The sequence below is a fragment of the Leptospira chreensis genome (genome assembly GCF_016919165.1).
Taxonomy (GTDB): Bacteria; Spirochaetota; Leptospiria; order Leptospirales; family Leptospiraceae; genus Leptospira_A; species Leptospira_A chreensis.
Map to the genome: position 1 here is coordinate 1 of NZ_JAFFPS010000055.1, position 57671 is coordinate 57671.

Consider the following 57671-nt stretch of genomic DNA (forward strand, 5'->3'; position numbering starts at 1 on the left):
TGGGAACACCACAGCATTTCCAATTGGTTTTACAAAATCCCGAGAAGTATGTTTTTAAAACTGTGTCTCGAACCGATGAAGAAAAACCCGTTACCTTTATTGAACTCAGTGGAGACAGAAAGGATTCGTTTTTAAATAAACTTCGAATGTCACCGAATCGTTTCATTGCACAGGAAATGATTGCTTCTGCCACAGTTCCAGTGTTAGGTGAATATGGATTTCGTCCCGGCCGTGCCATTATGAGAACCTTTGTTTCTTCTTCTGGATCCGGTTATCAAACCATGGCTGGTGGATTGGTGCGAGTATCGCCTTCCTTAGATGACTTTTTTATCACTAGTCAAAGAGGTGCTTGGAGTAAGGACTTGTGGGTTCTCGCAACAGAAACACAAAAAGAAGAATCCTTACTGGTTCCAAAATCAGACCAAATTTTGATTTCAAGGAAAAGTTCAGGAGTTCCGAGTCGGGTAGCAGACAATCTATTTTGGTTGGCTCGGTATTTGGAACGATCAGAAAATCAAACAAGAGTTATACGAGAAGCAACATACAAAGTTTTACAAGTGGAAGATGGTTATGAAAGGGAGTCATTGGAGAATGCACTAAAACTCGTAACTCATGTAACCAATAGTTATCCTGGATTTCTTGGGGATGATGCGAGTGAGTTGTTTTTAAATCCGTTTTCTGAATTACAACGATTAACAGCGAATCGTCAAGTGGTTGGTAGTTTGGCATTCCATCTAAGAAGTTTGGTAACCGCTTCTAAATCGGTTCGAGACAGGCTTTCTGATGATATGAAAAAAATCCTCTTACAGTTGGAAGATCAATCCAATCATCAAATTGAATCTTATGATCAAATTATAGACTTTTTGCAGAAGATTGTTGTGAACCTTTCTTCGCTTACAGGTTTGTCTTTTGAAAATATGAGTCGGGAAGCCGGTTGGTATTTCCTTAACTTGGGTCGACGAATTGAAAGATCGATCAATATGATTTTGATGTTACAAGGAATGATTCGTTGGGATAGTTTCAGAGATAAAGCTTCTTTTGAAACTTTTTTACGAATTAATGATATTCGCTTAACATACAATCGTCGCTATAGTGGAAAAATTGATCAGGAATCTGTATTGGATATTTTGTTATTTGATACAACCAATCCAAGATCATTTGCTTACCAGTTAGAACAAATCAATTCTGATATAAAATTTTTGCCAGGAAAAGATGATAAGGTTGTTTATTCGGAGGATCGAGCTGCCTTACAATTGTATACACATTTTAAATTGAAAGACATTTCGATTTTCTTTGAGTCAGAGAATCCTTTGGAGTCCGTTTCTATTTGGTTAGAAGAATTACATAATTATTTGAAACAATTATCTGAATCATTGTCATCTCGATACTTCAACTATACGGAAGAACAAACAAGGATCGGTGATGGAAATGGCTGATTTTAGAGTGATTCATAAAACTAAATATAGTTATGATGATACAGTCGCCTATTGCCATAATATGGCGCATATGTATCCGTTGACATCCCCGCATCAGGATTGTTTTCGAACACATGTGACGGTGAATCCAAAGCCAGTGGTATCGTCCTTTCGACGTGATTACTTCGGAAATCAAGTATTTCTATTCTCTGTGGAAGATCCTCATCGTTTTTTAGAAGTCGTTGTCGAATCAACGGTTCGAACACACCAAGCTTTGGGTTTGGACTTATATAAATCGACACCTTGGGAAAATATATATTCTCTCATTCATGAATCCACATTAGATGCTGATTTATTATCAATTGAGTACATCCAACCGTCTTCCTTCATTGCAGCAAAAGAAAGTTATTTAGAATTTGCACGTATGTTTTTTACAAACGGCAAACCGGTTTATGCAGCCGCTTTGGAGATGACCACATATATATATCAAACATTTCAATATGATCCAAAGGCTACGAGTATCAATACTCCCATTGATCAAGTTCTTCATGAAAGAAAAGGGGTCTGTCAGGATTTTTCCCATTTAATGATAGCTGCATTACGTTCCTTAAAGATTCCAACTCGTTATGTGAGTGGTTATTTAGAAACATTACCTCCACCAGGGACTCAGAAATTACAAGGAAGTGATGCAACACATGCATGGGTTTCTGTTTATTGTCCTACTTTTGGTTGGTTGGACTTTGATCCAACAAATGGAAAGATCATTACAGAAGAATATATTATCACAGCTGTTGGACGTGATTATGCAGATGTCTCTCCTTTAAAAGGAATTCTTTTTGGTGGCGGAAAACATAAACTCAAAGTAGAAGTGGATGTAATTCGCGAACAAATATAATACATTTATTATTTTTTTATGATAACTATTGATAGATAAATTTGTCGATGGTTCTGTCTTTAACTAGACAAAATGATCTGAGTTCATTTGATAAATAGTTAGATATGATAGAATCCATAGTTGCTTTTTCAATTCAAAACAAATTCAAGGTAATGATCGTTGCATTGGTTTTTTGTTTGATTGGTATAGTAAATGCATTTCAATTACCCATCGATGCTGTTCCTGATGTTACAAATGTGCAAGTGACTGCAGTAACATCTTCCCCTGCACTCACTCCTTTTGAAGTAGAACAATTCATTACTTATCCCATCGAATTAGAGTTAAATGGTATTCCTGGTGCTACTGAAATTCGTTCTATTTCTAGAGCTGGAGTGAGTTCCGTTTCCGTAATATTTGAAGATGGAACGGATATTTGGTTTGCGAGACAGATTGTAAATGAACGTCTCAAATTAGTTGATGCCGAAATTCCACCTGAATATGGAAAACCAGAATTGGCGCCGGTCGCTACTGCGTTAGGTGATATTTATGAATTTATATTGACATCTGATAATCATAATGAAACTGAACTACGAAGTTTCGTTGACTGGGATCTTTCAAAAAAAATTAAAAGTGTTCCGGGAGTGATTGAGGTAAATACTCTTGGTGGTTCCCTAAAACAATATCAAATATTAATCGATCCGAAGCGGTTACAGGTTCATAATCTCACCATTTCCGAAATATTAGAAAATCTTAAGACAGCAAATTTTAATACAGGAGGGGGTTACGTTCAAAAAGGATATGAACAACTCGTGATTCGAGGTGAAGGACAATTTGAAGGAATTGATGAGATTAAAAGGGTAGCTGTAAGAACTGCTCATGATGGGATTCCTTTACTTTTAGGACAGATTGCCACAGTTCAAGAAGGTCCAGCATTAAGATTTGGTATCGCTACAAAAGACGGCAAAGAAGTCGTTGCAGCAACAGTAATCATGTTATTAGGACAGAACTCTCGAGAAGTTGTCGCGAATGTAAAACAAAGAATTGATGAGATCCGGTCAACCTTGCCCAAAGGAATGAGAATCGAACCTTTCTATGATCGATCGGAGTTTATCAATCGAGCTTTAAAAACAGTATTTATTAATCTTTCCGAAGGGGCCGTATTAGTTTTTTTGGCATTGATATTCACTTTGGGTACTGCCAAAGGAGGAATGCTTGTTGCGTTAGCAATTCCTGTTTCCATGTTAATCGCAGTTATATTCATGAAATACCTGGGTGTTGTCGGAAACTTGATGTCGTTAGGTGCCTTGGATTTTGGATTGTTGGTTGATGGGTCTATTGTTATGTTAGAATCCGTTTTAGCAGGATTTTACATTGGTAGAAAAAAATTCAGCAAACCAATGAATGAAGAGGAAATTAAAAACATCACTGAAGGTATTATTTTAGAACGATGTCAAAAAGTGGGAAAGGCTGCTGCATTTTCTGTTGCTATCATCATGTTGGTTTATTTGCCTTTGATGGTTTTGGAAGGGGTGGAAGGTCGTATGTTTCGCCCCATGGCAATTACTGTGGCCTTAGCTCTTGCCAGTGCACTTGTTTTTTCCATTACTGTATTTCCAGCAAGTCTCGCCATATTCTATAAAAAACCTTTTATACATAAAGCACATGCATGGGAGAAAATCGAAGAATACTATGTTTCTCTTTTAAATTGGGGAATGGAAAGGAAAAAGAAGATATTAATATTTTCGTTTCTTCTTGTTTTGGTTTCATTTTCTCTTGGTTCTTATTTGGGTTCGGAATTTTTACCGAGAATTGATGAAGGAGAAATTGAAATTGATGCGAAACGATTACCTTCTACTGCGATTGATTATTCGAAAGATTTAAACAAAGACATTGAAAGAGTATTAAAACCATTTCCTGAAATTGCCAGTGTTGTATCTCGTGTCGGTCGTGGTGAATCTGCAGCAGAGCCTTTAGGCACTGAAGAAACATCTGTGATGGTAAAATTATCACCAAAAAAGAATTGGGTGAATGCAAATTCAAGAGAAGAATTAATGAATGTTTTGAAAGTTACATTAAATTCTTCTATCCCATCTACATACTTTAGTATGTCTCAACCGATTGAAAATAGGGTGAATGCACTCTTGACTGGTTCCAAAGCGGATGTCGTAGTAAAAATATATGGTGATGATTTACAAACGCTGAAGTCACAAGCGGATAAATTAGCAAACGTTCTATCTAAAATTGAAGGAACAGGAGATTTAAGAGTCCAACGACTATTGGGTCTTCCTATGTTACAAATCAATACAAACTACGATCATATGGCTCGTTACGGAGTCACAGCATCAGAAATTTTACGCACTGTAGAAATGATGAGAGTTGGTTCCACGGCTGGCAAAATATTCGAAGGTGCAAAAAGATATGATTTAGTTTTGCGATTGGATTTACAGGCCAAGGATGTTGATTCCGTTCGAAACATTCCCATCATGACTTCCCGAGGTTCAACGGTTCCGTTAGCACAAGTTGCGGATATTGAAATTCTTGATTCTGCTTCAGCAATTTATCGGGAAGGACTGAAACGAAGAATATTCGTTGAAGTGAATATTCGAGGAAGGGATTTGGTTGGTTATATCAATGAGGCAAAAACCAAAACGGAATCGATTCAAAACTCCTTACCTGCTGGATATGAAATTGAATGGGGAGGGCAGTTTGATAATTTTGTGCGAGCAAGAGATAGATTACTTCTCGTAGTTCCCGTAGCTCTTGCGATTATATTTTTTATGCTGATTGCCGCCTTTGAAAGTGTATACTATGCAGTTGGTGTTTTTTCTGTAGTTCCTTTAGCTGCTGCTGGAGGTATACTCGGTTTATTAATTCGCGGCCTCCCATTTAGTATTCCTGCAGCTGTTGGTTTTATCGCTGTTAGTGGGATCGCAGTTTTAAATGGAGTTGTTTATGCATCTACTTTAAAAGATGAAATTAAGTCAGGAGTAGATATTGATAAAGCTGTAGTCTCTGCTGGTATTTTGTCCTTACGTCCTGTTCTTACAACTGAATTTATCGCAGCGATTGGTTTTTTACCGATGGCCTTGTCAACGATGGCGGGAGCTGAAGTGCAACGACCACTGGCAACAGTAGTCATCTTTGGTGTGTTAGTTGCAACAGCGCTTTCGCGATTGGTGTTACCATTTGTTATGGAGTTTCTTTTGAAATTAGATGAAAAAAGAAAACTGGTGAAAGAACAAAACCGCCTTCATCGAATGGCAAAATTAATTCAGATTGATATTGGTGATTACGAGGAAGAACCAGAACCAACACCTCCTTCGAAGGAGAACAAAAAGCGAAGATCTCTTTGATTCATTTTATCCAGATATTCGAAAGATGAACTTTCTCGGAAAAAAATGAACCCTTGCAATTGGTTGGTTGATTTTTAGATTTTTTTATGGTAAGAGGAAACCATTGGGTGGCGGGTCTAGTTCCCCACCCTCAAATCGGGCGGGGATACTCATATTCGCACTTCTACACAAATCCACGCACTACCCCAATTTCCCCTTCCACTCTTCTTCCTTAAACCCTACCAAAAACCAACCCTCTCCTACAACAAAAGGCCGTTTGACCAAATTTCCGTTGGCAGAAAGTTCTTTATAAATTTGTTCTTCCGTGAGAGTTCCTAATTTTTCCTTCCAATTTCCCTCTCGGTAATCCTTCCCAGAGGTATTAAAAAGTCTTTTGATGTCACCTAAGTATTGTTTTGCTTTTTTCAGCTCAGTGACAGTGGGTGGAGTTTCGCGGATGGGAATTGGTTGGAAATCTACTTTTTTAGATTTCAAATATTTGAGGGCATTGCGGCAGGTACTACATCCAGAATATTCGTAAACTTTGGGATTGGAACGACTCATAAGACTGATTTTCTTACTTACGATTTTTGCGGAAACTTTTTATTGGAACTATGCTTGTCCAAAACAGTATTCCCTTGGCTCCACTCACGACATTCCGTTTGGGTGGTGAAGCAAAATTTTTCATCTCTATCAAGACAACGGAAGATTTGTCCAAGGCACTTACTTTTTGTAAAACTGAAAACATATCTTTTGTTATTTTGGGTGGCGGGTCTAACACCATATTCAGAGATTCTGGATTTCCCGGTGCGGTCCTTCAAATGCAAATCCCCGGCATTCGTTGTTTGGATTCCAATGACAATCATACCATTTTTCAAGTAGGTGCTGGTGTTCCTTGGGATCATTTTGTAGAATATGCAGTAAAACAAGGATTAGCTGGTATTGAATGTCTTTCTGGAATTCCAGGTTCTGTAGGTGCATCACCCATTCAAAACATTGGTGCTTATGGCCAAGAAGTTAAAGATTCCATTTTAAAAGTGGAATGTATGAATCCATCTGGTGAAATCATAACCATTTCGAATGAAGATTGTAAGTTTCGTTATCGAAACAGCGAATTTAAATCGGGAATTTATCAAGATTGGATTGTCGTCTCTGTAACATTTCAATTATCAAAAATAGCTTCTCCCTGTTTGCGTTACCCAGAAGTACAAAAAGCATGGGAAAAATATCATTCCGAAAATCTCTCTGCAGAGATTTCTGATTCGGAACTTCGTAGTTTTCAAATGGAAGCCATCAGAAATTTGGTGATCCAACTACGAAAGAAAAAATCTATGGTATTGGATGAAAATGATCCAAACACTCGTTCTGCGGGATCTTTTTTTACCAACCCCATTCTATCTGATGGGGAAACCGAACAATTTTTGGTAACCGCAAAAAATCTCGGATTTGAAAACCCACCCGTATATCCAGAATCACCGGGATTTAAAAAACTCTCTGCGGCCTGGCTGATTGAAAACTCTGGAATTCAAAAAGGGACGAAATATCCGGGGGGAGTGGGTATCTCAGAGAACCATTGTTTGGGTCTAATCAATATAGCGGGAACAACATCTGCACTTTTGGAAATGGCAGAATTGGTCAGAAAGAGTGTATTTGAAAAATTTTCCGTTCAATTAGAAATGGAACCGGTCGTAAGACCCTAAAAAAGATTTGGTAATTGTCGATATAACAAGAGAATGGGGATGGAATGAACTCGAAACTTAAAAAATACCTGATTCTATCGGGACTTGGTGTTTCCTTACTGCTGGTTTTGGCCTTAATTGGATTTTTCGTTGTCGACGAAATCAAAGGTGGGGCTGTAGGCGATGGTCAAAACAAATACGAACTCATCATTGATTCAGGGGAACCATCATCGAGTGTGGTACGCGAGTTAGCTGCTGCCGGAATGATTAAATCTTCCGTATACTTCAATTACCTGATGAAGTTCACAAGAGCCGGAAACAAAATCAAACAAGGTGTTTATGACATCAATGATGGTATGAGCTCTCGTAAAATTCTAGATGTCATTATTTCTGGAAAAGTAAAACTCGTAAACTTCACTGTCCCAGAGGGATATAACAATCGTCAGATTGGCGACTTGTTGGTTTCAAAAAAACTCGCCATCTCAAGAGAAGAATTTTTAAAAGTGGCTCAAAGCCCGGCGTTACTGACAAAGTACAATATCCCGGCAAAAACATTAGAAGGTTATTTATTTCCAGAAACGTATTCGGTTCCTTTGAATTATCCATTGGAAAGAATCACCGAGATGATGATCAAACGATTCTATAAAAAACTAGAATCCATTCCAGAAGCAAAGGACATCAAACCAGCCGACCTTCATTTTCGTGTCGTTCTTGGATCCATTGTCGAGAGAGAAGCTGTTAGAAAAGAAGAAAGGCCAATGATGGCAGGAGTGTTCCTCACTCGCATTGAAAAAAATATCAATTTGGAATCATGTGCCACCATCCAATACTTATTTGATAAACCCAAAAAAAGACTTTTTGAATCGGATCTAAAGATTGTATCTCCCTACAATACATACATCAATGGAGGATGGCCTCCGGGCCCTATTTCCAATCCCGGTTTACCAGCGTTAGAAGCTTCATTCAAACCAATGAAGTCCGATAAATTATTTTTTCTATTAAAACCAGATGGTTCTCATTATTTTTCTGCCACATTCAAAGAACATTTGGATGCAAAAAAGAAATTCATTGATGTCCTCTACCAATAAAAATGGAGAAACTAAAGATAGATAATTTAGAATCTCTTACATCAATCTACCATGGATGAAAATATTGTTGAATTAAACATTGCGATCGGTGGGATTTCTAAGGAACTTTTGGATGTTCAAAAAGCCTTAGATGCCTACCGAGAAAAACAAAAACGAAAGGAAGCTGTCGATGAAGAAGCAATGACCTTTGTTACCAAAGCAGAACTTGTCATTCAAAAAGCAGAAAACGGGGATCTCCAACTGACTACCGACCAAATCCGGCGAATCAAAAGTAACCTCGTAAAGATCCTACAGCGATTACAAAAATAACTCTTTCCCCAATCCTTCATAAAACCTTCACCAGCTTGTCATTCCCTTGTAACAAATAAAGAACATAGTTTCCTCTAGTTAGAGGGAAATTTTTTACAAATCCCTTCCGGGAAGACCCGCTAACCAAACAAATTCGATTCAATCGAAAGAGGATTTAAAATGAAAAAATTTATCAATAAAAGCCTGGTGGTTTTATCCATCGCGCTAATGGGATTCACAACAGTGAATTGTCCAGGGAAGAAAACTGATAATACAGCTCTCTTGTTGGCCGGTTTATTTTTACTGAACCAACCTGAATACACTGTAATATTGACTGGAACGTTACGAGGGGCCGATACCTTGCCAATGAAGGATGGAAAGGTTTCCGTTGCTGATGTTTCTGGTGGAAGTTTTTTAACAAGTGGACAAGGAACAATATCCGACTTCACCACTTGTGTGACAGCCGGCGCTCCACCTGCAAATGGAACTTCAGACGGGGAATTTACAATTCTAATGAAAACTCCGTCACTCAGTGGAAATTTGACATTTACGCCAAATGACGCCGCTTCTGCAACTAATGCCACTGCTTGCTCAGGCGTTGCACCAGCGACAACATATATCCTCAATCTTCCTGCCAGCGACTTTACAAACGTCACTGGACCAACAGGAACCTTGTCAATAAATATCAATTTAGAAGACAGAAATAACACAAATCAAATATCATTAAGCGGAAACACTGGTTATTCGATCACTGTTAAATCAGTTAGTGTATTTGTGAAAGGAGAATACTCACTCCAAAGTCCGACTGTCGGTGAAAACGTTTGTGATGGAAGACGAGTGTCTAGTGGTCCTGTCATTAAATCTGGTTCCATCAATGGATCAGAAACATGGTCAGGTGGAATTTTATTGCAAGGGACTGTATTTGTTGAGTCCGGAACAACCATCACTGTGGCTCCCGGTACGGCTGTTTTTGGCCAAAGAGGATCTTCTATATTCTTCAAACCAGGTTCAAAACTTGTATCAAATGGAACGGCAGCAGATCCGATCTGTTGGTCTTCAGCAAGTGCATTGGGATCTCGTTTTCCTGGAGATTGGGGTGGAATTGTCACCATTGGTAATAGCGGTGCTACTAGAACTTCCAACACAGAAGGAACCTCACCACAATCATATGGGACAGGTACTCTACCAGGGACAAGCAATTTAGAAATGTCATATTCCATCGTAGAATTTGGTGGAAACGAGGTAGCTCCTGGGGACGAATTGAACAACCTAAGTTTGTATTCTTCCAACACAACTCTCAACCATGTGCAAGCGCACAGAGGTTTGGATGACCAGTTTGAAGCATGGGGTGGAACGGGAAGCTGGACCAATATTCTTGCTACTGGTGGACTCGATGACGACCTAGACTTGGATGAAGGATTTGGTGGAGCTGCAACTGGCGACCCTGCAGTGATCACAAACTTTATTTCTCATAAATATGTAGCAGCTTGTGGTGGATCTGCATCCACTGATCCGCATGCCATAGAATGGGATGGGATTGACAATGATGGTGGAAGGACTTGTGCAACAACAAACCTCATCGGAAGATGTACAACCGCTACTTTGAATAAGTTTACGCTTATCGGGGCTGATATTGCTGGCGGACGTTCTGGAAGGCTTAGAGAAGGTGTTCAAGCGATCCTTTCAAACGGTATTGCTTATGGCCACATTTTAGGATTCCAAATTAATACGGGCACTGCAGTTACTAACGCTACGGCAACAAGTGTTCGTGGAAGGACAGGTCACTCGGCAAGTGGTGCGTTTAATACTGGAGCTGTCACTTACGATGTTACTTCTCTCCCAATTGTTTCCGATGGAGGGATTAACTCAGAGTCCAATTGTGGGTTTGCAGCCACTAAACCAGATTATACATTGAACGCGACTTATGCGGCAGCTGGACAAGGTGGAGCGGTCGATGGAAAATGGTGGGATGGTTGGGCAGTATTTAGAGCTCGATAATCTTTACTAAAATAAAAACGAAAATAAACCCTGGCAGAAATGCTGGGGTTTATTATTTTATGAATATGAAATCAAAAATTTTATTATACGTAATTCTTTATTCCATCCTCAATCATAGTGCATGCAAAGAGAAAGATTGGCGAGAAGATCCCAAATTTCAGAACCAAGAACTTGAAGCGAAATTATTAGAATCTCAAAAACTAATTGTTTTGAATAAAAAAGAAAAATATATTTTGGAACGAGGATTTAAATCTAAAAACGAAGCAATCGAATCCTTTCTGTCTGAAATCAAAAATTACAAATCCCCCAAGAATGCTTATATCCGATGGGAAGAACAAATAGAGATTATTTTCCCCAATACGTTTGGATTAGGAACATCGTTGGATCATACTCCTCTTGAAGAGTATAAAAAAGTTTTATCAGAAAGAGAATCTGTGGCTATCGAATCAATTAACCAATTGATATCAGAAGGTTACAAAATCGATAAAATCAATTGGGAATTACCAAGAAGGCTCAACCAAATATTAGGCCATAAACCAAAAATCATGATTACGACTGCGAAAGGAAAATTTGAAATAACCCAAATTAAGATGGTTTATGACATTGATGGAAAATTCATTGTTGGAGTTCTTGGTCCTTAATATTTTGTAACATGATTGTAACAAAGGATTCATGGTATCGTAACGTAACTCAAACTCCTTTTCATTTACCATTCGGGTTTCATCGAAAAACTTGCCGGTAACAGGCAAGTCATGAAACTTTCAAAGAAAATATTACTTTGTATTATCACATTTATATTATCGATACCAACATTAACCTATGCACAATCTTTAGGTTCCATTAGAGGAACTGTTATCGATTCAGAAAATGGTGAGGCAGTATTTGGAGCCACCATCGTTGTTAGATCAGAGAAAAAATTTGCAAAAACTGATTTTGACGGAAAATACAATTTAGAGCTTCCTCCTGGAACTTACCAAGTGGAATACCAAATGTATGGATATGGTCCCCAAAATCGAACCATCGTTGTTTCATCGGGTAAACCATCGCAAATGAACGTTACATTTGGTGCTCAAGTTTTACAAACAGTTGAAGTAAAAGATCGAGCAATCAATGAGTCAGATGCTGCTTTATTGCAACTCCAAAAAAAATCAGCAACCGTTTCAGATTCTATTGGAGCAGAATCGATCAAAAAATCACCCGATTCTTCAGCGAACGAAGTTGTAAAAAGAGTAACTGGTATTACTATCATTGGAGGAAAGTATGTTTTTGTTCGAGGTCTTGGGGAACGTTACTCATCGACATATCTAAACGACTCATACATTCCTTCAACAGAACCAGACAAAAGAGTGGTTCCGTTAGATTTATTTCCCGCTTCATTAATTAAAAACATCCGTATCATAAAAACATTTGTTCCTGAAGAATCAGCAGAATTTTCGGGTGGTCTCGTAAAAATTGAAACCAAAGATTATCCAGATGATTTTATCATGACTGCGGGTTTAGGCATGGGTTATAATTCAAATACAACGCGTAATAAATGGTTAACCTTTAAAGGTGGTGACTTTATAGGACGACCAACCGCTGATCAAGCAATGCCTGATGTTGTGAAAAATTTGCCAAATTTTCTTCCATTTGAACCAGGAAGTCGCTTCGGAGGGATCAATCCAAATTTGATTAACCTTGGTGCCATTACATTTCCATCGCAGTGGACACCTGACCAAACTAAAGCACCATACGATAAAAATTTTAATTTTACAATCGGTAAAACATTTAAGGCATCTGAAACTGGGGAACGTTTTGGAGTTATTTTTGGAACGACACATTCCGTTGATTACCGATTCAGAAGACAAAAAGATGCACGGTATGTCCCGGTTAATTTCCTAGCTCCTACTGTAAATGAAGCTACTACTTTAAACGCCATCCAGACTCAAGATGCAGATATATATGTAGAAGAAAGATTATTTGGAAACAATTTAAATTTTGCATTTGAACCGAAAGCTGGGCAACAATTCTTTTTAAAGAATTTTTACTCTATATCTTCTGAAAAATCAGTCCGGGATGCAAGTGGAACAAACAATCGTGACAGCTTTGACTTCTTTAGTATTACTAATGATTATATTAGCCGCACATTGTTTAACTCGAGTCTGGGTGGTAAACACGCAATCAACTTAGGCAGTTTGAGTAGACCACATACCTTTGACTGGCAATTCAATTATGCGGAAGCAAAAAGAGATGAACCGAATTTAACACAACAAGTTTGGAGAAGAACTCAAGGTGCTTCGATTAACACTCTTCCAACAAGACTCGGAAATAACCCTGACGGATCGAGGTTTTATTCAACTTCTGGTGATACTGTAAGAAGTTTTAGCGTTGCATATGAAATTCCTTTTGATCAGTGGAATGGATTAAAATCAAGTGTGAAATTTGGAGCAAGTGCAATTGACCGTTTTAAAAGTTTTACCTTTAGAGAATTTGGATCAAAAACAAACGTAGGAGGAACTGCTGCTGACTTATATTTAGTGCCAGGAGAAATTGTCTTTAATCCTCTAGAATATGTTAGAACTAATTCCTCAGGTACTGCTAATAAAACTTTTTCAGAGCGTCAAGTGGAACCAAACGCATATGATGCTTATCAAAAACTACATTCATATTTCGGGCAAGTAGACATTCCGCTTTTTCCTAAGGTTCGATTTATTGGTGGAGCACGTTATGAAGACTCATTTCAAAAAGTAAAAACATTCGTTCTAAAAGAACAATTTGATGTGAGAAAACCAGGGTATGGTTGTGATTTCGACAGTGAGTATGAAAGAATCGCATTGATCAATAGTAAAGTATGTCCTGCAGACAATAATGGCGTTGGAGTCATCAAAACACGGGATGTGCTGCCAAGTGTGAATTTTGTATACGAGTTCTTAAAAGATCAAAATTTACGTTTTGGTTACACTCAAACGCTCACAAGACCAGATTTTAGAGAAATGTCTCCATTTGCATTTACGCCATACTTTGGAGGAGACCGTGTTCGAGGAAATCCAAACTTACAAAGGACATATATTCATAACTTTGATTTCCGTTATGAATATTTTATGGGTGGAGCAAATTACATTGGAGCTGGTCTCTTTCATAAAGATTTATCCAATCCGATTGAGTTAATCGGACAACCTGTTGCAGGTCAAATCTCTCCTTTTTTCACTTATGCTAATGCAAGCAGAGCAACAATTCGTGGTATTGAGTTAGATTTTAGAAGAGAATTTTTTGATAGATTCCGATTTGAAACGAATGTGTTTTTTATAAAATCTTTAGTGAATGTGATTTCATGGGAACAATTCACTGTAGGTAAAGCCGGGTTATTGGATCAGAATGATCGAGGATTTTCATATGATCCTACAAACATTCGCCGTCCTCTACAAGGCCAATCAGACTTTGTTGCGAATTTGAAATTTGATGTTTATCTAAACAAATTAAAAACAACAACAATTGGTTTGTATTACAATTACTTTGGCGATAGGATCTTTATTGTAGGTGCTAACGGTACCCCTGATGCTTATGAAAGAGGTGTTGGATTAACGGACATTGTGTTCGCACATAAATTGGATGAAAGACTAGATTTTAAATTTGCGGCAAAAAACGTTACCGATCAAAGATTTAGAATTTATGTAAAAGATGAATTGTTGAATGAAGAGAAACTATTCCGTTCCTATCGAGAGGGAGTTTCCTTTTCGATGTCTATGTCGTATAAATTCTAGTAAAAATTTGGCCCCGCGCCTCTGCGGGGGTCTTTTAATTCTCGATTCGACTTCTTCTATTGAAGGATAAGTTCAAAAGGATGCTCATCGATTCTTTATAGTCTTTGCTGATTCGTAAGAAGCTTGGTTCTTGCACTGTCCCCTTTAACTCCTCTTAATCATTCACTATGAGAATTTAAGTTTAAATGTTGGGCTAAGCAAACTGTGATCTTACATGTTTTACAGGTATTGCTCAATTCATTTGTTAAATCTAACAAATTCAGTTTTCTTCTCGGAGCTTTAGTGCGTACGTTGGTATTGAAGGTGGCCATGCATTTTCCCTCATAGAAAATGAGTGACCACCCCTTATTTATGAAACTGTAAATTGTATGTATTGATAATAACCAAAGGCGAGAAAACGAAAAGCTAGGTTTTTATAATAGCCTTCCATTTTAATTTTCCTAAAGGTTGTATCTGTTTTCCTCGATACAAAAATAAACGATTTTTAAACTACTTAACCTTATTCGTATTTTCGTATCCAACTTCTTTGACCATTAGTTTCGATAATATAGGGAGTAGCTCCAATAAATGAGAAATCGTGTATCCCTGCGCTAATTTGGTTATTTGAATAATCAAATTTCAATGTAGATCCAACGAAATGGCTAAGATATGTAATCCCAGTTGATTCCCTCCAGCCAAGATAAATAGTACTTTTTGAATTAATTTCAAGATTGGAACTATATACCATACTGCTCGAATTAAAATTAAGATTTGTACTTCCTACGGATATCCAATTTGTTCCATCAAAAGTTTTTACATTTAACTTACCTTCGGAGTCAAATGACAAGTATGGCTTTCCGCCAAATATCTTAAAATCATGTAATGAAGCATTTAATGTCGGAGCCAAGTTTAACTCCCCTCCTACTGCATTCCAAGAAACTCCATTCCATTTTTTAACATAAAGTTTAGTTTTACCTGAGGAATCAGCCTCACTGAAAGCAACATAAGGTACTAAATTATCGAATTGAATTTTTATATTCTGTAATGGGTTATTTGTTAAACTTGAACCTACTTGAACCCAATTTGTCCCATCAAATCTTTTGACTATTATTGAGAAATTTGAGCTAGGTAATTCAGTTCCATTTGTTCGATAAGCAGAATATGCGACCCAAGGATCGGTTCCATTAGTTGCAATGGAATAGCTAAAATTTAACCCATTCAATTCGGAATTGATTAGCGAACCGACAGACAACCATGTATTGGAACTCGAATCATATTTTCTGACATAGAGTTTAATGTCTCCATTGCTAAATTCGCCATCTCCATTCAAAACTGGAGCAGAACTATGTAATACATAAGGAACATCACCTGCCATAGCCATAGAAAAATTTGGCACAGCATTATTTCCAAGTGTACCATATGTGAAGACAGGTGGTAATGAAGTAACACCAGATGATTTAGTGATTTGATAAGCACTTAATCGCTCAGTACTTGAATAAAATGCACTTGTACCTTGTGAATGCTGAAATACTGCAAATGCAGAATTTCCATCTGCAATTATACTTCCTGAGTAGGAACCAAAATGAATTGCTCCTGAGTAATTTGCATCATTGAAATTAGACCTTACATCAATTAACTGTCTGGCAATGATTTGAATGGTCTGCGTTAATTGGATGGCTCCTTCCGCAATACTCGCTACAAGATTCGAAAAGCCAACCTTCGCATCGAGCGAATAAAGATTTACGACAAGACTTGTTGGTGTATCTCGATCTAAGGTTCCAAGATCTCCATTGGTGGGAACATTCCAATCTGCATTCAACCAAGGAAAATAGGTTACTATATTTCCATAACCATCTTGTCCTTCTAGAGCGAAGTATTTTACATTTCCTTCTTTCATGGAAATGGTTTGAGGTTCATTCGTTTTAGAAAGGGATGCGATTTTATTTCCAAAAGAATCAGTTTCATAAAGAGATAGGGTCTTTACATTTCCTGGTAGAATTGTAAAGTCTTGGGTGACCGAATTTGAAATTGAAGATAACAGCTTTAATTCTACTTTTCCTGAACTAACATAGTCACTTTTAATAGCAGTAAAGATAGTTCCTGTACTACCCGGTTTATCCAGCTTCCCTACACTATTAATCGCATTAACCACTTCTGGAACAATATACTGTCCTGTAAGATAGGAATTGGTATCTTCATTTCTGCAGGAAAGAACCATATTTCTCTGAAAACCGACATTGATATTCTGTATTCCAGTTAAATTGGTTCGCAATGTGTTCGGTAAACAATTACGATTCACAGTGTAGCTAGTAATTATCGGCGAGCTTGATTTTAGTGACTTATTGTCCCAAGCCTCGATCTTAATATCAAGAGTAGTGCCAGCAAGTTTGTCCGCATTTGTATAAAATGTGGAAGGGATCAAATAGACATACCTACTCGTAGGTGATATCGAAATATTGTTTTCTGGTTGCATTGCTACCTCATTCGTATAGGTCGCAGAAGTTGATTTTTTATAAGACAGTTTGACCGCAATAATCGATCCATCTAAATCAATGTCTCTAACATCGGCTCGAATATAAATCGGTGCATCTGCGTGTATCTGAGTTGGAACCGGACTTTGCAGAGAAATAAGGGGAGAATTATTTCCAGCCGCAGAGGGAACTGCAAATAGCGCATAACTCGTAAAGTGTTCCACTTGTGCAACAAGTCTACCATTTGCAAAATCAACAGAAGTTGAAACTGCAACATAAGACTTACTTATCTCATCGTAGTAGAACATTTGTTGTGATCTTAGATTTAGATTTTGCTCTGAAATCTTAGATGAGTCATAGGTTACGACTAAAGAAGCTGGTTTATCCATAGCAAACTGAGTTCCGGGTGGAGAAAACTTATATCCTTGCCCAAAGAATTTAAATTGGCTATTTGAATCAGCTTTTCCAGTTTTTTCGATCGTAATTTCCGTATCCTTACCTAAAGAATTTGGTGGAATTACAAAGCTAAGTTCTTTTCCAAGTTGGATAGTTCCGCCGTCAATGGATTTAATCATCGAGGTAACTGTGGTTCCATCAGTTACTATCAATGAAGAATTTTGATCCTTATTGCCACTTAAAAGTCCTAAGATCGATAGGCTTTCGTTCTTGTCGGCCTGTGAGTTTTTAGTTCCTATGCAAAATTGTAGGAAGGTCATGATTAATAGTAGCATTGCGATAGCAAATCTACTGCGGATTTTATTTTCGACTGACTTAATTGTCATAAGTTTCACCTCTTAATTGGAATCTAAAAATACATAAATAATGAATTACTAATTTACTATTTAGTAATAAATGATCTATGATTCTTATCATGCGAACGGTTGTTATGCATATATTATTTACACAACGCCCACATTTGTATGCTAGGCGGTACATTTGCGATTAAATTTTTAAGAAAAAAATTGATAAACGAAATGGAATTGTAACTAAGTTATAATCTGTATGTAATGATGAGACTTGGATTCTCTTAATAGTAATAGTTATTAACCAAAGAGAATTATTACAAAATGAACGGACGAAATGATCCTTCGCAACATAAGAAGATTTAAAGATTTCAGTTTAAGAGATATTGTAATCCTAGAATGCTAAATTCTAATCTATCCTAGTTAGATCCGTAGACTTAGGTATTTCTTTTAGTAAACAATATGTTTATGGAAGATGGTTAGAAGCCGTAGATTAATTTTATAGTAGCAGCATTCACAATATTTTTAAAAATCACCCCTCAAAGGCCCCGTAAAAAAGGAGTCTTTTACTTTGAACAAGATTCACTGGACAAAACCAAACCGAACTTTCTAGAAATTTCTTCCTTGTTTTTCCAGAATCCATCATACAAGATTCTGAAATGAAAAAAAGAATGAACGTGAGTTGTAATTTTGGAAAAACTAATATTCTAAGAAATTTTTTATTTGTCTCTGTTTGTGTTCTATTCCCTTTTTCCTCCTTCCTTTCGGCAGAGTCAGATCTCATTTTAAATATCAATCAAATTGTCGAGAAAACAGAACGTATTTCTTTAAAAATACCTTCCGGCCATTCGTTATTATCAAGTAAATCCATTTCCTATACGAATGCTATGTCTGACGGCGCACCCGCACCAAAGCTGGTGTATGTCGAATCGGGAGAATATTTCCTCGCATACAATGATGGTGATTCAAACGGTAGAATTATCAGTTTAGATTCAAATTTCAAAATGATCAAAGAAATTGTGAGCCTTAAAAGTTATCGTATTGAAGACATACTTGCAGATTCCAAAGGGCTAACCGTTTTAATATCAGCATTTGATATTGAAAAAAAAGGAAACTATGAATCTAAAAATTTTCACACTGCATATATCAACCAATACTCCACTTCTGGTAAATTAAACTTCAGTACTAAAATCGTTGGAACAAAGGAATACAAAAAAGTTGGTGACCAAGGTATCGATACAACTTTTGGAACCTTAACTTTAGAAAAAACAGCTGACAATAATTATGCGACTTATTTCTCAACTTACCGGAAATGGGATGATGGAGTGACTCACCAAAGTGAATATCTAGCTTTTTTTGATCATACCGGCAAACGATTGATGAGACCTGACGGTAAATCACAAGAAGGTTTTACTTGGAATGTAAGTCATAGTTTTCGACCAAGATTCGTTAACGATGGAAAACAATTGGTAACGGTAACCGTAGGAGATGCTTACCCAAGAGGTTTGGTTGTTGATAGTTTCCCCTCTAAAAAACGGGAGTTGCCAATCATTGTTCCTAAAGCAGGGCCGAACGAAACTTACCAATATGTTCCAATATCGACTGGCGATTTATATGCAAAGGATGGTACAACCTGGATTACCTTTGATTCCAATTTAGATCGTTCCTCTTATGATATTGGTTTATTGATTAAAACTAATGATGTTCTTTCTAAACCTATTTATCTAACGAACACAACGAAACAAAGAGAAAGGATTCCAAGAATTGTTCCCTATGGAAAGGATCATTTGTTCCTTATGTGGATGGCCGAGGATGGTAGTGAAAAAGATAAGTGGTTTCCTAAAATAACAAAGATGAGTTTGGAAGCTTGTTTGATTAAAAAAGATGGAACCATCGTTTCGAAACCACAAAACTTTGCTTCTAACAATGATTTGAGTTTCCGAGCGGCCGCGCGGTTTTTTCAGTTACCCGACGGTCGCATTGGTTGGGTCAACGATTTAACAGGTTTTGCAGACCAATTGGAAATTGTTTTGGTTCCCACATCTAAGTTGGAAATCAATATTGTTTCACCTAACGTTGATAGTGAATCACCGCCACAGAAAGTAAAAATTGATCCTAAACTCAATCAACCGATGATTGCTGCCATTTATGAAGGGAATGAAAAGGAAGCAATATCTCTTTTGAATCAAGGCGCCGATCCAAATGCATTGTACGAAGGTTGGTCCGCATTGTTATATGCTGCCTATTTTGGACGAACCGATTCTGTCAAAGCACTCATTTCTTACCAATCAGATACCAATTTTTCTGTCGATGGATGGAATGCACTTCGATTATCGGAAGTTAGGGGGCATAGTCAAATCACTACCTTATTACAGCCTTTGACCAAAACATTATCCCGATCCCTAACAAAATCCCCTAACCCAAAAAACCCTTTAAAAACCAGTTTCACTAATAGAAATCTTCGCTCTGAAATTGAACCTATCGATTCAAATCAAAATTTAAAGGGCTTAGGAATACCGATAAATTAATTTTTTGATCTTCTAGAAAGTACAGATTGTCCAAAAATATTAAAAAAATAGGTTCAGAAAAATTACATCTGTTTGCCGACTAATGTTGGCTAATAGATGCTTTGATTCTCTACGACTCTAAATTTCCCTTTAAAAACTGTTATATTTAACGATTTAAAACTTTGGTATATACCAAAATAAGATAATCTATCAAAATTAAAGTCAAAACTTTGTTAATTTAAAGTATATATTTCATCGTTATAATTTTGGAATAGATGCGATAGGAGGTAATTATATAAAAATTATTGACAAATTAAGTCATTAAAAATCTAGTATCAAGAATCATTGATAAGCTAACAGATAATTATTGTTAGTTATTGATTTGGATGAAAAATTATATGCTAAATTTAAAAAACACATTTATCTCTCTTGCTAGTCTAACTGGAGTTTTACTGCTCTTGTTTCTTTATTTTTTGTTATACACAAAATCATTTTTAAATCTAAATTAAAGAATTTAGATTTAAATCATGTTAGACATACTAGGTATAGGCTTCGGCCCATCTAATTTAGCTTTGGCTATTCAAATGCATGAATTAAATGTATTTGAAAACAAAAAAGTAAAATTTATTGAAAAAAAGAATTCTTTTGTTTGGCAGCCAGGACTGTTGCTTCCAAATACAAATTTACAAATACATTTTCTCAAAGATTTAGTAACACTTATTAATCCATGTAGTAAATTTACTTTTATAAATTATTTGAATGAAAATGGAAGACTACTAGACTTTATTAACCTTAATATTAGTTGTCCATCTAGGTTTGAATTTAATGACTATTTGACTTGGGCTGCCAGTCAATTTTCCGAATTCGTAATTTATAATTCCTATATTAAAAATATTATCCCTGTGGTTCTATCTGGCGAAATTCAATATTTTAATGTTAGTTATATAATAGATAATGAAGAATTTAACCTAGATGCAAAAAATATAATTCTCGCATCTGGTCGAAGCCCCAAAAAACCAGATATCTTTTCTCATGAATATGATGGTATATCAATCATACATTCAGATAAATTTACTTCTACCGATTTATTCGAAAAAACAAAACAAGAAAAAGATGGATTTAGCAAAGTTGCAATCGTGGGTGCTGGTCAAAGCGCGGCCGAAATATTTAACCATCTCATTGAGAACATGGGTTCAAATGTAAAATTGTACAATTTTATTAGAGGTTACGGTTATAATCCATCTGATTCTTCACCTTTTCGAAACCAAGTATTTAACCCTGAATTTGTTGATGTATTCTTTCAGTTAGAAAAAAACTATCAAAAAGAAATTCTAAATAAACTTTCCAATACGAATTATTCTGTCGTTGATTCTGATTTGATAGAAGAAATTTATACAAAATTATATCATATGCGTCATATCGAAAAGAGTGATAAAGCAACGATTCTTTCAATGACTGAAATTGAAAAAGTAGAAAGAACCTTCGATAATAAAATCAATCTTACATATAAAGACAAATTAACAGGAATTAGCAACATAGAAACTCTAGATTATATAATCTTAGCGACTGGGTATGACCAGGTTTTTATAAAAAATAAATATTTCATTGAGTTTAATGAGTTATTAGATCAAAAAAATAATGGCGAAATTCAATTAAATCGCGACTATTCCGTAAAATTCAAAGTTCCATCAACTTCAAAAATATTCTTACAAGGATATTCTGAAAGTACTCATGGACTATCAGATTCACTTATTAGCGTAATTGCTAACAGAGCCAATATCATTGCGAAAAGTTTAATGTTAAAAGAAGTAATTAATAAATGAAATTAAAATCAAAAGAATATCTTTTCGAAAAAGATTACGGTGTTTGGGCAACAAGAATTAATAACCTTTTTTCAGAGTTAAATCAGGCACCATTTGAAATGGCAATTACTAAAATATCTTATGGTGAAACTATAAAAAAACATAACCACGATGAATCAGAAATATTCATACTATTTCAAGGTTCATGTTTGCATGCATCTATCAACGATCAGACATTGGTGATGAATAATGGAGATATGATATATACAGATCCTCACGAGTTCCATGAATTTACAAACAACGAAAAAGAAGAATGTATTCTCTTTTCAGTATGGTGGAAAAAAACATAGGATGGATTTTGATTTAATCATAATAGGTGATGGATTATTTGGAAAGTTACTAGCATACTTTGCTACCAAAAACAATACTAAAGTTTGTTTAATCGGAAAACGAAATCTTAAAGTTTTTTCTTCAAGTTATAAATCCGAAGCATTTCTACAATTTTTAGGTAGTGTGAATCCAAACTATATTCATGAATCCATAAAATTCTATCAAAACCTACTACAAAGTAAATTAGAAGGGTTTTCCGTATATACCTATACAAATGGAAAAAAAGAAGCAGAAACTTCAAAAAATGTTTCATTATTTAATGACCCTTTGCTTTCAAAAATAAAATTCGGCGAAGGATATAAACTAAACTCTCATGAGGTTCTACAAATACTAAACCATGAATTAGTTAAACAAAAAATTGTTTATATCAAAGAATTTGAAAATTTAAACGTTACGAAATCAAAAAATAGAAAAAACGTAACCGTTTCTCTATCCAATAAACTTAAGTTTCAAACTAAAAAAATAATATTTGCACTGGGCCCATGGGTTAGTTCTTTATTTACAATTTTTTTAACAAAAAAAATTACAATCTTCGAGTTAAATTCGAAGGAACTGAATAGCGAACCAGGATTACATGTTTGTCCTGAATTAGACAGTTTTATATATATTAATCAATTAGAACCTCCTTTATTGTGTGTTGATATCAAATCTTATATCGAAGCTAACAAAATTCATTTAGACTGCACTGAGCTTAGCATCCAAGAAAATACCTTAGCACTCCAATTAATAAATAAAAATTTTAACTTTTCGAATGATGTATTTAAAAGTATAAAACTTAAATCTATAGGATTCGACTGTTATAACCCTCACTACCAAAACTATCCAATCGATCAGTTAATTTCCATTAACAATAGCACATGCATTTTTTCGGTTCCGCCTATGAACGGAAGTGGCTTTAAATATGCTCCTGCATTATCAAAAAACTTTATTTCAAATATTTTTGAAAATGAAAGTTGGAATGAAACAGAAAAAAATATTGAAGAAGATATAACAATAAACATATGAATATTAAATCCGAAGAAAACTTTAAATTTAATTTAAGACCTATATCAAAATCAGAAATAGCAAAAAAAACCGCCTTATTCGATTTAGAATTAATCAGTAAAGTGAGCGAGGATGTAATATTTTCATTTATACATGATTTTACTAACGCTTTGAAAGAAGAACAAACTTATAAAGTGGTTATCATATCTTGTTATGATCATGATTTTGAACTTATTAATTTTTTTAAAAAAATGAATCTAAATAAAATTTTTGAAATCGACTCCTGGCCAATCGATAAATCTAAGTTTTCGAAGAAAAGTTTCTACTATCTACACTTAGAGGATTATAATTAATATGAAAGATATTGAAATAAGATTCGGCAATCATTCAGACCTAAATGAAATAATAGAAATTTATAACGAATGCATCGATGATGAAAATCCTTCCGTTGCTTATGAAAGTAAATTAGATTCTAATCATCCGCCAGATTGGTTGATAGAAAAAGTAAACAATCAGTCGTTAATTATCGAAAAGTCCAATAATGAAATTAGAGGATTTGCTCATATTGGTGAATTTATATTAGCTCCGGAAATCAGTGAGTTTTGTCAGCTCGGAGTTTATGTGAAGCGTATCCATAGAAAGAGTTTAATTGGAGCTCGATTATTACTTGGGGTTATAAAAGTTGCTTCTTCTTCAGGAAAGGATAAAATATTTTCTTTTGTTTTAGAATCTAACACAGCAAGCCTAAGGGCTACAAAACGTGTTTTGAATTTTCTTGGTGTATTGCCAGCAGTAGCTTTTATTCGTAATGCGCATTGCGGAATTCACATTTTTGAACGAAATCTGAAACAAGGCTTTAATCAGGAAGAAGTTCATTTTTTTGAAAAACATATTAATACATATTTTCATACAGGAGTTTTATAAGTGAAAAAATATATTTGGGCGTCTCTATTCTTTTTTTCGGTATTAGGTCATATTCTATTAGATGGAATTCTGACTGATAGATCAAATTTAATTCCTACAAAAATTATACCTACATTAATCTTAATTGGTTATCTAATTAAAAATAGAATGGATTTGTTATTTGATAATAAATTTCTCTTTTTTTTGGTAACATTGATATTAATTTTGTTTGGTGACATTTGTTTGTTGTTCCCAAAGCTTTTTTCCTTGGGACTAATCTTGTATATTGTCGCACAAGGAATCTATACTTATATATTCCTGAATAGAAATTCCATTTCGATATCTAGTCTCATTGGATTTTTTATTTATGGGATTTTTGCAATTACCTTATTTGTAACTAAAGTAGATAAAGGTTTAGTAATTCCAGTTATTATATATATCTTTGGATTGATGTCTATGGGATACGCGGTCTTTTCAAATAGAGATAAAAAATATTATCTACTGTATATCGGTGCCTTGTTATTTATTTTTTCAGATACCTTGCTTGCTTATATCCGATTAAATCATATCATATCCGCTTTTTGGAATGCAACGATTCTACTTACTTATTTTTCAGCTCAGTTTTGTTTAGTATTCGGATCTTTAAAAAATGAAAATGAATAGTTCGATAAAGGTGGTTTATCTTCCACCACCTTGCGCCAATGGCGACTTACATTTTGGTCATATTGCCGGAGTCTATTTACCAGCAGATATATTCAGTAGAGTGATTGAAAGATTATACCCAAATGCTCGTGTAATTTCAATTGCAGGTTCTGATGAGAATAATACATATGCTTTAAAAAAATCGTTTTTAAATAATCTTTCTTTAACTGATTCTATAGATTTTTATACTAACCGCATTCATAAAAGCCTTGGTTTTCTTAATATTAGAATTGACCAGTTCATTAGGACATCTTCTGAAATCCATTCAAATATTAGTAATGCAATTTTAGAAAAAATAAAAGAGTCGAACAAGGTAACTTTGAATAACAGTTATCAATTGTATTCAGAAAAGGAAAACTCCTATGTATCTGATTCTTTAGCTATTGGAGAATGTTACAAATGTGGAAAACAAACAGATGCTGGTACTTGTGAGAATTGTGGAGAACTGATCCAACATCCTAAATTAATCAATCCGAAGCACTATAAGTTGGAAGAGAAATTAATTTTAAAACCATCGCAATCTTATTCTATAAATTTTAAAAATCAGAGCAATAAACTAGAAAAGATAATTAATAAACAAAATTGGTCTAAAAGAATTAAATCTTTATCAATCCAATGGCTTCGATCTAATCAAATTTCTAATCTAGAAATTACAAAAATATTCAAATTTGGATTAAAAATCAAAAACACATCGGTAAGTGATTTAAGTATTCCTTTGTGGTTCGAAGCTGTGTGGGCATACTATACAGGAATATTTGTATCTTTACGTTTAAACTCTATTGATTTATTTTTCCATACTATTCGTAAGGCTAAGATTGATTTGTATTTTTTTATGGGCCAAGATAACCGATTTCATTTTACAATATCTGATATCTTGGTTAGAAACTTGTTACGATTAAAAAAAGTTCGTTCTACTGTGAATATCCAACCATTCTTTACGATTGGTAAAGAAAAGTTTTCGACGAGCAGAGATAGAGCGATTTTTATAGGAGAAGTCGAATCCTATTTAGATCCCAGTTTTCTTCGATTTTGTTTGTATCACTTCTATTGCTCTAAAAAAACAGATTTCAATTTGAACGTTTATTTTGAAGCGATTAAAGCTTTAAAGAATATAGATGATTTTATTACTAATTTTAAAGTGATAGAGAATTCCCAAAAATTTAATTCAGAAAATTTTAGCAAACTAAGATATATAAAAATATTAAGAGAAGATATTAAATTAAATAATAATAAGACTTTAATTAAAATTTTAAATAAAATTCAAAAACGATTTCTGGATTCAAAAGTAGACTTAGAAAAAATAAATCTCAGTTTTCAGTTCATTTATATTTTGCAATTTGTGATACCGGACAGTAATCAAATTTTAAATTTAAAAAACCTTTTACCCTCCTTGAGGGATTCAGTCAATTTCGTTAAATTATTTAATCGCAAAATATACAAATGAATAAAAACAACTACTTATATTTACTTTCAACAATCTTCGGTTATACAGCCATAGTGATGTTTAATTATTTTGTTATCATTTATTCACATGACCTAACTAAAGCGGATTCGTTAGGTGCATCGTTGTTTCTATTGATACACATCCCGTTTGTTTTGCTTGGTTTGATTACTGGCATCATCATTGATTTTAATTCAAAACGAAAAATATTAATCATAAGTCAGGCTACATATATAATCGGAAATTTGTTTTTTGCTTTTTTGATTTATACAACTGATAACAAGGTTTATATTTCGAATTATTTGTTTTTGTTGTCGATTATTCTTGGCTTCTCCTTTTCATTTTTGCCTGCAACTAGGTTGGCAATTATCGGACAGTTAACAAAGAATGAGTTAAAGGGAAAGATGACGGTTTTTGTGAATTTAAGTTATATTTTTGCATTCGGCTTTGGTCCGCTTTTTGTGGGTTTTATTAAAGAATATTACTTTGATTTTTTGATTCCATTGTTAATTGCATTTTTGTTTCTCATCAGCAATTTTATATTATTTTTTGTGAAATTAATACCTCTTGAAATCAAACAATTTGTTTCAATCAGGAGAGGTATTAATGATTTAATTCAGTATTTGAATCAGAATCGTGAAATCGTATATTTATTAATGTTAGTGCCATTAACAACTTTTCTTTTAGGTCCTTTTCAGATTTTAATTCCTACTTATGGTGAAACTATTTTTAAGTTAGGAGATTCTGTTAAACCAATTTACTTTTTGATTTTGGCAGTTGGTTTAGGATTTGGTGGGTTCTTGCAGTTGGTATTAAAAGATATAAAATTGGTTTATATCATATTCGGCGCATCGATGATTTCTGCTGTTGCAATATTTGTTTTTATGCCAATAGAGGTTTTAACTCTTAATATTTTAATTATTTTTATTTCTTCGGTTTGTTGTAGTGTATCAACAAATTATCTAGTTTCGATGATACAAATGCGAATCAATGAAGAATATCGATCCAGAATTTTGAGTTTGTATTCTATACTTCAACTGGGAGTTTCTGCATTCCTTGGATTAATTGCCGCAAAAGTTTCTGATAAATTTGGGCCTGTGGTAGCATTTCAAAATTTTGGTTTTTTATTGTTTGTGTTTAGTTTATTTATTATTTTGGTATTTAGAATTAGAAACTTCAATCTAGACCTTCGGCTTAAAAAACAAACGCTTTAATTATAAATTTATACAATTAAAGCGTATACGTTTCAGAAAATTAGGAGGGTTTTACTTCCCATCCGTATTCACAATGATCGGCAATCCATCTTTTCCGTTGGGAACAAAGATCAATTTGTTATTAGGATTCTCCATTGCCTTCAATTGAATGTATCTTGGTGTTAAAGATTCAGAAATCATTCTCTGAGCTTTCGCTTGTGCTTCGGCTTCAATCAGAACCGCTTTTGACTTCCCGTCTGCAGTGATCTGTTGGATTTCTGCATCGCGTTTGGCGATATTGATTTCGAACTTCATTTGTTCTTGTTCTTGTTGTTTGGTCAGTTTGCTTTCGATGGCTTTCAAAATCGAAGGACTGTATTCCACATCATCAATGATCACATCATCTATTTCGACATGTTTGTCTTTTAACTTTTCTGCAAGAGACTTTTTGATTTGTGCAGAAACATTCGGTGTCTCTTTAGAGATGGAAACCATGTTATAAGCCGAAAGGATATTTCGGATGGCTGTGCGAAATTGTGGTTTAACTACCTTTTCATAATAGTCCCGACCAATTTCCATTTCCAATTCATAAATTTCGTTTTGAACGGGTCGAATGATGATGGCCGCACTGACCGTAATTGTTAAATCATCTCTTGTCAAAACCTCCACTTTCTCTTGGTGGCTCATCCACTGGACCGAGTAGACATAAACACTATTCCATGGCATGTAAGTTTGGACTCGGGACTCTAAGGGTTTTTGGCTGAGGCCCGAACTATAAGGCCGCCACATAAGCCCCACCTCTCCTGGACTAATGATGGAGATACAAGATGTAAAGAAAAGGCTCACACCCAAAAGGGAAAGGAACTGGAAACTGTTTGGAAAAATGGATCGACGTTTCATAGTTAAACCATTAGACTAAAACCGATGTTACAATTTCTATCCAGTCGATTTTTAATCCAAATTCCTTCCTTTGTCATTTTTTTGCTACTGGTTGGATTCAGTTTTTCCTGTGTGGAAGATGAAACGGTTGTGAAAACTCCTATGAGCCGGGAACTCCGGCTTTTCCAGGCGGTGGAAAAGGGAAACTTAGAATTAGTAAAAGAACTTCTCGCGGAGGGAGTTTCCATCAATGCCAAGGACTCTTTAGGCAATTCCTCCCTAATCAAAGCAGCGGATGAAGAAGAATTGGAGATGGCAAAGTTTCTCATCCAAAAAGGTGCCAATGTCAACCTCCGCAACACCACAGGAGAAACAGCCCTCTACCGCGCGGTGTACCGTGGAAATTTGGATTTGGTTAAAATTCTAGTGGCAGCTGGGGCAGAGACCAAAGTGAAAACAGTGGGTGGGATCAGTGTAGCAGAACTTGCGGAAGAAAGAGGAGAAGAGGGGATTCTAAAGTATCTAGCATCACTTAAATAAGCTGTCCTGAATTATATAATATATGACAATCGAAATACAGGAAAGTCTAAAAGATCAAATCAAACAGAGATTATTTGATCCGCTTATTGGTATAATAATCCTATCAACGATAACTTATAACTGGAAGATAATTGTAATTCTAATAATTGATTCAAGACCAATTATTGATAGAATTAGTTACATAGAGAATTTCTATTTTTCAAATAATACAGCATATTTTTATCATTTTGGGCTTCCCCTTATATTTTCAATAATTTGGTTCCTAATCTATCCATATATAAGACATCTTACATCAATTTACTATACCTGGAACATTCTAAGAACAGAAAAAACGAAGAAGGATATAAACAATAAATTACAATCGATAGAACAACCGTTAATCAGATTTTATCAGCAAATAAAAAATTTAAATTCATCATATATAACAACGAAATGTGAGAGTGCCTAAATTGGAGATTGGATAAATAATGGTGATAAAATAGGAAAACTTGCATATCAAAATTATGAAAAGTCAATTTGGGCTGACGGCATCGTTGTTGAAAAATTTCTTAATGGATACGTATTAGTACAAATATCCGGTGACCTTGCCTGGGAAATAGCGGGAATTACTCTTGGAAAAACACATAGCGGAACACAAGAATATTTCTTAGGGTCAAAACCTGGCAAAATGACTCTAGACAAACTAAATTCAAAAAATGAATCTCAAATAGTTGGAAATTCATATTTGGAATCAGGCAGACAATTATTTAAAATAAATTTACAGGTAATAAGAAATTCCAAAAAGTAGTGTAATTCGTATAGCAACAGTTATGCGTAATGCAAAACCGAAATATTTAAAAATGACAAACAATTTAACAAAAAAATCGCAAACAATAATCGAAAATAAAAATTTCTTATTACTTATATTAAGAAAAATTTCTCATTTTTATGCTTTGGCTACACTACTCTCTTTTATTTTTTATACTATCTTCAAAATATACGATATAACACCGTCAATTTTCTTTATATGTGGGATGATAATTTCAATTACTATTTTAGAATTTGGATATTACATAATGATAATTACAGCAACTAAAACTACTGCAATTTTATTATTTTATTCAAGATCATTAACAATTGGTTTTGTAGCTTCAATTTTATCAAAATCACATAATGATCCTTGCTTCATATTTATTCAGCTTTCTTACGTTTTTATGTTTGTCACATTATATTTCATTTTTAAACTATTAGAAATAAACTTACAAAAACTCTCTATTGTAAAAATAATCATTCCTTATATCTTACTATCATCAATAATTATTCCAATAGCCATAAATCAGTATTTCGTTTTACATTGGGTGATAGTATTTGTTTACTCATTCCCTTATTTAATTATTTTTAGCTTTTATTACAAAGCATCATTAAAATTCAATAGAATTGGAAACGAAAATACACCTGAAGACAAAATGGAAATTTTATTAGCTACTTTATTTATAATCGATTCTATCTCATTTTTCAGAAAAACATTTCTCGGAAAAAATTCAGAAGCAACTAGAAATCCGTATTATATAAATTGAAATATAAGTGAATTACCGGTATTTGCACTACGCTTAACAGCGGCTTACTGCTTCGCTTCGGGACGAGCCCTCGCTTGGGCTGCGCCAAATTGTCCTCCTGTCACTCGTTTGCATCAGCAAACTACGTGCCAGTCCCTAACGTCCCGTTGGGACTCAGGGTCGGACAACTTCGGTAAGTCTAGTTCGTTATACGGTATAGCTGAATACTTTTAACAAAATAAGGGATTTGACAAAATATACCATATTTGATATATTTATACCGTGACCTATAAGATTCAGCTTTTAGAACCTGCTGAGCAATTTCTTGTCAGTTTGGAAAATAAGTTAAAGGCCAAAACTTTCAGAACAATTGAATTATTGAGAGATTTCGGGCCTGAATTAAGAGAACCGTTTTCAAAAAAAATTACAGGTATTAATGGTCTATTCGAATTAAGGGTTAAACAAGGATCTAACATATGTAGATTCTTTTATTTTTTTGAAAAAGAAAAAATTGTGATCATTACTTCAGGCTTCATCAAAAAAGATCAAAAGACTGATAAAGATCAGTTAGATAAAGCGAAAAAATTAATGTATTCTTATAAGGGTGAAAAGCTATGAAAATAAAAACTAAAGATTTTGATTCTCTTTTAAAAAATCAACTTAAAGACAAAAAGTTTAAATCAGAATATGACTCATTATCAAATGAATTTACCCTTGCAAAAGAGATTATTAAATTAAGGAAAAAAAGACATTTAACTCAAAAAGATTTAGCTGAAAAAATCGGAACTTCGCAACCCGCAATTGCTAGAATCGAATCTGGTAATTATAAAAATCTTTCCTTATCTTTCATTAATAGGTTAGCAAAAGCATTAGATGCTGAACCGGTTATACATTTAAAAAGCAAAAGTGCTTAAAATAATCAGGTTGCAGCTAATTTTTACTACAAAGGTACCAAATGAAATTTCCCATTTTTTTAACTCTATGCATTTTAACTGCATGTAGTTCTCTAACAATTATTTCTCCAGGTATTAACTCAAACGATAGATTAAATAAACTTACTAATGTAAAATTCGAGGAAGCTTCTTTTTACGGTTCTAGTTTTTATCAGGCAAATGCATTCTTTATCAATTATCAAAATCTTGAAGATATCCTTAATGATCCAAACAATATTGTAGATAATCTGATTAAAGAAAATTTCGAACTGAATATAAAGGAAAATGATGTTATACTTCTTGCGGAATTCTGTTTTGATAAGGATAAATTTAAATCCAATAGATTCGATTTCGACCAATATAATTTTAAACTAAATAACACAACATTCTCAACAAAGTTAGAAGTCTTTTATCTTTACTCTGCTAAGAAAAAAGGTACTTTGTATGCGATTGAACAACCCTTACTTATATATGATAAACCTCCTAATCAGAAAAATATCATCAAAACTAGTGTAGAGTTTATATCATGCTCTAGGTCGGTTTTAAATTTCAAAAATTTTAAATTATCCGAAGGATCTAACAAATTTGAAATCATTACGCCGAGAAATTCTCAGATCTTTTTCGATTTCCAGATTAAAAATGGGACTTTCCAGATTTTTCAAAACGAAGGTGCCGATTTCAAAATCGAAATAAAACCATACCCTCGCAAATGAAAAACTTCGCATAACAGCGGCAAAAGTTCTATATTCGCTTCATACTACGAATGAATATAGAACTAAAAACCTCTACCTGTTATTGATTCATTTCCACTAAGGTTTCAAAGAGAATCTTTGTTCCCAGTTCCAAATTATCAATCGTCATATTTTCGTTTTTTCCGTGCATACTGTCGACATCTTCGGATTTGAGAACAGCAGGGATGAGTCCGTAAGACTTAATTCCCATTCGTCTCAAATAGGCATTGTCTGTCTTTCCAGGAGATAGGAAAGGAGTCACAGTACTATTGGGAAATTTGTTTATCGATACGGCAGCCAAAGTGCTAAAGAGACGAGTATTGATCGGAGACAGGTTGGTCGATTTGATATCTGTAAATGTCACTTCCGCCTGATATTTTTCAGCAATGGTTTTAATTTTTTTTACAAACTCTTCAATGTCCACTCCAGGCAGAACTCGGATGTCGAGCCTTCCCGAAGCTTCGCCAGCGATCACATTCTCTCCACCTTCACCCTCTGTAGTGCGAAATCCAGTAATGGATTTAGTATTGGTTGTCATTGCCGTTAGATGGCGATTTCCTCGAATCGTTCCATGGAGAAGAGGTTTGATCAAAGGATTTCTTGCATTTTTCAAAAAAAATGATTTAGGAAAGGAACTGATGGTTCCTAACTGATAGAAGAAGGCATCGGTTTCTTCTGTTATGCGAATATCGGATTCCAATTCCCGAACTTCATTGAAGAATTGGATTAAGGATAGGGCCGGATACTGGTTGGGAGGAGTGGATCCATGCCCACTAGTTCCTGTGATTTTTGCCCGTAACCAAATGTTTCCTTTTTCTGCATATTGGATATTGAAGATTGTGGAACCTGGAATTGCAATGTCTCTTGTTGCCACTCCTCCTTCATTGAGAGCATATTCATAACCTTCGAATAAATGTTTATGGTTGGTTGATATATACCTACCACCTAACGCAGAACCGGATTCTTCATCCGCAAGTCCCAGATACATGATTTTTCTCGTTCTTGGAATTCCGGAACGTTTGATTTCCAGAAAGGCAAGTAATTCCATTACGGCCATTCCTTTCATGTCAATCGCACCTCGTCCCCAAACGCGACCCTCACTCACGGATCCAGATAGTGGGTTTATTTTCCATTCTTTCGGATCGAATTCGACTGTATCTAAATGGTTAGCAAGGATGATCCCTGGTTCTGGATTGGGAACTGTTGGTTGTAACTCTGCTATTAAGTTGGGTCTTGTGGGATATTTGGGATCAAAGACAAGTCTTGAAGGAATTCCTTCTTTTGTGAGAACGGCTTGGATGTATTTGGCAACTTGGATTTCGTTACTACGAACGGAAGGGATTTTTAAAAGGTCAGATAGAAGTTTGACTGATTCGGTTCTGCGAGCTTCCCAATTCACTTTGGGATAGGATTGTTTTAGCTCTGCATACTTTACTTTTTGACCAAAGGAACATTGTAAGTTGAATATCGTAATGATAAAAATCCAAATGAAAAACTTCATAAAAATGAATCTCCCTCTTCTTCCGAAGAAAGAGAATCATGGATTTCAAAACTTGAAAGAAAAATCTATGTTAGTTTTTTGAATTAATAGAAACGAAGTAAATCTTCTGACGATTCTCTAGGAGTGTGGTAACGATTCAGTTCCGAATCCGGTTTTGGATATCCAATACTCAACCCTAAAATCACTTTATCTTCTTCTGGCAACCCGAGAGATTTTCGTACCACATCAGGAAAAGAACCAAGAGCAGCCTGAGCACAAGTTCCTAAACCTTCTTCCCTTGCCAGTAATAGAACTGATTGGAGAAAACAACCCATGTCTATTCCTACATAATAGTTCAGTTCAAACTTGGTTGTTATGAAAATTGCTGTAGGGGCTCCAAAGAAAGCAAAGTTACGTAACATAAACTCGTTTCTCGCATCTTTATCCTTTCTTTCAATTCCTGCCGCTTCATAGATTTTCATTCCCAAATCAAACATTCTTCTTTTGGCATCGCTTGGATACGATTCTGGCCAACTGGTTTCTGGCCTTGGGGGAGACTGGCGTGCAGCTTCGATTAGTTCTTTAGACAATTCCTCTCGTTTGTTTCCATTCACAATATGCACTTTCCAAGGTTGGGAATTTTTCCAACTAGGGGTGCGTAATGCTTTGCTAAATATCCTTTGTAAAATTTCATCTGGGATGGGTTTGGAAAGGTATTCTCGGATACTATGTCTAGTTTCCAAGGCTTCCGAAACAGAGGCCGCGGTGGTATGGAACGAAATCAATTCAGTATTCATTTGGATCTCCCTATGTCTAAACATACATACCAGTCGGTATGTTTTTGCAAGAACAATTCATACATACCGGTTGGTATATTGTTTGATTTGTTTCAGTTTCTGTGAATTTTGGGGAGAATATGAAAAAAGAACCCACTCGCGTACGCCTCTTACAAGTCAGTCGCCAGCTCTTTTTGAAACAAGGGTATTCGGGGACGGGACTGAATCAAATTGTAGAGGAAGCAAAAACAGTCAAAGCAAGCCTCTATCAACATTTTGCTTCTAAGGAAATGTTGGGAAAAGAAGTGATTCGAATGTATTCGGATGAAAATTTAACACTTCTTAAATCCTTAATGAAACGAAATCCAAAGCCTTTGGAATTTGTTAAGGCTTGGGTTCGGATCCTTTCCCGGGAGGCTAGGTTATCCCAACTTTTCGGATGCGGAATGGCAAACTTTCGAGCACAAATTGCACCGGATGAATTGGAAATCCAGAAAGAAATTGAGGAAATTGCCAATCGGACCATCGATTTGTTGGCAGAGTATCTAGAAGGAACCAAAGAAAATGGTTACTTAAATTCTAAAGGGGATTGTCGTTTACTCGCCAAACATTTATTTTTTGTCTATGAAGGGGTTTTGCAAGGATATCGTCTGCTTGATGACAAAAAGTCATTGGACGAATTATATCGAATTGCAGAAAGTTTGATCCCCGCCCCTAAATGAAATACACCCAATCCCTTTTACTGATTTTATGTTTTCTCTGGTTCAGGCCTACCTTCGCGGATGGAAACATAGAAGTTGTTTTTCAAATTGTAAAATCTAATTCCGGAAAACCAGTAACCAATGCCGTAGTCATATCTAAAAAGGGAAAAACGAGTGCAATCTCCAATGAAGAGGGGATCGCCAAACTTCGATTTCCCGAACCTGGATACTATGAAATCAAAGTATCCACCGCCGATAGAACCGAATCTGTTTTTCGAGAGGTTCGTTTCAAAGGGCAAGTGATTTTGGTTACGATTTCGGAAGCCAACCTTTCGGGAATTTTAGTAAGCGGGGAAAGAGATAAAACTCCACTTTCACGGTACGGACTTGTCCAAGATGAAATCAAACGCCTCCCCGGCGTGTCTGGTGATTCCCTGAAAGCTTTGCAAACCATTCCCGGTGTGGTGATCGGTGCGCCTGTGGGAATTTTGCCGTCGGTATTTACAAACATTGGAACGAATTTACTCACAGGAAATCCATATTCCAATAGTGAAAGGGGTGACCTATCACTGCGTGGTGGTGGAACAAGGCAAAACCAATACTACTTTGATGGATTCCCCCTTCCTTATCCCTTCCATTTGGGAAACCAGTCTTCTGTATTAAATAATAATTTAATCAAATCCTTTGATGTATTTACGGGAGCATTTCCAGCTAAATATGGTTATGCGACTGGAGGAATCATCGCCATTGAAGGAACAGATCGAGTGGATGAAAACAAAACAATCATCAATACGAATTTGTTTTTATCCGATATTTATAACCAAAGTAAAATTCTTCCAGGGCTTGCCATGATCAGTTCTGGAAGAAAAAACTATCCCAACTTAGTTCTATTACAAGCCTATCCGCAAGGAATTCCAGAAGACGCCAAGTACGCAGAATACCATGACTACCAATGGAAACTGATTTGGGATATCAATTCGGAACATAGGCTTTCCATCCAAACCTTTGGAACCAGAGACAGGCAAGCCTATACCAAAGCCCAAGCCGATTTGGAAAGGGGAGGGGAAGACCCGCGTCCTCCCACGGGCCTCGATCGTATGTTTCGCACCGATGCCATTCGTTATATTTGGAAGGGAAAAACATTTCGAAACACTATATCTTATTCTCGCACATCGTTTAATGAATTCTTTGAACTCAGGTTTACCAATCCACTCACTGCCGAAAATATTTTTGGATTACAGAACCGAACTGCTGATTCCATTACTTATGTTCACAATGCTTTTGAATGGGAACTTTGGGAGGAACATCTCAAACTAGAAGCTGGGGTACAAGGCCGGTTTCGAGAGACCACACTAAAGGGCGAAAATATTTCTTCTTACAACCGGTTGTTTTACAATGTATTCAACGATCTTTTGAATTCCAATGCGGCCTTCCGATCTGTGATTGATGGGGACCGCATTCGATACCGAGAAAAATCAGCCTACGCAGAACTCCCGTTTAAATATTCTGGCTTTCGCCTAACACCGGGTGCACGGGTTGATAATTATTCTGGTAGTAATGAAACCAATTTGGCTCCCCGGATCACTGGCGGTTATCTTTTTGAATCCACAAAAACAGGAATTATGGCAGGGCATGGAATCCATTACAATGCTCCTGTTTCCGTGGAAGCCCTCTCTGCCAAATCAGGAAATCCCAATCTTTTTATGGAAAGGTCCGAACACAATTCCATTGGAATCAGTCAGGAGTTTGCCAACTTTTGGCAGATTAAAATCGAAGGCTTTCGTAATATCTTTCAAAACATTATTGTTCCCGATACGTATATTGTAGATCCTTATGCTTTGAATAATGACACTCGGATTTTTGTGAATGAAACGGCCAAGGTCCTTGCCAATCCTGTCACACCGAAAAATTTAAATTATTCCAACGCAGGGTATGGTCATTCGGAAGGGATAGAAATCTTTATTAAAAAAACAAAAGATCCTAGAGAACAATCCGGGTTATTTGGTTGGATCTCTTATACCAATTCCATCACCAAACGAATCAATAACCAATCTCGGTTGAACAGTGATGAAACGAGAAACAGAACCTTACTTAATAATTCTAGAACCCTCCTGGCGCAAGCAAAGATGGGAACAAACTATATCAATTATTATGATGATAACAACTTGGAAGTGATCTACAATAATGATAAAGAACAATTATATGATTTAGATAGAACTCATATTCTCAATATTGTATTTGGTTATAAATTCAATCAGGAATGGATGGTGGGGGGAAGGTTTCGATATTTTTCAGGAACTCCTTACACTCCCATTACAAGCGCTACACGAGCAAACCAAGCAGCCACTTTTGGACTCAACTTATACTTTCCGAACTATTCTGGAAATTATAATAGTGATCGGTTTTTACCCTTTCATCAATTTGATTTGCGTATTGATCGAATCGAAAATTATTCTTGGGGTTATATCAATACGTACATTGAATTTGTGAATTTTTATGGCCGTCGCAACCAAGCAGGATTTGAATTTGATAACACAAAAAATTATCAGAGAAACCAAAATCCAGCACCGACGTATGACACGGTCAATTCACCCTTCATCATTTCGCAAACACCGAATGGAAAAATGGCAATCATTCCTCTTATCAATATTGGTATGGAGGTGCGGTTTTGAAAAAGCTTCTTCTATATTTGTTTTGTTTTAGTATGGTTCTTTTTTTTACTTCCTGTTTTGAAAGTGGGGAGGATGTGAAAAAGGAAGAAGATAACAAACAAACTTTGTACCTAAGCACTTTGTATTGGGTTCGCCAATCTGGCAATTGTATCAAAACCAATACTTCCTTATCCGCAAACAATCAATTCTGTAGCAGAAGGCCTTTGGGAATTTGTACTGTGAACCAACTCATCCTCACCCAACAAGAATTGAATGTCCAATTGAATGAAATGAGAACCATCCAATCAAGAACAGCCGATTGCCAAGATTCCATCCTTCAATCAGGAATTTTGATTTTGAAAGCAACGACCACAACCGAAACAGATACACTAAAATCGAAATTTACATTTCGAGTAGCCGAATCTTGTGAATTAGAAGGATTCCAAGTTGCAAGTGGAGCACGGTTTGCGGATTTTTCAGAGATCCAATGGTTAGAATCGGTTCGTGGAAAAATTGCCAAAGCTGCAAAATCTATTGCTGCGAATACTTTTTTACCACTAGCCAATCGTGATCGAGCTAACAGCTGTTTGAACTTGGAATTTAAAGATTGGGAAAAGGATTTAGCCCAAGGAAATAATGAAAATAAAATCCTGGTCGAAATCGTTCATCCTTAAACTCAAAATCCGCTTTCCTTAACCTCGGCATCTTACATTTTGTCTTTAATCCAAAGGAAATTCAATTATTATGACTTTGAATCGATACAGCCGCACTCTTACCCAAGACGAATCCCTTCCCGCTTCCCAAGCCATGATCATTGGTTCTGGAGTTCCGTATGAAGATTTAAATAAACCTTTCATCGGAATTGGAAGTACAGGATTCGATGGAAATCCTTGTAACATGCACCTAACCACTCTTTCTGCTCTGCAAAAGAAAAGTGTTTTAGATACAAAGGAAATGGTTGGTTTACTCTTTAATACGATTGGTGTGAGTGATGGGATCACTAACGGAAACGATGGGATGCGTTATTCCTTACCTTCCCGCGAAATCATTGCCGATTCCATTGAAACGATTGCCGGTGCTCATTATTACGACGGACTTCTTTTTACTGCTGGTTGTGATAAAAATATGCCAGGGGCCATCATGGCAATGGCAAGACTCAATCGGCCTTCTATCATGGTCTATGGCGGAACCATCAATGGTGGAAACTACAAAGGCGAAAAACTAAATATTGTTTCTGCCTTTGAAGCGTACGGAAAAAAAATTAACGGTAAAATCACCGAAGATGATTTTAAAGAAGTGATAAAAAATTCCTGCCCTGGCCCTGGAGCCTGTGGGGGAATGTATACCGCAAACACAATGGCAACAGCCATCGAAGTGATGGGGATGAGTTTGCCTTATAGTTCTTCTTCTCCTGCCCGCAGTGAAGAAAAAAAGAAAGAATGTATGAATATTGGAAAGTATATGTACAATCTTTTAGAAAAGGACATCAAACCTTCTGACATCATCACTCCCACATCCATTCTGAATGCCCTTCGTGTGGTGACGATTCTTGGTGGTTCTACAAATGCAGCTCTCCATATGATTGCCATTGCAAGAACTATGGGAATCCCACTCGACTTAGAACAAATTCAAAAAGTAACCGATACAACGCCGCTTCTTGCAGATATGAAACCAAGTGGAAAGTATCTGATGGAAGACCTATTTGCCATCGGCGGAACACCTGCAATCATGAAATTCATGTTACGCGAAGGTTTGATTGACGGATCTTGTTTGACAGTCACTGGAAAAACCATTGCAGAAAACCTGGAAGGTCTTCCCGACCTTCCGAAAGACCAAGACCTACTTCGCCCTGTCAGTAACCCGATTAAAAAAGAAGGTCATATCCAAGTTCTCTACGGCAATATCGCCAAAAAAGGGGCAGTGGCAAAAATCACAGGCCACGAAGGTGAAATGTTTGAAGGAAAGGCCATCTGTTTTGATTCCGAAGTGGAAGCTAACACTGGCATTCGCGATGGGAAAGTCAAACCAGGCCATGTGGTGGTAATTCGTTATGTAGGTCCAAAGGGTGGACCGGGAATGCCGGAGATGTTAAAACCCACTTCTGCTATCATTGGAGCAGGGCTTGGGGACAATGTAGCTCTCATTACCGATGGTCGGTTTTCTGGGGGAAGTCACGGTTTTGTTGTGGGTCATATCACACCGGAAGCGATGGAAGGGGGGGAGTTGGCCTTTGTGAAAGATGGAGATGTGATTCTCATTGATTCCCGTACAAACCAACTGGAACTCAAAATCTCCGCAGAAGAATTGGAAAAACGTAGAGCGGCTTGGGTGAAACCACCTTACCGCATTACCTCTGGATATCTTTGGAAGTACATCCAGATGGTGAAAGATGCAAGTACTGGTTGCCTAACAGACCGTTAGGCGTTCCAAGGAAATTCCTACTTGTTTAAGTAGGAATTTCTTCTTTGCCGTCCGCATGTCTGGCAAACCTTCCTTTGCCAACATGAACCGGATCATAAGAATCCCAAGGCCAACCACCGAACTGCGTTTTTCGATAGTCATCAAACGCTTGTTGGATCTCTTCTTGTTTGTTCATCACAAAGGGCCCATACTGCACCACAGGTTCTGCAATGGGTTTTCCTTCTAAAATCAAGATTCGACCCGGCTCCGTTCCATTTTTCAATGTCACTTCGACTTCGGATTCGAGATTGTACATATGTTTGCCAGGAACAACGACATCATCCAAAACAAGCCCTTCGCCTCGGAAGTAATAAAGGTTTCTGTTATTTCCTTTGGCACTTCCTGGAATCACAAAACTGACTTCAGGATCTAAATCTAAAATATAAATTCCCACATCGTTTTTAGGATCACCTGCCCAGGAATCTGGTGGAGGGTCCAATGGTTTTTCGCCAAACAAAGATCCTGCGACCGTTTTGATTTTTACTTTTTTACCATTGGAATCGCTTAGGAGTTTTACAGGAATGTCTTCGTTCCAAAACATTTTGAAATGTGGATCGACAAATTTATTTTTTGCCGGTAGGTTCAACCAAATTTGAAAGAGCTCTAAAGTATTATCTTCTGATTCATTCACCAAAGGAAACATTTCGGAATGTTGGATTCCCGCACCAGCTGTCATCCACTGCACATCACCATCTCCATACCTTCCCGCAGCACCTTGGGAATCGGCATGATCAATGAGTCCTCTTTGGACGACAGTAACGGTTTCAAATCCGCGGTGGGGGTGGCCAGGAAAGCCGGGAATGGTTTCGCCGTGGTACATCCGCCATCCATCTTTGCCCGCAAAGTCTTGGCCAATTTGCCTTCCTTGGAGTGAGGAAGATTCCGGGCCAAAATTTCCATTTCCCTTGGGATAAAAATCTTCATGGTGGACACAAAACAAAAACGGGTCCGATGTAGGCCATTGGAAGTCGAGTTTTTGGGCGTATAGAATTGATTTGTGTTTCATGTAAAAATCCTGTCTTTGCGATACCTGTCGCTACTTATAAGACAGTGGATTGGAATCAAAAGTTTTTTACAATAGAAACATTCATCCCGAAAGAGCCGAATTGTTTAGAACTTTGGGAGGGATTGAGGATTTGCGCAGAACTCAGATCCACTGGTGTTTTATCTGATCCTACATTGAATCCACTCACACCAGATACACTGAAGGAAGAAATTTGATAGAGCCCTCCGTACTTCAAACCTAAGGATTCAAAAATTTTCCAAACAAAACCCATCTCCAATACGAATGTGGCTCCACCAAGTCCCCTTGACAGACCTTCTTTCGATTGGATAAAAGTGAAATCTGTTTTAGAAACGGGTGTACTAAAAACCAGTTGTTGGTTCGAATCCAAGGAACCAATCGATGAAGTTTCTAATCCATAGGAGGAAAGTTTCAAACGACCGGCAAAGACGGTGACGTCAGCCATCATATATAAGTTCAGCCAATCTAACAGAGAAAAAACAAACCCATAATTCATTCCATAGTTTTTTGTTCTGAACTCTACAGTGCCGGTGTAGAGCCCGTATCCTTCTGTTAGGGTTTGATCCCCCGTTCTTAAAAAAGGAAATTTTAATTGGAGGGATTGGAATGGACCTTTGGAAGATAACTCTGAATAGTTGAAACTGAGTTCATAAGAATCAGTATTGGTTAAATAGTTTAAGGGACCGACACCAATTTTGAATCCCACTTCATTGATTCCCGAATGGATACGGTCATTTACATAAAGTCCGTTCGTACTAAAGCTGGTTCGAGTATCGTAGTATTGCTCTCCCTTTGCATAAACAAATCCTATAAAAAAAACATCTGAAAACTGGTGAGAGTATTTGATACGAGGTGAAATTGTAGATTTTGGCCTTGATTCTGAATTTTCGGTAATGATACCCGGTGGGTTTAGGTTATTGGCAGAGTTACTATTAACAAAACTAGATGAGAGCCGGGCTGAATTTAAGAGATTAGAAATAGACTGAGGCCCACCTTCCGATGGAGTTTGTGCCAACTCACCAGCAAACTCCAAAACTTTTAATCCAGATCCAAAGATAGAAGAGGACTTAGATTGTTTCTCGTTTTTGGGTGTAGAAGGTTCGGTTTCATTTTCTGCAAACACTGGCAAAACGAGTAGTGTAAAAACTAGAAAAAAATTTCTGCAGAATGTTTTCATGATAGGGAGCATTATCTTTTTCTAGAATGAATATGGTTTTAAAGATTTTTCGTGTTTTGTGCTAGTTGAAAGAAAAATGTGGAACCAAAACCAGATTTACTTTCTACCCAAATGGTTCCATGATGTTGTTCCAAAAATTCCTTACAAAGAATGAGACCAAGACCAGTGCCTGATTCTCGTCCGGTGCCGAGAGTTGAGGTTTTTTGATCCAATCGAAATAGATTTTCTATCTGTTCTTTTTGCATTCCCACTCCTTCATCTTTCACAAAGAAGGTAGTTTCGTTTCGTATCGTTTTTTGTTCCGATGGTAAAACCCCAATCGTAATTACTTTTTGCGCATTGCTGAATTTGATAGCATTGGAAATTAAATTGCGGATAACCGTTTCAATCATAAATGAATCCGCAACAATTTCTAATGGTTTGGGAATTTGATTGGAGATGGTCAGATTTTTTTTGTTAGCAGAAAGAGTCAAAAGTCCAATCACTCGTTGTGTTAATTCATAAAAATCAATAGGGACCGGATGGAATTGAATCGCCCCTGTTTGGGAGCGAGACCAGTCCAACAGGTTTTCTAACAAAGAAAAAACCAAGTCAGAGGACTCTTCCAACATCTTTAAATAAGTGGATCTTTCTGCATCAGTGAAAGAAGAATCTTTTTCATTGAGGATCTTTGTAAACTCTCGTTGGGTTCCTAATGGGCCACGTAAGTCATGGGCAATGATAGAAAAAAATTTATCTTTGGTGCTGTTCATTTCCGCTAAACGAATCGCAGATTTTTTCAATTTGTCTTCTGAAAGTTTTCGTTCTGTGATGTTATGAACAATGGCACAATTGTATTGTTTGCCGTTGTACTCCACCAAATTGACAGTGACTTCGATGGGGAAAGAGGTTCCGTCCTTTCGTTTATTAACTGTTTCAATAGAGAAGGACTTACGATCTAAAATTTCTTGCCAATGGGCATTCCAACGTTCGACAGTGAACAAAGGGTCTACTTCAAACATTTTCATCGAAAGCAATTCTTCTTTTGTATAACCATAGTTTTTGCAAGCGGCATCATTTACAAAAACATAATTCCCATATTCATCTGTCCAAAAAATCGCATCTGAGATGGTATCAATTGAATACTTCGTAAATTGTAATTCATGAATAAGGTGTGAATGGTGTATCACCTTATCTTCCAATGTTTGCCGTAACAATTGGTTTTCATTTTCTAAACGTTTTAGATCTGCCAAAAGGGCTTCATATGTCTTAGGTAGTAGAGACATGGATTATTGGTAGAATACAAATTTTGAAATAAATTGCCAAGAACTAAGTGAGCGCATTTCTTTATTTACTTTCGCCGGAATCGGACTTGACTGCGAGTCCATTCTTAGATAGACCTAGACTCCCTGAAACGATATGTCTTGCCTATTTTGCCAGAAAGGATCTTTGCAGTTTTCCAGATCAGTACCTGTCCGGGATGAACGAGAAACTCATTCTTTCCCTACGGATGACATTGTAGGAAATTCCCTCAGTCGGTTCCATGAAATTTATGAATGCCAGGACTGTCATAGCCTTTGGTGGATCAAAACGCGAGGTACGGGAGATCCTAGGTCCACCTATCCAGAGTTTTACGAACAAACAGCCGAACGATTCGATGATCAGCGTTCAGAATTGATCCGGAACCCCAGCGTTGCGGGAATCATTCTCCATAAAGATTCTGCCTTTCCTTATTCTTTTTTTGAAGAGATTTTGGAGATCGTTGTTTTGTCAGAGAAGGAGAGATTAAAAGAACTCTATCTAAGTAGAGAACAAAATGTCCACACTTCCGTAAAACTTTGGTTAAGGCGCTGGTTTCTGAAAGAATATCCGCAGGAGTCTGAAGAGATTCAAAAAAAAGGATTTCCTTCTTTTTCGAATCAACTTTTGAGTTTGGATGCGGAAGAGTCCGTTCTTGTATCTGAATTTATCGCAAGAGACCAGTTTGCTTTTATCACTTCTTGTGAAGACAAATGGCAGCTACAAACCTATGATCTAAATATAAAACAAATCCTTTGGACAAAACAGATCCAAAGACCTTTTTTGGAAGGTTTACAAATTCCGATTCTTTTTTACCAATCAGGTTACCTCTGTTCCTACCAAGGTTTCCAAAATGGATCCGAGTATTATTCCAAACTCCACAGGCCAGAAACTCTATGTATTTATACCTTAGAGGGAAAAGAAATTCTATCCATCTCATTAAAATTTCGATGTTACGAAATCCTTTCTACGGAAGAAAGAGATATCTCCGAAAGTCGAATTTCGCATAACTTTAATTTTACGATTCTATCGGACAAACTTTATCTGCCCCACCAGTCCCAAATCCATGTTTATGATTTAAAAACGGGCAAACAATTACGAACCATCTCCCTTCCGAAATCAGAGGTTTTTTCAGGCAAAGCCTTTGAAACCGAATCTGGTCAATTGTTGTTCCATACATTGAAGGGGCTTGTTGGGATGAATGCAGAAGATCAAGTGATCTTTCATTATTCCTCTCCTTATCATCCTGTGTTTATAGATTCGGCACTTCGTTTGTACTATTATTATTCCATTGTAGAATCAGCTGACTCTGGAAAAAAAATAGAATTCAAACAGACACATGCTTCTGGAATTAGTTTGATTCGCGCGTTGGCATCAAAGCCAGTGGAATTTCCTGGCGGCATCTATTTACCTTTCTCCATGGATGGATCTTATCTTTTAGATTCCCAATTGAAAATCATCAAAGAACTCCCTTTTAGTTCGACAGACACAATCGGCCCTCATGCTTTTGGAATCGAAAAAACTCCCGTCCTTGTTACCGACGACCGCATTACTATCACCGATGATTACTCGGGGATTTATATGATTGATTTTTCAGGAAATCTGATCTTTGAAAAAGAAATTCAATCGGAAGTATTATCTCTCTTCACGTTTGATGGAAAACACATTGTGGTCGTTCTGACAAAACAGGATGACTATAGTGATGGAGAGCAGATCGAACTCATTTTACTTTCTCCCGATGGAAATATCATTAAAGAAAAAATCCTACCAAGTTTGCCGGGTCTGTCTGTGAGTTTTGATGGTATCTCTGTGTTTGCCAAAGGAAATCAAATTTATTCGATCGATTTGTTTGCTACGGGAAAGGTGTAATGAAAGCGTTTTGCCGTCGTTCCTTCCTCCTTGTAACATTTTTGTTTTTCGGAAATATCTCAATTTTTTCGGAAGTTCCAAGAATCGATATCAATGAGATCGGATCTTTACCTTTGTATCTCGCCGATTCGATGTTAGTTTTGGAAGATCCAACCAATGATTTGAACTTTGAAACCATTCAGTCCCCGAATTACGAATCCAAGTTTATCAAAGTCCCATCCTCCAAAGAAGCCTTTAACTTTTCCTATTCCAAATCTACTTATTGGCTTAGGGTTCACTTGCAAAATCAAAGTCCCAGTGCGAGAGAGATTGCGATTGTAGTTGCCTATCCTCGTTTGCAAACCTTGGATTTGTACTTTCAAAATCCGAGAGGTGCTAGAGAAATCCAATCGGGATATTCGATTCCCATGTCGAAACGACACTACCGCAGTCGTTTTTTTGTATTTCCGCTGACATTTCCAGAAAATTCAAATGCGATACTCTACTTAAAAGTCAGTTCTCCCAACGCGATCAACCTTCCCATCCAATTGTGGAACAAAGCCGCCTACGATCGCCATGAGATTGATGACCATGTCATCCAAGCCATTTACTTTGGGATTGCCCTTGCCATGGTGGTATTCAATTTGTTTGTATTTTTTATACTCAAAGATTCTAACTATTTGTTGTATGTTCTTCTCGTTTTTTCCACGGCCTTTACGATTGCTTCGCATAACGGGATTGCATCGGAATACTTATGGCAAAATTCCCCATGGATGGATCAGTATTCTATAAATATTTTTATCTCTGTTGTTTTGATTCTATTTCTCGCATTTATGCGGAAATTATTAAACACGGAGAAGTTAGTTCCAAAATTAGATTTTTGCAGTAAAATACTAATTTTAATACAAATCGTCTTACCCGTTTTGTACATTTTTTCCTTTGATTCGTTTATCAAAATCATGGTGGTGAGCCATTCCTTCACAGCCTTTTGGATTTTGTTCACGGCGACTCTCTGTTCCTTCCAAAAAGAAAGGATCGCCTATTTTTTCCTATTGGCATTTGCATTTTTATTTTTAGCTTTGATAGTTTCGACACTGCGGGCCCTCGGGTTCATTCCTACCAATTCATTTACAATTGATGGGCCACAGTTTGGATCGGCCGCCGAAATGTTGTTACTTGCCTTTGCCCTTGCCGATCGTTACAATACCATCATCAAAGAAAAGGAAACAGCAGAGGCACTTGTAAAATTCAATTTGGAAAAATCCAATTTTGATTTAGAAGAAAAAGTCAAGGAACGCACGCAAACTTTGAATCGTACACTCAGTGCTATGAGAAGGGATCTTTTTGTGGCAAAAAAAATTCAAGAGAATTCTCTCATCACCGACCCGAATCTCATCAAACAATTAAATCTTGTGTATCGATACCTTCCTGTCTCAGAAGTGGGTGGAGACTTTTTTGATATTTGCCAATTGAATGAATCCAAATATAGAATTCTCATCGCAGATGCTACGGGCCACGGAGTCCACGCAGCTATGATCACAATGGCCATCAAGGGTTTGTATGATAATATCAAAACCTTTGAACTCAGTCCTTCCAAAGTAATGGAAATTTTTAACGAAGAGTTTATGGATAACTTTGTTTCACTCAATAGCCTTTTGACGGCTTTGATTTTGGATATTGATATCGCTACCAAAACCATCCAATTTGCTTCTGCAGGCCATCCGCCTGCTGTACTTTTGCGAAAGAACCAAATCCAACTCTTAGAAAAAACCGGCCGGATGATGGGTTTGAAAAAACAAATCCACTATGGGCAATCGGAGCTGACCTGGGATGCGGGAGATCGGCTTTTTGTATTTACCGACGGGGTTTTTGAAGCTTTCAACCTGAAAGAAGAGGAATTTGGGGAGGAATCTCTCTACCATCTCTTCCAATCCACAAGGAATCTAAGCCTTACGGAAGTCGAAGACCACCTCCTAAAAACACTACAAATATTTCTAAATGGTCAGGATCGCCAGGACGACTTAACCATTCTCGGGATCGATTTTTAACTTTTTTTAAAAATTAGTTTAATATTAAATAATTATAACATCAAACCACTTCATATTGTAGTCTATTTTCCAATAGTAAATCAATATTGGAGAACCTTGTGAAATCATTATTTTCAGAAGCAAAGTTAGGAAATCTTTCCCTAAAAAATAAAGTGGTAATGGCCCCCATGACCCGATCTCGTTCCCTTGGAAATGTGCCTGGTGACCTCGTTGCCACGTATTATGAACAAAGAGCCGAAGCGGGACTCATCGTAACCGAAGGAACTTCACCATCACCGAATGGTCTTGGTTATGCGAGAATTCCTGGAATTTTTTCCGAAGAACAAACCAAAGCCTGGAAAAAAGTAACCGATAAAGTCCATGCCAAAGGAAGTAAAATTTTTGTGCAACTGATGCATACAGGTCGAATTGGACATGAACTCAATTTACCTAAAGGAGCAAAAGTTCTTGGACCTTCTGCAATTCATGCCAAAGGAGAAATGTGGACCGATGCGGAAGGAATGAAAGACCATCCGACACCACAAGAGATGACCAAAGCAGAATTAAAATCGACTTTAGAAGAATTTGTAAATGCATCTAAAAATGCAGTCCAAGCCGGTTTTGATGGAGTGGAATTACATGCAGCCAACGGATATTTACTCGAACAGTTTTTACATCCAAGTTCGAACCAAAGAACCGATGAATACGGTGGTTCGATTGAAAACAGAATTCGTTATATCATAGAAGTTGCCACTGCCGTGAGTGCAGCCATCGGAAAAGAAAAAACAGCAATCCGTTTATCTCCTTACGGCGCATACAATGACCTGCTTCCATTCCCAGAAACTCATGCCGAATACTCATTGTTAGCTGAAAAGTTAAACGAAGTCGGAATTGTTTACATCCATTTGGTGGACCACTCTTCTATGGGAGCACCCACTGTGGAACCAGAAACAGTGCAAAACATTCGCACAGCATTCAAAGGAACCCTAATCCTCAGCGGTGGGTATGACGCAGAACGTGCGGAAAAAGATCTCACTTCCGGACTTGCTGACCTGGTTGCCTTTGGAAAACCTTTCCTTGCCAACCCTGACCTCGTCACAAGGTTCCAAAAGAATATCCCCCTTGCTTCCTTTGACCAAACCACGCTTTATTCACCTGGCGAAAAAGGGTATAGCGATTATGCTTTTGCAGGCTAATCACAGTTAACAAAAGATAATTTATTTTTTGTTTGGGCGGTTCGAATTCCACCAAAACAGAAATTCCTTGGTAGCCTCGACCGGGCTACTCCAGGGTCCGCCTTCGCTCCCGTCACCTACCATCTAACGATGGCAGGTGACCAAGCCTTCCGTATCCCTACCGCAGGAATGACCCTTTCACCAAACACCTCCAATCCCTTGACCGTTTGCTAAATGCAATGTGCAGATTTGCCAGAGAAATCTATCCGTAGAAAATTGTTTTCTTGCCCATTCTGTTATATTGGACTTTATTTCCACTATGTCAAACTCACTCATACAACAAGAAAACAGCAAAGTTCATAAAGAAGTCATAGGTGCGAACGAAAAGTACGTATCAGAATTTGGGAGGAAGGGGGAACTAGCCCTCCCTCCAGCGAGAAGTTTTACCATCCTTACCTGTATGGATGCAAGACTTGACCCCGCCAAGTATGCGGGCCTTGCCGAAGGGGATGCCCATGTGATTCGCAATGCCGGTGGTCGTGCCAGCGATGATGCGCTCCGGTCACTGGTGATTTCTTATAAGCTCCTTGGAACCAAAGAATTTTTTGTCATCCACCACTCTGATTGTGGGATGCAATTGTTTACCGATCCGATCATTCGAAACCTACTCGCTAAAAGTTTGAAAACGGCAACGGTCGATGCCAATGGATGGCGCAATTTGGAAGAGTCTGGTGGTTCGGAAGAAGCCAAGTTTGTTCCTTTTCTCACTTTTGAAAACTTGGAACAAAGTGTGATCGATGATGTAAAACGCATTCGAAACCATCCTTTAATTCCCAAAGACATTCCTGTTTATGGATATTATTACGATGTCAAAACAGGAAAATTAGTAGAAGTAACGGAGGCCACAAAGATAGGAAGAGCCTCCTGAAAACAAACTTAGTCCAACAATATACGAATCTCCTTTTGACCCCATCTAATCGCACGTTAGTTGGGGTCTTTCGATTTTTACGAAGCCTCCAAAACTAATTACACCATCTACCATACCGGAAAGGATCCCTTCGACTTAAAGATAGGATCTAAGAATCTAAAATACGAACTTATCAGAAATAAATTCTAGAGTTTTAGGATTTAGATTTTGGAAATAAGGCTTTCGTGATAGAAGGAAAGCATTGGGAGGCGGGTCTAGTTCCCCACCCTCAAATCGGGCGGGGATACGAATATCCAACCTGTACCGGCCCAACTTCCCCTCACTCCGTTCGGCTCAAAAACCCCCTTGACAAAAATTGATTCCCTTTGAACTTTACCAAAAGGTTAATTAGCTAAATGGTTAAATTACAGGAATCTGAAGAAGCACTGAATGCCACCTTCCAAGCGTTGGCAGACCCTACGCGTCGCAAGATCCTCATGCAATTAGTTTCCGGAGAGGCGACGGTTCTCCAATTGGCGGAACCTTTCGAGATGAGCCTACCTGGAATCTCCAAACATCTGAAAGTTTTGGAAAAGGCGGGACTCATCGAAAAAGGTAAGGCGGCCCAGTTTCGGCCTTGTCGTTTGAAGGTAGAGGCATTGCAAGAAGCCAACCAATGGTTGGAACAATACAAACGGTTATGGGAAGAACGATTGGATCGTTTGGACGCATACCTAATCGAATTACAAAAATCAAAAGGATAAAGTTAATATGTTTCAATCAGAAGTAGTTCTCACATTAGAAGAAAAAGTAGTTCGCATTGAACGATTGTTTGATGCCCCTGTCCAACTTGTTTGGGAAGTTTGGACAAACCCTGTACATATTGAAAAATGGTGGGGACCAAAGGGATTTACTAACCCAACAGTGGAGTTTGATTTTAAAGTGGGTGGATCGTATCGAATTGTTATGCGATCACCCGAAGGAGTTGATTATCCAGTCAAAGGAAAGTTCTTAGAAATAACACCTTTTCAAAGTTTTGTGATTAGCGATTTAGTGGATGAACATCCAGAGGAATGGGTAAAGGATGTTCAGAAAATGACGGGAACTACTGGCGATCGAGACATCTTAAATTCAAAATTGAGAGTTCAATTTGAAGAAGCAGAGGGAAAAACCAAAGTAACACTTTTCACTGAATTTGCGAACAATCAAGTTCGTGACGGATTTGCCAAATCCGGTATGAAAGAAGGTTGGTCAGACAGTTTTGAAAAATTAGAAACGAATGCATTGCCTAATCCAAATCAAATCAGTTTAGAAAAGAAACTAAACCATCCACAAGAATTAGTTTTTAATGCACTGTCAAACCCACTCACGATTGATTCTTGGTGGGGTCCGAGCGGATTCAAAACGACAACCAAAACTATGGATTTCAAAGTCGGTGGGAAATGGATTTTTACGATGCTTGGACCAGATGGAAAAGTTTGGCCGAACACCATCGAATACAAAGTAATCAGAAAATTCGACTATATGGAATACCTACATGGATCGGGTGAAGAAAATAAAAATGATGATTTTTTAGTGAACGTATATCTAATTGCCCTCGATAAGAACCAAACATTGGTAAAGATGCAATTGACTTTTCCTGATACAAACGTTCGAAATGCGGTGATCGGTTTTGGAGCGATTGAAAGTGGGCAGCAAACACTTTCTAGACTCAATCTATATTTGGATACAGAACATAAGTCTCCATAGAATCATCTGATCTCTATGGTTTCAAAAAATTGGGAAGAAGTAACTATCAAAGGGAATCAATAACATGTTAAAAAGTTTCATTGCAGTTTTTGTTGGACTTCTAACCAACGTTGTCCTCTCCATCCTGTCGGATTTAATTTTAAAAGTCACAGGATATATTCCTTATGATCATTTGTTCGTATCTACACCAATCGTTTTGTTTGTGTTAGGTTACCGAATTGTTTTTAGTATATTCGGATGTTATTTGACAGCGAGATTGGCGCCTCAAAATCCGATGAAACATTCTTATATTTTAGGTGGGGTAGGTTTGATACTAGGAATTGCCGGTGTGATCTTTGCCGGACATTTAGGACCATGGTGGTATTCTTGGTCTCTAGTCATCCTAACTCCACCAATTGCTTATTTAGGCGGAAAACTTTATGTATGGCAGGAAAATACAAAATGACAAGTGCTAGTTTATGGGATGATTTAAAAAAGGCCTTAGCGGGTTCTGAAGAAGACTATACGGAAGTTAGTATCCGTAAAGCATTGTTTCTCCTATCAGTTCCTATGGTATTGGAACTCGTATTAGAGTCTGTATTTGCCGTTGTTGATATTTATTTTGTAAGTGCCTTGGGTGCCTCTGCGGTGGCGACCGTCGGTCTTACTGAAACCTATCTATTCCTTTTGTATTCGGTAGCAATGGGATTATCGTTTTCGGTAACAGCCGTTGTTGCACGAAGGATTGGAGAAAAAGAAAAAGATAAAGCGGGAATTGCGGCGGTTCAGTCCATTTGGATTGCTATCATTGCATCAGTTCCTTTTGCCATAGCCGGTATATTTTTCTCTAAAGAACTTTTGACACTTATGGGTGGAGATGAGTGGGTTCTCACCGAAGGGTATCACTATATGCAATGGATGTTAGGTGGTAATATAGTGATTGTATTACTTTTCCTTATCAATGCAGTTTTTCGTGGTGCCGGTGATGCAGCAATCTCCATGAGAGTATTATGGATTTCCAATGGACTAAATATTGTTTTGGATCCCATTCTTATTTTTGGATGGGGACCTATTCCTGCCTATGGAATTACCGGTGCGGCCATTGCGACAAACTTGGGACGAGGAATTGGAGTCTTGTTTCAGTTGTGGTTATTGTTTCAAGGTGGGAAACATATTCGCATCCTAAAATCTCATCTAAAAATCGAATGGGAAACGATCCAAGGTTTGTTAAAAACTTCTCTTGGTGGAATTGGCCAGATGATCGTGGGAATGACTTCCTGGATTTTTATCATGAGAATTCTTTCCGAATTTGGAAGTCAAACCGTTGCTGGAGCTACCATAGCAATGCGAACCATGATGTTTACCATGATGCCTTCCTGGGGTATGTCCAATGCAGTGGCAACCCTCGTGGGTCAAAACCTCGGAGCAGGAAAACCAGAACGCGCTGAACAATCCGTATGGTTTACCGGGTTCTGTAACATGGGTTATTTGATACTGGTTGCCTTTGTTTACTACTTTTGGGGAGACAACTTAATAGCTATCTTTACCGAGGATAAAGAAGTCATTCGGATTGGCGGAGATTGGTTAGAAATTGTATCCTATTCGTATTTTATTTATGCTTGGTGGATGGCAGCAGGACAGGCATTTAACGGTGCCGGTGATACCATCACTCCTACAAAAATCAATGTGGTATTCTTTTGGATCATTCAAATTCCTTTAGCTTATCTATTGGGAAAACACTTAGCCTATGGTCCCACCGGAGTTTTCTGGGCAATTATGATTTCAGAAACATCTGTGGGTGTATTTACACTTTGGTTATTTACCAAAGGAACTTGGAAACAAACAAAGATTTAGATAATTAAACCTTATGAAATCAAAGATTCCGAAATCAATCGATGAATATATAGAAAACTTTCCGAAGGATGTTCAAACCATTCTTCAGAAAATTCGCAGTACGATTCAAAAAGAAGCGCCGGAAGCAATAGAAAAAATTAGTTATGCGATGCCAACATTTGCGCTGAATGGAAATTTGGTACATTTTGCGGCATATGCAAAACATATTGGATTTTATGCGCTTCCTTCGGGGAACCTTGCATTCCAAAAAGAAATTTCTAAGTATAAATTTGGAAAGGGTTCCATTCAATTTCCTTTGGATGAACCCATTCCTTATGGTCTAATCAAAAAAATAGTTAAATTCAGAGTGAGCGAAAACTCACAAAAAGCGAAGAAAAAAACTCAAAAAAAAAAGAGTACCCAGCCCAAAAAAACAATCTCCAAGAAATTTTGAAAACCGAGTTATTAGTATTACGCTGTTACTACTTTCTTTTTTGAAAATGAGGATCCTAGATGGAGTTTGAAAGCAAAAGCATACTTTATTTATGGAACAGTCGCGTTATGTTCGCGACAAACAGTATGCAAACGGATTTTCATTCGCACTATGCAGCCACACTTGCCATTTCTTTGGAGAAAAATATTACGATCGAAACGGAGTTAGGCAAAGAAGAATACCGAGTCGCACTCGTCGGCCCCAATACCCACCACCGAACCATTTCTCCGGGAGTGGAAATGGTTGCTCTCTTGATTGATCCAGAAACCTATGAGTTCGGTTCCATATCCGGAACAATCTCTTCCGGTGAAGTCAAACGATTGGACATTCAAAAATTTTTACCATTAATCGATTCACTTTGGTCCTTATATTATGGTGATCTGAGTGACGAGGAAGCCACCAAACTTCAATTAGATTTACTTCGTACTGTTTACCCCTTTGATACATTAGAAACAATTGTAGATCCAAGAATTCAAAAAATTGCCAAAAAAATCCGAATGGAAGTCCCGAGTAGTATTCGGATGAAAGAAATCGGTAAGGACTTTTCCATTTCAGAAGACAGACTGATTCGTTTGTTTAAAGAAAATTTGGGCATTCCACTACGAAGGTATTTGTTATGGGTTCGGATTTTGCGTGCAGTCAAAGAAATAAAGGAAGGTAATAATTTAACGGAAGCGGCACATGCTGCAGGATTTTCCGATTCCGCTCATTTTTCCAGAACATTCAAAGAAAACTTTGGATTTATCCCTTCTTTATTTTTTGGGCATCTCAAAACCGCAGAAGTTCGATTTTGTGAATCTGACGAAAGTCCGTAATAAATCTTCAAAACACCGGAATCATTCAAGCCTATACTTTTATAATTTGTTATTCTCTTTTTCTACCAAGGAAAAGAAGACCAATGCCCTTAACCAAAGAAAGAGGTTTGTTAGCCAAACTTTCCTCGAAATTTTCAAAATTTAATTCTGAATCGATTCGAATTCCAACAGCAGAAGAAAAAGCAGGTTTCTTAAAAGCACAAAGATTGGCCTATGATTGTGTTACCACCATTGAAAAAGAAATGGTTCCAGGTTGGACGGAAAAACAAACCGCCAAACGAATGGATGAGTATTTACGTGATCATGGTGTGAAAGTTTTTTTGCATAGGCCTTTCGCTTGGTTTGGGGAACATGCACGCTTTGATGGATACAAACGTTTTACACAATTCCATCCTGGTAAAAAAATCCTAAAAGAAGAAGAGTCTTTTATATTAGATGTCTCTCCTGTTGTAGAAGGTTATATCGGTGATATTGGTTATTCTTCTTCCTTAACTAAGAACTCTGAACTCGACAAAGGGATGGAATATTTATTACACCTTCGAGAAGAAATTCCAAAATACTTTAGCTCTTCTATGACTCCATCGGAGATTTGGTGGAAAATTGATTCGGATGCTAAAAATTCTGGATTCGATAATGTCCATGCTTTATATCCCTTTGCTGTCCTTGGACACAGAGTGTATAAAGTAAATCTTCCTAATATTTCTTTTCCATTACTACCGATTAGTTTTGCGAGTTGGTTTAGTTTGCAGGGATCTTATGAATTTCTAACACATAAAGTTTTACCTGAACTATTAACACCGGATCACGAAGGGGATAAGGTGGGACTCTGGGCCATTGAACCACATTTAGGTCGTGGAAAATCTGGATTTAAGTTTGAAGAAATACTCGTTGTGGAAGAAAACAAAGCATATTGGTTAGATGATAATGTTCCGCACGTAAAAAAATACCAAACCTCAAAGGAAACAAGATGAGATTCCAAAATTCTATCTATTTAGTGTTAATCTTTTTACTATCCATTGGATGCAATTCAGGTAATATTAAAATTGGAAAAGCCTACAAACTCGGCAATGTTCCCGATTCCATTTCAGAAGTAAACAAACCAGATCCTTTTTTAATCAAATTAAAAGTCAGCTTACCAGAGTTACCTGGTCATGATGATCTTATTTTCGATAATCAAAATCAAATTGCATATGCATCCGGAATGGATGGATGGATTTGGAAATTAGATTTCAAAGCAAATTCAGCAACGGCTTGGGTCAAACCTCCAGTCAACCCTGCAGGTCTACAATTTGCAAATAAAACCAATGAATCTATATTAGTTTGTGCTTCAAGGCTCGGTGGTGTTACTTATGAGGAAACACAACGAGTTGGTTTGTATGAAGTGAATATAAAAACAAAAGCCGTGGTTCCCCTTCTTGTCACTTTACCTAAAATAGGAAATTCTGACTTTGAAACTGTATATTCAGGATCGAAACGTCCTACCTTTGCATTAAAAGATTTGAATGAATCAAACTCAAGGGCCTTTTCTTTATGTAATGACCTTGCTGTATCCAATGATGGAAACCGAATTTATATATCCGAACCATTTGAAAGATCCGATGCCGCTATGGGAAGCGGGGCCGTCCCCGAAGCAATCGGTCTCTATCCCCACGGTAAACTTTGGATGTATGATAGAAAACAAAACACAGTCTCTCTTGTGATGAGTGGATTTACTTTTGTGGATGGGATCATCATCGCGGACCATTCCAATTCGGAAGAAGAATCGGTCATCATCACTGAGACAACAAAGTTTAGAATCATCAAAGCCAATATCAATGGTAAAAAGGAAGGGAGTTTTGAAGTTCTATTTGAAAATCTTCCTGGCCTTGCTGATGGTTTGGAAAGAGATTCCAAAGGAAGGATTTGGGTTGGTATCATCAAACATCGCTCTGGTCTTGTGAATTTGATTCACAACAATCCTTGGCTCAAACCATTTCTCTTATCTCTTCCGCAACGAATTCTACCAATTGCAAAAAAAACCGGTATTCTCGTGCTCGATCCTTCTGGCAAAAAAGCTCTCTACTACTCCATGCATGATGGTTCTAAGATTAAAGATATTTCGGTAGCCGTTCCTAATTTAGATACAGTATACTTTCCTTCTTTTGATACATCCTCCCGAGGTTTATACTCTATTCCTACCGCCACTTTAGAGTTAGGTGATTAATTTTATGAAAAACCTACCAAAAATAGCAACGCCTCGTAGTAGGAATCATCTGCCTTTTTTGATGATCAGTTTTGTTCTGGTTCTAATTTCTTGTCGAACCCCAGAAGAATACTTTAAAAAACAAGTCAAGGGGCCGGTAGATCTTCCTTACAACCCTTCCTTTGAGTCTATCAAATCGGAAGGAGATTCCATCAAACAAAATGTAACGATCAGTGGATCTGTTTTGCCTGCCCAAGATGAAATTCTTTTGCAAGAAGATTTGGGAAGAGCCTTTGTAGCATCGATTGATGGATGGATTTGGAAAGTGGATTTGACGAGCAATGCAGCCGAACCATTTTTAAAAACTCCGCTTTTGCCGGGGGGAATGGTTTTTCATCCCAAGAATCCTGATATCATCTTTATGTGTTTATCCCGTGGAAAACAACATGCAAATGATCTTGTTGATGGACCAGGGATTTATGAATTAACGATTTCAACCAAACAATTACGTAAAATTGGAACTCGTGTTCCCCTTTTAGATAAAACCAAAGAACCGTCAGGCGACCAAATTGGAATCTTCTTCCCAAAGGGAAAAGAAACCAAAATCCCGATCTCTGGATTAAATGATACAAACAGTCGTAATGTGGAAAAGGCAGATGACTTAGCGATCAGTAGTGACGGCGAACGAATTTATTTCACCGAACCATACGATCATCCCAACTCAATTCTCGGTGTCAGTTCTCAATCCAAACACGAAGTCCTCACTCTCGGTCGTAACGGCCATCTTTGGAAATACGATTTAAAAGATAACACTGCAAGTTTGATTGCACACCAATACACTTACTTAGATGGAATTTTGTTGGAATACTCCAAAGGAGAAACCGAATCTTCCATCCTTCTCAATGAATTATCAAAATCGAGACTCATACGATTGCACCTAACTGGCGATAAGGAAGGAAAAGATGAAATA

At 37.0% G+C, this 57671-nt stretch carries 48 protein-coding genes (1 of these 48 running past the window's edge); 40 read left to right on the forward strand and 8 right to left on the reverse strand.

The annotated features are described in order from the left end of the window. The 3 genes from JWG41_RS14560 to JWG41_RS14570 all read left to right on the forward strand — a co-directional run. Nucleotides 1-1436 (forward strand): circularly permuted type 2 ATP-grasp protein (locus JWG41_RS14560; RefSeq protein WP_205270659.1); only part of this gene is annotated, 1436 nt, incomplete at its 5' end. Continuing rightward, a complete protein-coding gene (locus tag JWG41_RS14565) occupies nucleotides 1429-2310 on the forward strand; it encodes a transglutaminase family protein (protein ID WP_205270660.1) in 882 nt (293 codons plus the stop codon). The genes JWG41_RS14560 and JWG41_RS14565, both read left to right, overlap by 8 nt. A gap of 104 nt (nucleotides 2311-2414) precedes the next feature. Continuing rightward, nucleotides 2415-5642, forward strand: a complete 3228-nt coding sequence (locus JWG41_RS14570; RefSeq protein ID WP_205270661.1) for an efflux RND transporter permease subunit — start codon at nucleotides 2415-2417, stop codon at nucleotides 5640-5642. A gap of 180 nt (nucleotides 5643-5822) precedes the next feature. On the opposite strand, the gene JWG41_RS14575 is transcribed toward JWG41_RS14570, so the two are convergent. Then, nucleotides 5823-6185 (reverse strand): arsenate reductase family protein, encoded by a 363-nt coding sequence (locus JWG41_RS14575; RefSeq protein WP_205270662.1) that lies wholly within the window; start codon nucleotides 6183-6185, stop codon nucleotides 5823-5825. 50 nt (nucleotides 6186-6235) lie between these two features. Between JWG41_RS14575 and JWG41_RS14580 the strand changes: the two genes are divergently transcribed. The 6 genes from JWG41_RS14580 (at nucleotide 6236) to JWG41_RS14605 (ending at nucleotide 14414) form a co-directional block, all read left to right on the forward strand. Further along, nucleotides 6236-7321 (forward strand): UDP-N-acetylmuramate dehydrogenase, encoded by a 1086-nt coding sequence (locus tag JWG41_RS14580; RefSeq protein ID WP_205270663.1) that lies wholly within the window; start codon nucleotides 6236-6238, stop codon nucleotides 7319-7321. A 44-nt stretch (nucleotides 7322-7365) separates the two neighbouring features. Continuing rightward, the gene (mltG, locus tag JWG41_RS14585) at nucleotides 7366-8388 is read left to right on the forward strand and encodes an endolytic transglycosylase MltG (protein ID WP_205270664.1); all 1023 of its coding nucleotides are present in this window, start codon (nucleotides 7366-7368) and stop codon (nucleotides 8386-8388) included. A 51-nt stretch (nucleotides 8389-8439) separates the two neighbouring features. After that, nucleotides 8440-8697, forward strand: a complete 258-nt coding sequence (locus tag JWG41_RS14590; protein ID WP_205270665.1) for a hypothetical protein — start codon at nucleotides 8440-8442, stop codon at nucleotides 8695-8697. Between the two features lie 159 nt (nucleotides 8698-8856). Continuing rightward, a complete protein-coding gene (locus JWG41_RS14595) occupies nucleotides 8857-10674 on the forward strand; it encodes a hypothetical protein (RefSeq protein WP_205270666.1) in 1818 nt (605 codons plus the stop codon). A 65-nt stretch (nucleotides 10675-10739) separates the two neighbouring features. Further along, on the forward strand, nucleotides 10740-11315 hold the full coding sequence (locus JWG41_RS14600) for a hypothetical protein (RefSeq protein ID WP_205270667.1): 576 nt from the start codon (nucleotides 10740-10742) through the stop codon (nucleotides 11313-11315). 111 nt (nucleotides 11316-11426) lie between these two features. Beyond that, entirely contained in the window at nucleotides 11427-14414 is a 2988-nt protein-coding gene (locus JWG41_RS14605) for a TonB-dependent receptor (RefSeq protein WP_205270668.1), read from the forward strand. Between the two features lie 499 nt (nucleotides 14415-14913). Here the strand turns inward: JWG41_RS14605 and JWG41_RS14610 are convergent, their stop codons facing one another. Continuing rightward, the gene (locus JWG41_RS14610; RefSeq protein ID WP_205270669.1) at nucleotides 14914-17646 is read right to left on the reverse strand and encodes a hypothetical protein; all 2733 of its coding nucleotides are present in this window, start codon (nucleotides 17644-17646) and stop codon (nucleotides 14914-14916) included. A 620-nt stretch (nucleotides 17647-18266) separates the two neighbouring features. Between JWG41_RS14610 and JWG41_RS14615 the strand changes: the two genes are divergently transcribed. The 9 genes from JWG41_RS14615 (at nucleotide 18267) to JWG41_RS14655 (ending at nucleotide 27550) form a co-directional block, all read left to right on the forward strand. Further along, nucleotides 18267-20135: an ankyrin repeat domain-containing protein gene (locus JWG41_RS14615; RefSeq protein WP_205270670.1), complete on the forward strand. Its 1869-nt coding sequence runs from the start codon at nucleotides 18267-18269 to the stop codon at nucleotides 20133-20135. A 506-nt stretch (nucleotides 20136-20641) separates the two neighbouring features. Beyond that, the gene (locus JWG41_RS14620; protein WP_205270671.1) at nucleotides 20642-21937 is read left to right on the forward strand and encodes a SidA/IucD/PvdA family monooxygenase; all 1296 of its coding nucleotides are present in this window, start codon (nucleotides 20642-20644) and stop codon (nucleotides 21935-21937) included. Then, the gene (locus JWG41_RS14625) at nucleotides 21934-22266 is read left to right on the forward strand and encodes a cupin domain-containing protein (RefSeq protein ID WP_205270672.1); all 333 of its coding nucleotides are present in this window, start codon (nucleotides 21934-21936) and stop codon (nucleotides 22264-22266) included. The genes JWG41_RS14620 and JWG41_RS14625 overlap by 4 nt, the downstream gene beginning before the upstream one ends. A gap of 1 nt (nucleotide 22267) precedes the next feature. Next, nucleotides 22268-23311, forward strand: a complete 1044-nt coding sequence (locus JWG41_RS14630; RefSeq protein WP_205270673.1) for a hypothetical protein — start codon at nucleotides 22268-22270, stop codon at nucleotides 23309-23311. Then, on the forward strand, nucleotides 23308-23643 hold the full coding sequence (locus JWG41_RS14635; protein WP_205270674.1) for a hypothetical protein: 336 nt from the start codon (nucleotides 23308-23310) through the stop codon (nucleotides 23641-23643). The genes JWG41_RS14630 and JWG41_RS14635 overlap by 4 nt, the downstream gene beginning before the upstream one ends. Nucleotide 23644: 1 nt before the next feature. Beyond that, nucleotides 23645-24214, forward strand: a complete 570-nt coding sequence (locus JWG41_RS14640; protein WP_205270675.1) for a GNAT family N-acetyltransferase — start codon at nucleotides 23645-23647, stop codon at nucleotides 24212-24214. Then, a complete protein-coding gene (locus JWG41_RS14645; RefSeq protein ID WP_205270676.1) occupies nucleotides 24215-24856 on the forward strand; it encodes a lysoplasmalogenase family protein in 642 nt (213 codons plus the stop codon). After that, nucleotides 24849-26339: a class I tRNA ligase family protein gene (locus JWG41_RS14650; protein ID WP_205270677.1), complete on the forward strand. Its 1491-nt coding sequence runs from the start codon at nucleotides 24849-24851 to the stop codon at nucleotides 26337-26339. Before JWG41_RS14645 ends, JWG41_RS14650 begins: the two co-directional genes overlap by 8 nt. Next, complete coding sequence (locus JWG41_RS14655; RefSeq protein WP_205270678.1) at nucleotides 26336-27550, forward strand: MFS transporter; 1215 nt, start codon at nucleotides 26336-26338, stop codon at nucleotides 27548-27550. Before JWG41_RS14650 ends, JWG41_RS14655 begins: the two co-directional genes overlap by 4 nt. A gap of 51 nt (nucleotides 27551-27601) precedes the next feature. Here the strand turns inward: JWG41_RS14655 and JWG41_RS14660 are convergent, their stop codons facing one another. Next, the gene (locus tag JWG41_RS14660) at nucleotides 27602-28429 is read right to left on the reverse strand and encodes a prohibitin family protein (RefSeq protein WP_205270679.1); all 828 of its coding nucleotides are present in this window, start codon (nucleotides 28427-28429) and stop codon (nucleotides 27602-27604) included. A 24-nt stretch (nucleotides 28430-28453) separates the two neighbouring features. Here JWG41_RS14660 and JWG41_RS14665 point away from each other — a divergent pair, with 24 nt between their 5' ends. The 5 genes from JWG41_RS14665 (at nucleotide 28454) to JWG41_RS14685 (ending at nucleotide 32128) form a co-directional block, all read left to right on the forward strand. After that, a complete protein-coding gene (locus JWG41_RS14665; protein ID WP_205270680.1) occupies nucleotides 28454-28948 on the forward strand; it encodes an ankyrin repeat domain-containing protein in 495 nt (164 codons plus the stop codon). Nucleotides 28949-29757: 809 nt separating this feature from the next. After that, nucleotides 29758-30504 (forward strand): hypothetical protein, encoded by a 747-nt coding sequence (locus JWG41_RS14670; protein ID WP_205270681.1) that lies wholly within the window; start codon nucleotides 29758-29760, stop codon nucleotides 30502-30504. 261 nt (nucleotides 30505-30765) lie between these two features. Further along, a complete protein-coding gene (locus JWG41_RS14675) occupies nucleotides 30766-31101 on the forward strand; it encodes a type II toxin-antitoxin system RelE/ParE family toxin (protein WP_205270682.1) in 336 nt (111 codons plus the stop codon). Further along, on the forward strand, nucleotides 31098-31397 hold the full coding sequence (locus JWG41_RS14680; protein ID WP_205270683.1) for a helix-turn-helix domain-containing protein: 300 nt from the start codon (nucleotides 31098-31100) through the stop codon (nucleotides 31395-31397). The genes JWG41_RS14675 and JWG41_RS14680 overlap by 4 nt, the downstream gene beginning before the upstream one ends. A gap of 41 nt (nucleotides 31398-31438) precedes the next feature. After that, entirely contained in the window at nucleotides 31439-32128 is a 690-nt protein-coding gene (locus JWG41_RS14685) for a hypothetical protein (RefSeq protein ID WP_205270684.1), read from the forward strand. A gap of 79 nt (nucleotides 32129-32207) precedes the next feature. Here JWG41_RS14685 and JWG41_RS14690 read toward each other — a convergent pair whose 3' ends face one another. Both JWG41_RS14690 and JWG41_RS14695 read right to left on the reverse strand, forming a co-directional pair. Beyond that, nucleotides 32208-33647 carry a M20/M25/M40 family metallo-hydrolase gene (locus tag JWG41_RS14690; protein WP_205270685.1) on the reverse strand — a complete coding sequence of 480 codons (1440 nt, stop codon included), beginning with the start codon at nucleotides 33645-33647 and terminating at the stop codon, nucleotides 32208-32210. An 83-nt stretch (nucleotides 33648-33730) separates the two neighbouring features. After that, nucleotides 33731-34423 carry a nitroreductase gene (locus JWG41_RS14695; protein WP_205270686.1) on the reverse strand — a complete coding sequence of 231 codons (693 nt, stop codon included), beginning with the start codon at nucleotides 34421-34423 and terminating at the stop codon, nucleotides 33731-33733. Between the two features lie 119 nt (nucleotides 34424-34542). On the opposite strand from JWG41_RS14695, the gene JWG41_RS14700 reads away from it, so the two are divergent. The 4 genes from JWG41_RS14700 to ilvD all read left to right on the forward strand — a co-directional run bounded on the left by JWG41_RS14700 (nucleotide 34543) and on the right by ilvD (nucleotide 40175). Continuing rightward, nucleotides 34543-35124 carry a TetR/AcrR family transcriptional regulator gene (locus JWG41_RS14700; RefSeq protein WP_205270687.1) on the forward strand — a complete coding sequence of 194 codons (582 nt, stop codon included), beginning with the start codon at nucleotides 34543-34545 and terminating at the stop codon, nucleotides 35122-35124. Beyond that, nucleotides 35121-37775 (forward strand): TonB-dependent receptor plug domain-containing protein, encoded by a 2655-nt coding sequence (locus JWG41_RS14705; RefSeq protein WP_205270688.1) that lies wholly within the window; start codon nucleotides 35121-35123, stop codon nucleotides 37773-37775. Before JWG41_RS14700 ends, JWG41_RS14705 begins: the two co-directional genes overlap by 4 nt. Before the next feature lie 32 nt (nucleotides 37776-37807). After that, the gene (locus JWG41_RS14710) at nucleotides 37808-38428 is read left to right on the forward strand and encodes a hypothetical protein (RefSeq protein ID WP_205270739.1); all 621 of its coding nucleotides are present in this window, start codon (nucleotides 37808-37810) and stop codon (nucleotides 38426-38428) included. A gap of 70 nt (nucleotides 38429-38498) precedes the next feature. Next, on the forward strand, nucleotides 38499-40175 hold the full coding sequence (ilvD, locus tag JWG41_RS14715; protein ID WP_205270689.1) for a dihydroxy-acid dehydratase: 1677 nt from the start codon (nucleotides 38499-38501) through the stop codon (nucleotides 40173-40175). Nucleotides 40176-40200: 25 nt separating this feature from the next. Here ilvD and JWG41_RS14720 read toward each other — a convergent pair whose 3' ends face one another. The 3 genes from JWG41_RS14720 to JWG41_RS14730 are packed head-to-tail and all read right to left on the reverse strand — an operon-like array spanning nucleotide 40201 to nucleotide 43680. Next, nucleotides 40201-41220 (reverse strand): pirin family protein, encoded by a 1020-nt coding sequence (locus JWG41_RS14720; protein ID WP_205270690.1) that lies wholly within the window; start codon nucleotides 41218-41220, stop codon nucleotides 40201-40203. Between the two features lie 55 nt (nucleotides 41221-41275). Continuing rightward, nucleotides 41276-42415: a hypothetical protein gene (locus tag JWG41_RS14725; RefSeq protein ID WP_205270691.1), complete on the reverse strand. Its 1140-nt coding sequence runs from the start codon at nucleotides 42413-42415 to the stop codon at nucleotides 41276-41278. A gap of 38 nt (nucleotides 42416-42453) precedes the next feature. Next, nucleotides 42454-43680 (reverse strand): PAS domain-containing sensor histidine kinase, encoded by a 1227-nt coding sequence (locus JWG41_RS14730; RefSeq protein ID WP_205270692.1) that lies wholly within the window; start codon nucleotides 43678-43680, stop codon nucleotides 42454-42456. Nucleotides 43681-43843: 163 nt separating this feature from the next. On the opposite strand from JWG41_RS14730, the gene JWG41_RS14735 reads away from it, so the two are divergent. The 13 genes from JWG41_RS14735 to JWG41_RS14795 all read left to right on the forward strand — a co-directional run. After that, nucleotides 43844-45562 (forward strand): hypothetical protein, encoded by a 1719-nt coding sequence (locus JWG41_RS14735; protein WP_332461300.1) that lies wholly within the window; start codon nucleotides 43844-43846, stop codon nucleotides 45560-45562. Beyond that, on the forward strand, nucleotides 45562-47589 hold the full coding sequence (locus JWG41_RS14740; RefSeq protein WP_205270694.1) for a 7TM diverse intracellular signaling domain-containing protein: 2028 nt from the start codon (nucleotides 45562-45564) through the stop codon (nucleotides 47587-47589). The genes JWG41_RS14735 and JWG41_RS14740 overlap by 1 nt, the downstream gene beginning before the upstream one ends. Nucleotides 47590-47687: 98 nt before the next feature. Then, on the forward strand, nucleotides 47688-48764 hold the full coding sequence (locus JWG41_RS14745; protein ID WP_205270695.1) for an alkene reductase: 1077 nt from the start codon (nucleotides 47688-47690) through the stop codon (nucleotides 48762-48764). A gap of 298 nt (nucleotides 48765-49062) precedes the next feature. Then, a complete protein-coding gene (locus JWG41_RS14750) occupies nucleotides 49063-49671 on the forward strand; it encodes a beta-class carbonic anhydrase (RefSeq protein WP_205270696.1) in 609 nt (202 codons plus the stop codon). A gap of 395 nt (nucleotides 49672-50066) precedes the next feature. Beyond that, entirely contained in the window at nucleotides 50067-50414 is a 348-nt protein-coding gene (locus JWG41_RS14755) for an ArsR/SmtB family transcription factor (protein WP_205270697.1), read from the forward strand. A 7-nt stretch (nucleotides 50415-50421) separates the two neighbouring features. Continuing rightward, entirely contained in the window at nucleotides 50422-51399 is a 978-nt protein-coding gene (locus tag JWG41_RS14760) for an SRPBCC family protein (protein ID WP_205270698.1), read from the forward strand. A 64-nt stretch (nucleotides 51400-51463) separates the two neighbouring features. After that, on the forward strand, nucleotides 51464-51844 hold the full coding sequence (locus JWG41_RS14765; protein WP_205270699.1) for a hypothetical protein: 381 nt from the start codon (nucleotides 51464-51466) through the stop codon (nucleotides 51842-51844). Continuing rightward, entirely contained in the window at nucleotides 51841-53232 is a 1392-nt protein-coding gene (locus JWG41_RS14770) for an MATE family efflux transporter (RefSeq protein WP_205270740.1), read from the forward strand. Before JWG41_RS14765 ends, JWG41_RS14770 begins: the two co-directional genes overlap by 4 nt. Nucleotides 53233-53245: 13 nt before the next feature. Further along, the gene (locus JWG41_RS14775; RefSeq protein WP_205270700.1) at nucleotides 53246-53665 is read left to right on the forward strand and encodes an iron chaperone; all 420 of its coding nucleotides are present in this window, start codon (nucleotides 53246-53248) and stop codon (nucleotides 53663-53665) included. A 107-nt stretch (nucleotides 53666-53772) separates the two neighbouring features. After that, nucleotides 53773-54519: a helix-turn-helix transcriptional regulator gene (locus JWG41_RS14780; protein ID WP_205270701.1), complete on the forward strand. Its 747-nt coding sequence runs from the start codon at nucleotides 53773-53775 to the stop codon at nucleotides 54517-54519. Nucleotides 54520-54602: 83 nt separating this feature from the next. Next, nucleotides 54603-55490 carry a M24 family metallopeptidase gene (locus JWG41_RS14785; protein ID WP_205270702.1) on the forward strand — a complete coding sequence of 296 codons (888 nt, stop codon included), beginning with the start codon at nucleotides 54603-54605 and terminating at the stop codon, nucleotides 55488-55490. Beyond that, entirely contained in the window at nucleotides 55487-56722 is a 1236-nt protein-coding gene (locus tag JWG41_RS14790; protein ID WP_205270703.1) for an SMP-30/gluconolactonase/LRE family protein, read from the forward strand. Before JWG41_RS14785 ends, JWG41_RS14790 begins: the two co-directional genes overlap by 4 nt. Before the next feature lie 61 nt (nucleotides 56723-56783). After that, a protein-coding gene (locus tag JWG41_RS14795) for an SMP-30/gluconolactonase/LRE family protein (protein ID WP_232374031.1) crosses the window boundary here: on the forward strand, nucleotides 56784-57671 show its 5' portion. The gene runs 351 nt beyond the window's last position; only the first 888 of its 1239 coding nucleotides appear in the window; it begins with the start codon at nucleotides 56784-56786; its stop codon lies off the right edge, out of view.

Coding starts and splice junctions, on each gene's coding strand:
- JWG41_RS14725 (WP_205270691.1), bottom strand. CDS start 42,415: ATGAAAACATTCTGCAGAAATTTTTTTCTAGTTTTTACACTACTCGTT.
- JWG41_RS14670 (WP_205270681.1), top strand. CDS start 29,758: ATGCGTAATGCAAAACCGAAATATTTAAAAATGACAAACAATTTAACA.
- JWG41_RS14730 (WP_205270692.1), bottom strand. CDS start 43,680: ATGTCTCTACTACCTAAGACATATGAAGCCCTTTTGGCAGATCTAAAA.
- JWG41_RS14775 (WP_205270700.1), top strand. CDS start 53,246: ATGAAATCAAAGATTCCGAAATCAATCGATGAATATATAGAAAACTTT.
- JWG41_RS14690 (WP_205270685.1), bottom strand. CDS start 33,647: ATGAAGTTTTTCATTTGGATTTTTATCATTACGATATTCAACTTACAA.
- JWG41_RS14760 (WP_205270698.1), top strand. CDS start 50,422: ATGTTTCAATCAGAAGTAGTTCTCACATTAGAAGAAAAAGTAGTTCGC.
- JWG41_RS14710 (WP_205270739.1), top strand. CDS start 37,808: ATGGTTCTTTTTTTTACTTCCTGTTTTGAAAGTGGGGAGGATGTGAAA.
- JWG41_RS14580 (WP_205270663.1), top strand. CDS start 6,236: ATGCTTGTCCAAAACAGTATTCCCTTGGCTCCACTCACGACATTCCGT.
- JWG41_RS14740 (WP_205270694.1), top strand. CDS start 45,562: ATGAAAGCGTTTTGCCGTCGTTCCTTCCTCCTTGTAACATTTTTGTTT.
- JWG41_RS14620 (WP_205270671.1), top strand. CDS start 20,642: ATGTTAGACATACTAGGTATAGGCTTCGGCCCATCTAATTTAGCTTTG.
- JWG41_RS14665 (WP_205270680.1), top strand. CDS start 28,454: ATGTTACAATTTCTATCCAGTCGATTTTTAATCCAAATTCCTTCCTTT.
- JWG41_RS14695 (WP_205270686.1), bottom strand. CDS start 34,423: ATGAATACTGAATTGATTTCGTTCCATACCACCGCGGCCTCTGTTTCG.
- JWG41_RS14790 (WP_205270703.1), top strand. CDS start 55,487: ATGAGATTCCAAAATTCTATCTATTTAGTGTTAATCTTTTTACTATCC.
- JWG41_RS14640 (WP_205270675.1), top strand. CDS start 23,645: ATGAAAGATATTGAAATAAGATTCGGCAATCATTCAGACCTAAATGAA.
- JWG41_RS14680 (WP_205270683.1), top strand. CDS start 31,098: ATGAAAATAAAAACTAAAGATTTTGATTCTCTTTTAAAAAATCAACTT.
- JWG41_RS14685 (WP_205270684.1), top strand. CDS start 31,439: ATGAAATTTCCCATTTTTTTAACTCTATGCATTTTAACTGCATGTAGT.
- mltG (WP_205270664.1), top strand. CDS start 7,366: ATGAACTCGAAACTTAAAAAATACCTGATTCTATCGGGACTTGGTGTT.
- JWG41_RS14590 (WP_205270665.1), top strand. CDS start 8,440: ATGGATGAAAATATTGTTGAATTAAACATTGCGATCGGTGGGATTTCT.
- JWG41_RS14785 (WP_205270702.1), top strand. CDS start 54,603: ATGCCCTTAACCAAAGAAAGAGGTTTGTTAGCCAAACTTTCCTCGAAA.
- JWG41_RS14615 (WP_205270670.1), top strand. CDS start 18,267: ATGAAAAAAAGAATGAACGTGAGTTGTAATTTTGGAAAAACTAATATT.
- JWG41_RS14630 (WP_205270673.1), top strand. CDS start 22,268: ATGGATTTTGATTTAATCATAATAGGTGATGGATTATTTGGAAAGTTA.
- JWG41_RS14750 (WP_205270696.1), top strand. CDS start 49,063: ATGTCAAACTCACTCATACAACAAGAAAACAGCAAAGTTCATAAAGAA.
- JWG41_RS14600 (WP_205270667.1), top strand. CDS start 10,740: ATGAAATCAAAAATTTTATTATACGTAATTCTTTATTCCATCCTCAAT.
- JWG41_RS14625 (WP_205270672.1), top strand. CDS start 21,934: ATGAAATTAAAATCAAAAGAATATCTTTTCGAAAAAGATTACGGTGTT.
- ilvD (WP_205270689.1), top strand. CDS start 38,499: ATGACTTTGAATCGATACAGCCGCACTCTTACCCAAGACGAATCCCTT.
- JWG41_RS14755 (WP_205270697.1), top strand. CDS start 50,067: ATGGTTAAATTACAGGAATCTGAAGAAGCACTGAATGCCACCTTCCAA.
- JWG41_RS14575 (WP_205270662.1), bottom strand. CDS start 6,185: ATGAGTCGTTCCAATCCCAAAGTTTACGAATATTCTGGATGTAGTACC.
- JWG41_RS14565 (WP_205270660.1), top strand. CDS start 1,429: ATGGCTGATTTTAGAGTGATTCATAAAACTAAATATAGTTATGATGAT.
- JWG41_RS14780 (WP_205270701.1), top strand. CDS start 53,773: ATGTTCGCGACAAACAGTATGCAAACGGATTTTCATTCGCACTATGCA.
- JWG41_RS14720 (WP_205270690.1), bottom strand. CDS start 41,220: ATGAAACACAAATCAATTCTATACGCCCAAAAACTCGACTTCCAATGG.
- JWG41_RS14610 (WP_205270669.1), bottom strand. CDS start 17,646: ATGACAATTAAGTCAGTCGAAAATAAAATCCGCAGTAGATTTGCTATC.
- JWG41_RS14660 (WP_205270679.1), bottom strand. CDS start 28,429: ATGAAACGTCGATCCATTTTTCCAAACAGTTTCCAGTTCCTTTCCCTT.
- JWG41_RS14650 (WP_205270677.1), top strand. CDS start 24,849: ATGAATAGTTCGATAAAGGTGGTTTATCTTCCACCACCTTGCGCCAAT.
- JWG41_RS14700 (WP_205270687.1), top strand. CDS start 34,543: ATGAAAAAAGAACCCACTCGCGTACGCCTCTTACAAGTCAGTCGCCAG.
- JWG41_RS14765 (WP_205270699.1), top strand. CDS start 51,464: ATGTTAAAAAGTTTCATTGCAGTTTTTGTTGGACTTCTAACCAACGTT.
- JWG41_RS14770 (WP_205270740.1), top strand. CDS start 51,841: ATGACAAGTGCTAGTTTATGGGATGATTTAAAAAAGGCCTTAGCGGGT.
- JWG41_RS14595 (WP_205270666.1), top strand. CDS start 8,857: ATGAAAAAATTTATCAATAAAAGCCTGGTGGTTTTATCCATCGCGCTA.
- JWG41_RS14655 (WP_205270678.1), top strand. CDS start 26,336: ATGAATAAAAACAACTACTTATATTTACTTTCAACAATCTTCGGTTAT.
- JWG41_RS14705 (WP_205270688.1), top strand. CDS start 35,121: ATGAAATACACCCAATCCCTTTTACTGATTTTATGTTTTCTCTGGTTC.
- JWG41_RS14570 (WP_205270661.1), top strand. CDS start 2,415: ATGATAGAATCCATAGTTGCTTTTTCAATTCAAAACAAATTCAAGGTA.
- JWG41_RS14605 (WP_205270668.1), top strand. CDS start 11,427: ATGAAACTTTCAAAGAAAATATTACTTTGTATTATCACATTTATATTA.
- JWG41_RS14635 (WP_205270674.1), top strand. CDS start 23,308: ATGAATATTAAATCCGAAGAAAACTTTAAATTTAATTTAAGACCTATA.